The sequence below is a fragment of the Cupriavidus sp. CuC1 genome (assembly GCF_044627735.1).
In the GTDB taxonomy this organism is placed as follows: domain Bacteria; phylum Pseudomonadota; class Gammaproteobacteria; order Burkholderiales; family Burkholderiaceae; genus Cupriavidus; species Cupriavidus ulmosensis.
The window spans coordinates 111,337-168,704 of record NZ_JBIUHC010000001.1 but is presented as its reverse complement, the minus strand read 5'-3'; the positions used below and the strand labels follow the sequence as shown (position 1 = coordinate 168,704).

Sequence of the window (57,368 nt, the reverse complement as noted above, 5' to 3'; positions counted from 1 at the left end):
TGCGTATTGCGGGTGTGGAAGTACTGCTTGATGCCGTTGAAGTGGATGTAGATCTTGGCGTCGAGCATTGTCTCGGTCTGCTCGAACACCTCCACGCCACCGCACCAGGGGAGGAACTTGGGATAGTCCTCGACTTGCGTGACCAGGTTGTACATCTGCTCGGCGGAATGGCCGAGCAGCACGGATTTATGGACGTCTGCCATGTAGTGGGGAATCATGGCCCGCGCGAAGCGCCGCCAGCGCCATGACGCACTGCGGAATCCACCGGAGCGGGCCGGTTTGCTAGAATCCCGATTTTAGCCCACGCGCGCGCCGACGGCACCCCGGACGCGCACGATAGCGCTCAAACCACGGCCTTATGGCCTTGCGTGGCCCTGCAGCGTCGCCGCAGCGGCCTTCCCCTTCGTTTTTTGGTGTTTGTTTTACTTATCTCCATTTCCACTATCCGGACCGCATGACCATCGCAGACAACAAGAAAGCCTTTTTCGACTACTTCATCGAAGAGCGATATGAGGCGGGGATCGTGCTCGAGGGCTGGGAAGTCAAGGCGATCCGCGCGGGACGCGTGCAGATCAAGGAAGGCTACGTGGTCATTCGCGACGCCGAGCTGTTCCTGATCGGCGCCCATATCAGCGCGCTGAACAGCGCCTCCACCCATATCTCGCCCGATGCGGTGCGCACTCGCAAGCTCCTGCTCAAGGCCGAAGAGATCAAACGCCTGATCGGCAAGGTGGAGCAGCGCGGCTTCACGATCGTGCCGCTCAACCTGCATTACACGCGCGGACGCGTCAAATGCGAGATCGGCCTGGCCAAGGGCAAGAAGATGTTCGACAAGCGCGAAACCGAGAAGAACCGCGACTGGCAGCGGGAGAAAGCGCGGATCATGAAGGGCGCCGGAAAAGAGTAATAGACCGAGGCAGCCTGGCAGCACGCCGCAAGACTGCCGCCTCGCTTCATCTCCCTTCTTCAAGCCCCCTTCTGCTGGCCTTTGACGATCTGCAGCGCCGACGCAATCATGGTGCTCATGTCGCCAAGGTTGCCCGGCACGATCAGCGTGTTGCCCTGCTTGGCCAGACTGCCGAAGGCGCTCACGTACTCCTCCGCCACCTTCAGGTTGACCGCCTCCATGCCGCCGTCCGTGCGGATGGCATGTCCGATCTTCTCGATGGCCTGCGCGTTGGCCTCCGCCACCGCCAGGATCGCCGAGGCCTCGCCCTGCGCCCGGTTGATGGCCGCCTGCCGCTCGCCTTCGGACTTCTGGATGGCGGCCTCGCGCGCGCCCGTGGCCAGGTTGATCTGCTCCTGGCGCTTGCCTTCCGACGCGGCGATCAGTGCACGCTTTTCACGCTCGGCGGTAATCTGCGCCTGCATCGCGTGCAGGATTTCCTTGGGCGGAGTGAGATCCTTGATCTCGTAGCGCAGCACCTTCACGCCCCAGCTCGCGGCGGCCTCGTCCAGCGCATTGACCACGCTGTGGTTGATGTACTCGCGCTCCTCGAAGGTCTTGTCGAGCTCCAGCTTGCCGATCACCGAGCGCAGCGTGGTCTGCGACAGCTGAGTGATGGCCACCACGAAATTGCTGGATCCGTAGGACGCTTTCATCGGGTCGGTGACCTGGAAGTACAGCACGCCGTCCACCTGCAATTGCGTGTTGTCCTTGGTAATGCAGATCTGGCTCGGCACATCGAGCGGGATTTCCTTCAGGACATGCTTGTAGGCCACGCGGTCGATGAAGGGCAGCACGACGGTCAGCCCCGGCGTCAGCGTGGCGCGGTACTTGCCGAGGCGTTCCAGCACCCAGGCATGCTGCTGCGGCACGATCTTGAAGCTTTGCGCCACCAGCACGATGACGGCGACCAGGATCAGCAGGGGCAGCAGGCTGCCGAAGAATTCGAACATGGGACCTCCGTGACGGGGTTGAAAAAACGAACGGCGAGAAACCGGTGGAAATCGAGGCCGCGCCCTACCGCGGGCTGACGAAGAGCGTATTGCCGCGTACCTCGACGATGCGAAAACGCCCAGGCGCTGCCGGGCCGGCCGCCTGGAGCTCCACGTCCCAGTCGGTGCCGCGGTAGCGCACCCGCGCCCGCCCGGCCTCGCCCCAGGCCGGCACCTCAAGCTCCTGGCCGATATCGGGGTTGACGTTGGGGTCTCGCTCCGCCGCGTCGCGCTTGACGCGCCCGTAGCGGGAGCGCCGCAGCGCGACAAAGCCGGCTAGCGCCACCAGCGCCGCCATCAGGGTCTGGGCGGCTGCGCCAAGCCCGGCCAGCGCACCCAGGCCGCCTACGGTGGCGCCCAGCGCCACCATCAGCAAATACAAGGTGCCGAGTCCCAGTTCCGCGATCACCAGCACCGCGGCCAGCGCAAACCAGATGTAGTACGGCGCCATATTTCCCCTCCTTGCTTACCTGCTCACCTGCCTTTGTCCTGGCCACGGCCAAAACAAAAAACCCCCGCAGCGCCAGAGGCGCCTGCGGGGGTTCGGAACACCTGGCGCAGGGCCGGTGTACCGCTATTGTGACGTCAAATGCCTCAGGAAGCCAGTTGCTTCCAGGTATCGACCACCGAGTCGGGGTTCAGCGAGATCGATTTGATGCCTTCCTTGGCCAGCCACAGCGCAAAGTCCGGGTGGTCCGAGGGGCCCTGGCCGCAGATGCCGACGTACTTGTCCAGGCGCAGCGCGGTGGAGATGGCGCGCGACAACATGAACTTGACGGCCGGGTCGCGTTCGTCGAAGTCCTTGGCCAGCAGCTCCATGCCGGAGTCGCGGTCCAGGCCCAGCGTGAGCTGGGTCAGGTCGTTCGAGCCGATCGAGAAGCCGTCGAAGAACTGCAGGAACTCCTCAGCCAGGATCGCGTTGGACGGCACTTCGCACATCATGATGACGCGCAGGCCGTTCTCGCCGCGCTTCAGGCCGTGCTTGGCCAGCAGGCCGATGACCTTCTCGGCCTGGCCAAGCGTGCGCACGAACGGCACCATGATCTCGACGTTGGTCAGGCCCATGTCGTCGCGCACGCGCTTCATGGCCTTGCATTCCATCTCGAAGGCTTCGGCGAAGTCTTCGGAGATGTAGCGCGAGGCGCCACGGAAACCCAGCATGGGGTTTTCTTCGTCCGGCTCGTAGCGCGAGCCGCCGATCAGCTTCTTGTACTCGTTGGACTTGAAGTCCGACAGGCGCACGATGACGGGCTTCGGGTAGAACGCCGCGCCGATGGTGGCGATGCCTTCGGCCAGCTTGTCCACGTAGAACGCGCGCGGGCTGGCATGGCCGCGAGCCACGCTTTCCACGGCCTTCTTCAGGTCGGCATCGACTTGCGGGTAGTCGAGGATGGCCTTCGGGTGGACACCGATGTTGTTGTTGATGATGAACTCGAGGCGGGCCAGGCCAACACCCTGGTTCGGGATCTGGCAGAAGTCGAAGGCCAGTTGCGGGTTACCGACGTTCATCATGATCTTGACGTCGATTTCCGGCATTTCGCCGCGCTGCACTTCGGTAACCTCGGTCTCGAGCAGGCCGTCGTACACACGGCCTTCATCGCCCTCGGCGCACGACACCGTCACCAGCGTGCCGTCCTTGAGCAGGTCGGTGGCGTCGCCGCAGCCGACCACGGCCGGCACGCCGAGCTCGCGCGCGATGATGGCCGCGTGGCAGGTACGGCCACCGCGGTTGGTCACGATGGCGGCGGCGCGCTTCATCACCGGTTCCCAGTTGGGATCGGTCATGTCGGCGACCAGCACGTCACCGGGCTGCACGCGTTCCATTTCGGACGGGTCATTGATCACACGGACGCGGCCGGTGCCGATCTTCTGGCCAATCGCGCGGCCGCTGGTCAGCACGGGCGCGGTGCCCTTGAGCTTGAAGCGCTGCTCTGCCTTGCCCGCGGACTGGCTCTTCACCGTTTCCGGGCGCGCCTGCAGGATGTAGATCTTGCCGTCGCGGCCGTCCTTGCCCCACTCGATGTCCATCGGGCGGCCGTAATGCTTCTCGATGATCATCGCGTACTTGGCCAGCTCCGACACATCGGCGTCGGTGATGGAGTAGCGGTTGCGCAGTTCGATGGGCACGTCGACGGTCTTGACGCGGCCGGCTTCGCCCGGCGCGGTGAATTCCATCTTGATCAGCTTGGAACCGATCGAGCGGCGGATGATGGGGTACTTGCTCGCTTGCAGCGTGGGCTTGAAGACGTAGAACTCGTCCGGGTTGACCGCGCCCTGCACCACCGTTTCGCCCAGGCCGTAGCTGGAGGTGATGAAGACGACGTCGGGGAAGCCGGATTCGGTGTCGATGGTGAACATCACGCCCGCGGCGCCCACGTCCGAGCGCACCATGCGCTGCACGCCGGCGGACAGCGCGACGATGTCGTGCGCGAAGCCCTTGTGCACGCGATAGGAAATGGCACGGTCGTTGTACAGCGAGGCGAACACATGACGGATCTTGTCCAGCACGTCGTCGATGCCGCTGACGTTGAGGTACGACTCCTGCTGGCCGGCGAACGACGCGTCCGGCAGGTCTTCGGCCGTGGCCGAGGAACGCACGGCGAACGAAGCCTCGGCGCCTTCGCGCTCTTCGGCGCGGGCATAGAACTCGCGGATTTCCTTTTCCAGGCGGGGCTGGAACGGCGCTTCGACGACCCAGCCGCGGATCTCGGCACCGGCTTCGGCCAGGGCCTTGACGTCGTCAACGTTAAGGGCCTTCAGGCGATCGGAAATGCGTTGGGTCAGGTTGCTGTGGGCGAGGAAGTCGCGGAAAGCCAGCGAAGTGGTGGCAAAGCCGCCGGGCACCCGCACGCCAGCCTCGGCCAGCTGCGAGATCATCTCGCCGAGCGACGAATTCTTGCCGCCCACGGTTTCCACATCTTCCTTGCGCAACTGCTCGAACGGCAGCACGTAGGCGCCGTCAATTGCCGGGTTGTTCATAAAAGCCTCAAAACAAAGTAAGAAACCTGTTGCGGACGCCCGGAATATTGTTGGAGTTCTGCTACCGGACGGATCGCTTGGCTAAACAGTCCCAGCGACTCACAATCGGTGTGCGATCGTGATTGCTGCAGCGCACATTGTTGACAATTCGTGGCCGAATCGTTGTGCCAACAGCGCTGGCGGAATTGCTTAGCGAAAAGATCGCCGCTATTCTACCGTGCCGCACCGCACTTTCGCGGAGCGCGGATTCAAAAATAATTGTCCATACATGTCCCTGCCCGACGCTCCCCAGCCCGACGCTCCCGCTGCGCCCCTCGCGCCGCAGCAACCCCAGGAACCGAGTAAGGAGGAGCGCCCCGCCATCCGCACGGTCTTTATCGTCTCCGATGGCACCGGCATTACCGCCGAGACCTTCAGCCACTCGATCCTGGCCCAGTTCGAGATGCGTTTCCGCAAAGTGCGTATGCCGTTCGTCGACACGCCCGAAAAGGCGCACATCGCGGTGGGCAAGATCAATGAGGCCTTCTACGCGGAAGGCGTGCAGCCCATCGTCTTCACCACCCTGGTCAACCAGGAGTCGAACAAGGCGATCCGCCGCGCCAAGGCCATGATCCTGGATATGTTCCAGACCTTCATCGAGCCGCTGGAGAAGGAGCTCGGGCTGAAGTCCACCCATGCGATCGGCCGTTTTCACCAGAACGCGGACACCGAGGCCTACCAGAACCGTATCGAGGCGATCAACTTCTCGCTCGCGCATGACGACGGCCAGTCGCACAAGAACCTGGCCGAGGCCGACATCATCCTGGTGGGCGTGTCGCGCAGCGGCAAGACCCCGACCAGCCTTTACCTTGCCATGCAGTATGGGCTGAAGGCGGCCAATTACCCGCTGATTCCCGACGACTTCGAGCGCGGCAAGCTGCCCACCGCGCTCTACGCGTTCAAGAGCAAGATCTTCGGGCTGTCGATCAATCCGCAGCGCCTGGCCGAGATCCGCAACGAGCGGCGCCCGGGCAGCAAGTACGCAGCGCCGGAGAACTGCCGCTACGAGGTCAACGAGGCCGAGGCCATGATGCGCCGCGAGGGCATCAAATGGCTGTCGTCCACGCACAAGTCGATCGAAGAGATCGCCACCACGATCCTGCAGGAGATCAAGGTGGACCGCGACAGCAATTATTGAAAGCACCCGGCGCACCGAACGAAGCCGGACGGTGCGCCCGCTCTCCCGCAAGTGGGAGAGGGGAGAAAACCTAGCGCCAGCGCTTGGCGTCAGCCGCCAGGACGGCGCTGCCGCACCGCCTCGAACAGGCAGATCGCCATCGCGGCCGCCACATTCAGCGACTCCAGTCCGCCCGGCTGCGGAATGCCCACCGTGCGGCTGACCTTGGCCATCCACTCCGGGCTCACGCCCGCGCCTTCATTGCCCACCACCCACCCAACCGGGCCACGCAGGTCGGTGTCGAACACGGCTGCCTGCGCGTGCGAGGACGTGGCCAGCAGCGGCACCGCCAGACGCGGCGCCAGCATGTCGAGCGTGCAGTGCTCGACGATGTTCAGGTGGAAATTGGCGCCCATGGCGGCGCGCAGGGTCTTGGTCGACCAGGCGAAGGCGCTGCCGGTGACAAGAAAGGCGTGCTGGATGCCCGCGGCCGCGGTGCTGCGCAGGATCGAGCCGACGTTGCCGGCATCCTGGACGCCGTCCAGGATGATGCAATCGGTGTCGATATGCGACGGCAGGTGGCCGGTGGGCGTGTCGATGACCAGCATCAGGTCGATGCCGTTGACCACGCCGGCGATCTGGTCGAACAAGGCATCCGCCAGCAGCACCACGCGCTCGGGCTCGATCTGCCTGAGCAGCGCCGCCACCTCGGCATGATCATAGTGCCGCTCGGACACCACGCACTGCACCGGCTGGCCCAGCGCGTCCAGATAGGCTTGCGCCAGGTGCACGCCATCGAGCACCGAATGCCCCGCCTTGCGGCGCGCATGCGTGGAGCCGGTCAGCGCCTTGAGGTGCTTGAACAGCGCGTTCTCGCGCGAAGTGACATGCTTCACAATTGCGGCTCCGGGAATGCTGGCACCGGGGCGGCGGCAACGGGTGCGATGCGCCCCAGCGCGATGGCTTCACGCACGGGCGCAAACGAGCGCCGGTGGTGCGGCGTGGCGCCGAACTCGGCCAGCGCTGCCAGGTGCTGCGGCGTACCGTAGCCGGCGTGGGCATCGAAGCCGTACTGCGGGTACGTGGCGTGCAGCATCAGCAGTTCGCGGTCGCGCGCCACCTTGGCCAGGATGGAGGCCGCCGAGATGGCCTGCACCTTGGCATCGCCCTTGACGATGGCCTCGACTGCAAAACGCACCTGCGGGCAGCGGTTGCCGTCCACCTGCACCAGGTCCGGCTCCAGGCCGGAATCGGCCAGGCCATGCACGGCACGCTGCATGGCCAGCATGGTGGCATGCAGGATGTTGATGGTGTCGATCTCTTCCACCGACGCCTGGGCGATATGCCAGCCCAGGGCGCGCTCGCAGATCTCGTCGAACAGCGCCTCGCGACGGCGCGCGGTCAGCACCTTGGAGTCCGCCAGGCCCTGGATTGGACGAGCCTGGTCCAGCACCACGGCGGCGGCATAGACCGGGCCGGCCAACGGGCCCCTGCCCGCTTCGTCCACGCCGCACAGGTGGCGGACCTGCACGCCGGCGCCGGTCAGGTCGAAACCGAGCTGGGCCGAATCGCCCTTGGCGGTGGCTGTGGGTCGGCGCGCCATTACACGCCCCTCCGCTGCCGGATCAGGTCGGCGACCACGGCCGAAGCGATCTCGGCGGTATTGCGTTTAAGCGTCTGGTGCATCTGGGTGAAATGGTCGCGCAGGAACGCGGTGTTGCCTTCGTCGTTCAGCTGCAGCAGCGTCTCGCGCGCCAATGCCTCGGGCGTGGCGTCGTCCTGCAACAATTCGGGCACGACAAAACGCCCCGACAGGATGTTGGGCAGGCCCACATACGGCAGGTAACCCTGCCGCTTCATGATCTGCGCGGTCAGCCAGGGCACCTTGTACGAGATCACCATGGGCTTCTTGTACAGCGCCGCCTCCAGCGTGGCGGTGCCGCTAGCCAGCAGGATCACGTCGGCAGCTTCCATGGCCAGGTGCGACTGCCCGTCGATGACGGTCAGCGGGATCTGCGGGTACTGCTGGTGCAGGCCCGCGACGATCTCGCGCAGCGGTGCGCTGGCGACCGGCAGCACGAAGGCGAGATTGCCGTCCATGCTGTGCATGCGCGCCATGGCCGCGAAGAACGTCGCGCCCAGGTTGCGCACCTCGGACTGCCGGCTGCCGGGCAGCACGGCCACCACGCGAGTCCCGGCAGGCAGGCCGAGCTTCTCGCGGGCGCCCTGCGTGTCCGGCACCATCGGGATCACGTCGGCCAGCGGATGGCCCACATAGGTGGCGGGAATCCCGGCGCGAGCGTAGATCTCAGGCTCGAACGGGAACAGGCACAGGATGTGGTCGACCGCGCGCGCGATGGTGCGGATACGGCCCCCGCGCCAGGCCCAGATCGACGGGCTGACGAAGTGCACCACCGGAATGCCGGCACGGCGCAGCGGTACCTCGAGCCCGAAGTTGAAATCCGGCGCATCCACGCCGATAAAGCACAGCGGCGGCTGCGCCAGCAGCTTTTCCTTGATGGCGCGGCGCGTGGCGAGGATCTCGCGCAGCGAGCCCAGCACCTCCACGTAGCCGTTGACCGAGAGGGTGTCCATCGGCCATTGCGACTCGAACCCCTGCGCCATCATGCGGGGCCCGCCGATGCCGGCGTAGCTGACTTCGCCGAGGCGGGCCTTGAGCCCGCCCATCAGCAAGGAGGCAAGCAGGTCGCCGGAGTTCTCGCCAGCCACCATGGCAATGGTGCCGCGATTGCCCGCGCCCGCCGCAACCGGCGTGGCCTCCATGGCCGGTAGGACACCGTCGACCATGGCTGTATCCGGCTTCAGCGCACAATGCCGCGCTGCGTGGCGGCAATGAAGTCTAGGAAACCCTGCAGCGCTGCCGTGGCGGTGCCTTCGGCCTGCGCGATCAGTTGCGCGATCTCGTTGCGGGCGGCTTCAAAGCTCAGGTCGGACTTGTACAGCACCTTGTAAGCCTGGCGCAGGGCCGCGATCTGCGCGGCGTCAAAACCGCGGCGGCGCATGCCTTCCACGTTGATGCCGTGCGGCGTGGCCTTGTTGCCGCCCTTGTCGCCAGCGGCGATCACGAACGGCGGCAGGTCCTGCACCAGTGCCGAGGCGCCACCCAGCATGGCGTGCGCGCCGATGCGCACGAACTGGTGCACCCCGCTCATCCCGCCAAGAATGGCCCAGTCGCCCACCTGCACGTGGCCGGCGATCTGCGCGTTGCTGGAGAACACCGTGTGGTTCCCCACCTGGCAATCGTGCGCGATATGCACGTAGGCCATGATCCAGTTGTCGTCGCCGATGCTGGTCACACCCAGGTCCTGCACCGTGCCGGTGTGGATGGTGGTGAATTCGCGAATGGTATTGCGATCGCCGATCACGAGCCGGGTCGGCTCGTTGCGGTACTTCATGTCCTGCGGCGTGCCACCCACCGAAGCGTACGGCCCGATGCGGTTATCCGCGCCAACGGTGGTATGCCCTTCGATGGTGGTATGCGCACCCACCTGGGTACCGCTGCCAAGGCGTACGTGGGGACCCACGATGGAAAACGGCCCGACGGTCACGTCGGCTGCAAGCTCGGCCTTCGGGTCGACCAGTGCGCTGGGATGGATTTGCGTCATGCGTCCTGTCCTATGGTCTGAGATGAAAAGATTGAACGGTCAATACACTGAGCCGATACGTCCAGGACCTGCCTTCAGGGCGTAGCCCTGATGACTGGCTTGTTAGTCGGCTTGTTTGACGGTGCACATCAACTCAGCTTCGCAAGCCACCTTGTCGTCGACGGTGGCAAATGCCTTGAACTTCCAGATGCCGCGAATATAGCGTTCAACCGATACGGTCATGTGCAGCTGGTCGCCCGGCGTCACAACCTGCTTGAAACGCGCGCCGTCGATGCCGACAAAGTAATACAGCGAGTTCTCCTTGCGCTCCATGTCGGCGCCAAAGGTCAGCAGGCCGGCCGACTGCGCCAGCGCTTCGAGGATCATCACGCCCGGCATCACGGGGTGACCCGGGAAATGGCCCTGGAAGTACGGCTCGTTCATGGTGACGTTCTTCAGCGTTTTGATACGCTTTTGCGGCTCCAGTTCAAGCACGCGGTCTACCATCAGGAACGGGTAACGATGCGGCAGCAGCTTGAGGATCTTGCGGATGTCGATATCGACGGCGTTCATGATTTTTTCTCTTCGGTATGCGGGATAGAATTGCCGGCGTCTTGCCCTTGCAAGCGCTTCTCAAGCTGAATCACGCGGTCGCGCAATTTGCTCAGGCCTCGCAAGGTGGCTGCGGTGCGTTCCCACTCGCCATGCGGCTGGACCGGGAATACGCTCGTGAAATGCCCGCCGGGCTTGGAAATGGATTTAGTGATCGAAGTGCCACCGGAAACCGTGGTGCGGTCGGCGATGTTCAGGTGGCCGGCAAAGTTGGCCGAGCCCCCGATCACGCAGAAGCGCCCGACCTTGGTACTGCCGGCAATCGCCGCGCAGCCCGCGATCACAGTATGCGCGCCGACCCGCACGTTATGCGCGATCTGTACCTGGTTGTCGAGCTTGCAGCCGTCCTCGATGACCGTGTCTGCCATGGCACCGCGATCGATCGCGGTATTGGCGCCGACCTCGACGTCATTGCCCAGCACGGCGCGGCCGGTCTGGGGAATCTTGACGTACTCGACGCCGCCCGGGCCAATGTCCGGCGCAAAGCCAAAGCCATCCGCACCCAGCACCACACCACTGTGCAGTATGCATCTCATGCCCACCACGCATTGGTGATAGACCGAGACATTGGCGTAGATCAGCGTGTCATCGCCGATCTGCGCCCCCGCGCCGACAAAGCCGTTGGCCAGGATGCGCACCCGCTCGCCGAGCCGGGCCCCGCTTTCGATCACCACGTTGGGGCCGATAAAGCAGGACGGCGGCACCACGGCGTCGTGCGCCACGCTGGCGCGCGGGTCGATGCCGGTACGGTGGTCGGTGTTGGCGCGGCGTTCGAACCCTTGCGCAATACGGGCAAAACACACGTAAGGGTTACGTGCTACCAGCCAGTTGCGGCCATCGGCCTGCCCTTCGGCGCGGATGCGCTCCAGGTCGGGCGCCGACACGATGACGGCGCCGGCGCTGGAGGCCAGCGCCTGCGGCAGGTACAGGGGATTCGAGAGGAACGAGAGCTGGTCGGGACCGGCCTGGTCGAGCGGCGCGAGGCCGCGCACGGCGAGGTCGGGATCACCCACAACCTGCGCGCCGGTATCGGTGGCGAGCTGACCCAGTGTGGGTGTTTGCATGGCAGTACTTCCTTGGACGGCGAAAACTGGCAGCTTACTTGCTGCCGGCGTTCAACGCTTTCATCACATCGTCGGTAATGTCGATGCGAGGATTGACGTACACGGCCTCTTGCACGATCAGGTCGTACTTGCGCTGCTCGGCAAGCTGGCGGATCACGCGGTTGGCGCGCTCGAGCACCTGGGCCAGTTCCTCGTTGCGGCGCTGGTTCAGGTCCTCGCGGAATTCACGTTGCTTGCGCTGGAATTCGCGATCCAGATCGGCCACTTCACGCTGGCGGCGTTGGCGGTCGGCATCGGCCAGCACGGCCGTGTCCTTGTCGAGCTTGTCGGCCATGCCCTTGATCTTCTGGGCCATGTCCTGCAACTCGCGGTCACGCTTGGAGAATTCCTGCTCCAGCTTGACCTGGGCCTGCTTGGCAGGCACCGAATCACGCAGGATACGCTCGGAATTGACCGCGGCGATGCGTGCTTCCTGCGCCGTGGCGGGCGCGGCAGCCAGCAGCGCGCCGGCCGTCAGCGCGGCGGCGGCCAGGCTCTTGATCAGTGGGAATGTTGTTTTCATGAATCCGTTCCTCAATCCTTCTTTTCTCTATTCTCGCTCAGAACGCAGTACCGATCTGGAACTGGAAGCGCTGTACCTTGTCGGTCTCGTCCTTCTTCAGCGGGAAGCCCACGCTGATCTTGAGCGGACCGATCGGCGACAGCCAGGACATGCCCACGCCCGTCGAATACTTGAGCTGGCTGAACAGTATCGGGGCCCCTTCCTCGTACACGTTACCAAAGTCGAAGAAGGTGAACAGGCGCAGGGTCCGGTCCACGCCCGAGCCCGGCAGCGGGAAGATGAATTCGACATTACCGATCATCTTGGAGGCGCCGCCGATCGGGTTGCCGTTCTGGTCCTTCTTGCCCAGCGTGCTGGTCTGGTAGCCGCGAACCGAGCCGATACCACCAGCGTAGAAGTTCTTGAACACCGGGAACGGCGTGTTGCCATAGCCGTGACCGTAAGCCACTTCACCGTTGAAGGCCAGCGTGAAGGCCTTGGACAGCGGATAGAAATATTGCTGCTGGGCACTGGCGCGATAGTACTGCGTATCGCCGCCGGGCACGCCCACTTCAAGGTTGACCTGCGTGTAGGGTCCCTTGGTCGGGACCAGCGCGCTGTCGCGACGGTCACGGGCCCAGCCGATCGTGAACGGGAAGTTATTGATCGGGTCGCCGCTGGACTTGCCGATCTTGGTCAGCCACTGGCCGTACTGGAGCGGGGTGTTCGGCGAGATGGTCACCTGGGTGCGCTCGTAGCCGATACCGAAGAACACGGTATCGGTTTCCGTAAACGGCACGCCGAACTTGACGTTGCCGCCTTCCGATACGATCTTGTAGTCCTGGTCACCGGTGTAGTACAGCGGCCGCGACGTACGGTAGTAGATATCGGTCGAGCGGCTGATGCCGTCCACCGTGAAGTACGGATCGTACTGCGTCAGCGAGATGGTACGGAAGGACTTTGCCGTGTTCACGTCCAGGCCCAGGCTGGTACCCGAACCGAACACGTTGTCCTGGCGCAGGCCGGCCTGCAGCACCAGCTTGTCCGTGGAGGAGAAGCCCAGGCCAAGGCTGATCTGGCCGGTCGGCTTTTCGGTCACGTTGACATTCACATCGACCTGGTCGGGCGCGCCGGGCACGTCTTCGGTGGTGATGTTGGTGTCGGTGAAGTAGCCGGTACGGTTGATACGGGCCTGCGATTGCGTCAGCTTTTCGCTGTCGAACCACGAGCTTTCCATCTGGCGCATTTCGCGGCGCACAACTTCGTCGCGGGTCTTGCTGTTGCCCACCACGTTGACACGGCGGACATAGACGCGACGGCCCGGGTCGACCATCAGGGTCAGCGCGACTTCACGCTTTTCCTTGTCGATCTGCGGCTGCGGGTTGATGGTGGTGAACGCGTAGCCGTAGGTGCCCAGCAGGTCGGTGATGGCCTTGGTGCTCTGGGTCAGCTTCTCGGACGAGAAGACCTCGCCCTTCTGCAGCTTGAGCAGCTTTTCCATCTCGGCCTGCTTGCCGAGCAGCTCGCCCGCCAGGTGGATGTCCGACACCTTGTACTGGTCGCCTTCCTTGATGTTCAGCGTCAGGAAGATGTCCTTCTTGTCCGGCGTGATCGACACCTGCGTCGATTCGATGGCGAACTCGAGGTAGCCGCGGTTCAGGTAGTACGAACGCAATGCTTCCAGGTCGGCGGTGAGCTTTTGCTTGGAATACAGGTCGTTCTTGGTGTACCAGGACAGCCAGTTCGGGGTCGACAGCTGCATTTCATCGCGCAGCGTGCTTTCCTTGAAGGCCTTGTTGCCGACGATATTGATCTGGCGGATCTTGGCCACCGGACCTTCGTCGACATTGAACACCACCGACACGCGGTTGCGGTCGACCGGGGTGATCGTGGTCTGGACGTCGGCCGCGTAGTAGCCACGCGCCACGTACTGGCGCTTGAGCTCCTGCTCTGCCTTGTCGATCAGGGCCTTGTCGTAGTACCGGGCCTCGGCCACGCCCACCGCGCGCAACGAGCGGCGCAGGGTGTCCTTGTCGAATTCCTTGATGCCGACGAATTCGAGCTGGGAGATGGCGGGACGCTCTTCCACCTGGACCACCAGCACACCGTCCTCGGAACGGATCTGGACATCCTTGAAGAACCCGGTGTTATACAGGGCTCGAATGGCGTCCGCGCCCTTGTCGTCGCTGAAGGTTTCGCCGACCTTGACCGGCAGGTAGCCGAACACCGTACCCGGCTCGACCCGCTGCAGGCCCTCGACACGAATGTCCTTGACGACGAATGGCTCCGCGGCCCAACTCACTGGGGTCCAGGCCGCGATGATGGCACTCGCCAGCACGCCCAGCGAGATGCGCTTATGTCTGATCAATCTTGATCCCCTCTTTGATTCCATGCAGGATTGGGCTCCGATGCTTCACGGGGCTGCGCCTTGGCTCGGCATCTGGCGCGGGGTGTCAGTGACACCCGCACGCCACAGCCGGCAACCTATGTCTAGCCGCGCGCTAAAAACAGCCGGCTGACATCGTTGAACAAGGCGAGCGAAGTCAGGAGCAAGACGCAGGCGATGCCGACCTTCTGCAGCACAGCCTGCCAGCGGTCTGGTACGGGCCTGCCAGTCAAAAATTCAACGCAATAATACAGCAAATGCCCCCCATCCAATACCGGAATAGGTAACAAATTCAATACACCGAGGCTAACACTGACCAGCGCCAGGAAGCCGACAAAGGGCTGCCAGCCGAGGTGGGCGGCACGCCCCGCGTAGTCCGCCACGGTCAGCGGGCCGCTCAGGTTCTGCAGCGACGCCTGCCCCACCAGCATCTTTCCGAGCAGCTTGAGCGAGAGCACGCTGGTGCTCCAGACCTGCCCGACCGCGCGGCTCAGCGCCTCGACCGGCTGGTAGCGCACGGTCTCCATCTCGACCGCCTGGCTCAGCGCGGCGCCGAGCTTGCCGGTGGCGGCGGCTGCCGCGCTGGCGCCCTGCGCAGCAGGGACCGTATCCAGCTTCACGGGCACATCCAGGCGCCTGCCCTCGCGCTCGATGCCAAGCGTGACCTCGGCGCCGGGCCGTGCCCTGACCCCGCGGATCAGCTCCCCGGCCTGGGTCAGCGGGCGTCCCTGCCAGGCCACCACGCGATCGCCCTGGCGCAGGCCGGCGCGTTGCGCGGCGGAGTCCGGCAGGACTTCGGTAATCGTGACCGGGCCGCCCTTGAGGGCCAGTCCCAGCGTGGCAAGCGGGTCTTGTTCGGGATTGCCGCCGGTATTCGGCAGCCGCGGCAGCTTCACATCGCGCTCGGCGCCATCGGCCGCGCGCACGTGCAGCACCGCGCTGGCGTCGCCAAAGCCCTGGGCGAACACGGCCATGCGCAGGTCGTTCCAGGAACGCACCTGCTCGGTCTGGCCATTGGCCTGCAGCGCCAGCACGCGATCGCCCTCGCGCAAGCCCGCCTCGGCCGCGGGCGTGCCGGCAGGCGGCGCCGCGACGATGGGCGCGGCCTCGCGCATGCCACCGGCAAACAACACGAAATACAGCACGATCGCCAGGGCAAAATTGGCCAGCGGCCCGGCTGCCACGATGGCGAAGCGCTTGGCCACCGGCTGCCGGTTGAAGGCGCGTGGTAGGTCGGCGGCATCGACCGGTGCATCATGGCCCGGATCGCTCTCACGCTCGTCGAGCATCTTGACGTAGCCACCCAGCGGAATCGCGGCGATGGTCCATTCGGTGCGGTCCCGCCCCTTGGACACCCAGCGCACCAGCGGCCGCCCGAAGCCGATCGAGAAGCGCAGCACCTTGACCCCGCACAGGCGCGCGGCCAGGTAGTGACCCATTTCATGGAAATAGATCAGGATGCAAAGGGCAGCGACGAAAGCAATTACGGTTTGCATGGCAGGCAGCTTGTCGTCAGGGGCTTAACGCCTCGATAGCACAAAGGAGACGCCGGGCACGAGCCCCGGCAACCGGTGCGCCGGCATCGGCCGGTGCGCCGCTATTGTCGCCGATCCCGGCCGCGCCTCCACCGGCGTCATCACGAACGCGCGCCATCCAGCAAGGCGCCGGCGCGGCGGCGCGCCTCCTGGTCGGCGTCCATCACGCCTTCCAGCGTGTCGACGCTGCCGGGCGAGGCCTGCGCCAACACCTGCGCCACGATGCGCGCGATGTCGGTGAAACGGATCTGGCCTTGCAGGAACGCTTCGACGGCAACCTCGTTGGCGGCGTTCAGGATGACCGGGGCCACCCCGCCTGCCCGCAAGGCGTCGAACGCCAGGCCCAGGCAGGGAAAGCGCGCCAGATCCGGGGTTTCGAAGGTCAGCGCGCCGGCACGGGTAAGGTCCAGCGGGGAAACGCCCGCGTGCATGCGCTCGGGATAGGCCAGCCCGTAGGCGATCGGCGTGCGCATGTCAGGGTTGCCGAGTTGGGCCAGCACCGAGCCGTCGGCGTAGGACACCATCGAATGCACGATGCTCTGCGGGTGGATCAGCACCTCGATGCGGTCCGCCGGCGCGGCGAACAGCCAGTGTGCCTCGATCACCTCCAGCCCCTTGTTCATCATGGTGGCGGAGTCGACCGAGATCTTGCGGCCCATCACCCAGTTCGGATGGGCGCAGGCCTCGTCCGGCGAGATATCGTGCAAGGTGGCCGGATCCCGGGTCCGGAACGGGCCGCCGGAAGCCGTCAGCAGGATCTTGGAGACGCCCGCGCCCAGGCGCGGATCGTCGGCCGGCAGACACTGGAAAATGGCATTGTGCTCGCTGTCGATCGGCAGCAGCGTGGCGCCGTGCTCGCGCACGGCATCCATGAAGAGCCGGCCGGACATCACCAGCGCTTCCTTGTTGGCCAGCAGCACGCGCTTGCCAGCCCGCGCCGCGGCCAGCGTGGGGCGTAGCCCGGCTGCGCCGACGATGGCTGCCATGACCGAATCGGCGGCGGGATCGACCGCCACCACTTCCAGCGCTGCCTCGCCATAGCCAACCTCGGTCTTCACGCCGGCCGTGCGCAGCAGCGCTTCCAGCTCGCTCGCTGCCTGGGCAGTGCCGACCACGGCGTGGGCCGGGCGGAATTCCCGGCATAGCGCAGCCAGCTTGTCGACCTGCCGATGTGCCGTCAGCGCATGGACCGCATAGCGCTCGGGGTGGCGCTTGACCACATCAAGCGTACTTTCCCCGATCGAGCCGGTGGCACCCAGGACGGTAATACGACGCATATCAGATCAACTCAAAGATAGATGGCCAGCAAGGCGGCCAGCGGAAACACGGGCAAGAGGGCATCGATCCGGTCGAGCACGCCACCATGGCCGGGCAACAGCCTGCTGCTGTCCTTCATGCCGACCTGGCGCTTGAGCAGCGACTCGAAGAGATCCCCCACGACGCTGGCGACCACCAGCAGGGTAGACAGCAGCGCCACGACTGCCAGGCCGTTATGGTCGGCCATGCCAGAGAACCAAGTTGGGGAAAAAGCTTGGGTAGCGGCCAGCCCGAGAGCGATCAGCAGCACCACCAGCCAGCCGCCGATGGCGCCTTCCCAGGACTTGCCCGGGCTGATGGTGGGGGCAAGCTTGCGCCGCCCGATGGCCTTGCCGACAAAATAGGCGCCGATGTCGGCCGCCCAGACCAGCACCGCCACCGACAGCAGCACCCCGATGCCCAGCTCGCGCAGGATCAAGGTGGCGTGGCCGAACGCGGGCAGCATGAACAAGCCGAGAATGGCGCCCAGCAAGGTAAAGGACGGGCTGGCCTGGCGCACGCCGCGCGCCAGCAGCACCACGGCGACGCCCCAGCAGGCCACGCCGACCTGCAGCAGGCGGGTCAGCGCCTGGCGGTCGGCAGCATCATGCCAGCCGACCAGGGCGACCAGGCATGCCACCGCATAGACATAGGGCCAGACGCCGCGCAGCCCGATCAAGCGACCGAATTCCCAGCCCGCCAGGATGACGATCACCGCCACCAGGCCGGCCAGCGCCGACGGGGGTGCCAGGAACAGGATCGGCAGGATCAGCAGCAACAGGCATACGGCGGTGATGACACGGGTAAGAAGCATGCGCTGCGGGATTCCGGTGAAAAAATGGAAAACGGCTTCAGGCGGTGCCGGAAAGGCCGGGTGGTGCCACCACTTGCGCGCTGGTACGGCCGAAGCGGCGCTCGCGCTGCCGGTACGAGGCAAATGCCTTGTCGAGCTCTGCGGCGCTGAAATCCGGCCAGAACACGTCGGTGAAATAGAGCTCGGAGTACGCCAGCTGCCACAGCAGGAAATTGCTGATGCGCTGCTCGCCCCCGGTGCGGATGAACAGGTCGGGCTCGGGCGCGTAGGCCATGGCCAGGTGCGGCGCGAGCACGGATTCGTCCACGGATTCCGGATCGAGCATGGGCGAGCGCGCCAGCATCTTGCGCATGGCCTGGAGCAGGTCCCAGCGGCCGCCGTAATTGGCGGCGATGGTGACCGTCAGGCCGGTGTTGCCGTCGGTGCGGGCCTCGGCGTCGGCGATCAGCTGCTGGATGCGAGGGCTGAAGCGGCTCAGGTCGCCAACCACCCTCACCCGGATATTGTTGGCGTGCATCTTGACCACCTCGCGGCGCAACGCGGTCATGAACAGCCGCATCAGGAACGAGACTTCGTCCGCCGGGCGGCGCCAGTTCTCGGAACTGAACGCGAACAGGGTCAGGTACTGCACGCCACGCGCGGCGCAGGCTTCCACCACGGCCCGCACGGCATCCAGGCCACGGCTGTGGCCGGCAACGCGTGGCAGGTGCCGCTGGGTCGCCCAGCGGCCGTTGCCATCCATGATGATGGCAACGTGGCGGGGCACATAGGTGGAGTCGGGGACGCTGAGCGTGGAACTGATGTGATGCATGATGGGAAACGGTACCGGACACAGCGGCGGCTGGCAAGCCGCCGCATTATGCGTCACACCGTCATGATCTCCTTGTCCTTCTCGGCAACCATCCTGTCGATCTCGGCGACGAACTTGTCGGTCAGCTTCTGGACATCGTCCTGGCCGCGGCGCTCGTCGTCCTCGGAAATGGCTTTGTCCTTGACCAGCTTCTTGAACTGCTCGTTGGCATCGCGGCGCAGGTTGCGCACGGCGATCTTGGCGCCCTCGGCCTCACCCTTGACGACCTTGGCGAGTTCCTTGCGGCGCTCTTCGGTCAGCATGGGCATGGGCACGCGGATGGTCTCGCCCATGGTCGACGGGTTCAGGCCCAGGTCCGCGTCGCGGATGGCCTTCTCGATGGCGCTGACCATCTTCTTTTCCCACGGCTGCACACTGATGGTGCGCGAATCGGCCAGGCCGACGTTGGCCACCTGGCTGATCGGCACCGGGGAGCCGTAGTAATCCACTTGTACGTGGTCGAGCAGACCCGTGTGTGCACGACCAGTGCGAATCTTGGCCAGGTCGGCCTTGAACGCTTCAATGGTCTTTTGCATTTTCTGCTCGACGCTCTTCTTGGTGTCGGCGACGCTCATTTTTACCTCCGAAAACGGGTAACCATGATCCCGGACGGCGGGATCGAAAATGAATCATTCTACTCTTTGCCGGCACGCGCGCCACCTTCGGCGGCAGCGCACCAGCGCCTGTTGCAGCACTTATACGTGCACCAGCGTACCTTCGTCTTCGCCCAGGATCACGCGTCTGAGCGCGCCCGGCTTGACGATGGAGAACACCTTGATCGGCAGCTTCTGGTCGCGGCACAAGGCGAACGCCGTGGCATCCATCACCTGCAGGTTGCGCGAGATCGCCTCATCGAAGGAGATGGTGGTGTAGCGCGTTGCGCTGGGGTCCTTCTTCGGGTCGGCGGTGTAGACGCCGTCCACCTTGGTCGCCTTGAGCACGATCTCCGCGCCGATTTCCGCGCCACGCAGGGCGGCAGCGGTATCGGTCGTGAAGAAGGGGTTGCCGGTGCCGGCGGCGAAGATCACCACCTTACCCTCCTCCAGCTGGCGGATGGCGCGCGGGCGGATGTAAGGCTCGACCACCTGGTCCATGCGCAGGGCCGACTGCACGCGGCCAACGATGTCGGCGTGACGCATGGCATCCTGCAGGGCCAGCGCATTCATCATGGTGGCCAGCATGCCCATGTAGTCGGCCGTGGCGCGGTCCATGCCCGCTGCCCCGCCGGCCACGCCGCGGAAGATGTTGCCACCGCCGATCACCACCGCGACCTGGACGCCCAGCCTCACGATCTCGGCGATGTCATTGACCATGCTCTCGATGGTCGAGCGATTGATGCCGAAGGCATCATCACCCATCAGGGCTTCGCCGGACAATTTCAGTAGGACGCGCTTATAAGCTGGCATATTGATCCCCGGGGCTGGTTCGGCTCGTTCTGTTGAGTCGGATATTTGAAGGCAAGCGGCACGGATCGGCGTGCCGCCGCTATAAAAGCCGGTTTTCGGGGTGGCCTGGTTGCTGCACGGCAAACGCAGAACAAACATGCGCTTGAAGCACGGCAGGTCAGACGACTGCGGAAACGGGCTACTTCGCCCGCGCCGCACGGGTAAGCGCGGCGCGGTCATTTGTGCCGAGGGGCACCTTGCGGTGCCCCTCGGCATTATACGGCGACCGGTGGGGCACCCTACCGGGCACCCTGGTCGCCAGGACTTCAGGCCTTTTGGGCGGCTGCCACCTGGGCGGCCACTTCAGCGGCAAAGTCGTCCTGCTTCTTCTCGATGCCTTCACCGACCACGTACAGGGTGAAACCCTTGACCGTGGTGTTGGCGGCCTTGAGCATCTGCTCGACGGTCTGCTTGTCGTTCTTCACGAAGGTCTGGTTGAACAGCGACACTTCCTTCAGGTACTTCTGCACCGAGCCGTCGACCATCTTGGCGACGATTTCGGCCGGCTTGCCCGATTCGGCAGCCTTTTGCTCCGCAATGCTGCGCTCCTTGGCGATCAGCTCGGCGGGCACGTCGGCGGACGACAGCGACACCGGCTTCATCGCGGCAACGTGCATGGCCACGTCCTTGGCGGCGGTTTCGTCGCCGTCGAACTCGACCATCACGCCGATGCGGGTGCCGTGCAGGTAAGCAGCCAGCTTGCCGCCATTGGCGTAGCGGGCAAAGCGGCGGATCGCCAGGTTTTCGCCGATCTTGCCGATCAGGGCGGTACGGGTGGCTTCAACGGTCACGCCATCGATTTCCAGCGCCGACAGCGCAGCCACGTCGGCCGGGTTCTGCTTGGCGACCAGTTCGGCGACCTTGTTCGAGAACGCCATGAAGTCGTCGTTCTTCGACACGAAGTCGGTTTCGCAGTTCAGTTCCACCAGCGCGCCGGTGGTACCTTCGATGAAGGACACGACCACGCCTTCGGCGGTCACGCGCGAAGCGGCCTTGCTGGCCTTGTTGCCCAGCTTGACGCGCAGCAGCTCTTCAGCCTTTTCCAGGTTGCCGTCGGCCTCGGTCAGGGCCTTCTTGCATTCCATCATCGGCGCGTCGGTCTTCGCGCGCAGTTCTGCCACCATGCTTGCGGTAATTGCCGCCATTTGTCACTCCTTGAATGGTTCGCCCCGCCCTATCCCGCCGTCGGTCTGGCAGGATCTGGGATCCGGAGGTATGTTCAACTTCACCCGCGCCAGATCATGCCAGGGGCGGATGACAACAATTCGAAAAAAGGGGGCGTAAGATTCGCCCCCTCGATTGCCGGAAAGCCCCGGCTGCGCGCAGCGCCCCGGCCCTGGGGCCGGTTGGCTAGCGGTGATGTGTCAGCTTGCGATGCGCGCGGTACGGGGTCCTTGCGGCAGCAAGCCTTTAGGCTTCTTCGACTTCGACGAAATCGTCGCCGCCGCGAGCGGCTTCAACCACGTCCTGCACGGCGTTTGCACGGCCTTCCAGGATCGCGTCGGCCACGCCGCGCACGTACAGGGCAACTGCCTTGCTCGAGTCGTCGTTACCCGGGATCACGTAGTCGATGCCTTCCGGCGAGTGGTTGGTATCGACCACGCCGATGACGGGCACGCCCAGCTTCTTGGCTTCGGTCACGGCAATCTTGTGGTAGCCGACGTCGACCACGAAGATGGCGTCAGGCACGCCGCCCATGTCCTTGATGCCGCCGATGGACTTTTGCAGCTTGTCCATTTCGCGCTCGAACATCAAGGCTTCCTTCTTGCTCATGGTTTCCAGCGCGCCGGCTTCCTTGGCGGCTTCCATGTCCTTCAGGCGCTTGATCGAGATCTTGACGGTCTTGAAGTTGGTCATCATGCCGCCGAGCCAGCGGGCGTCGACGTAGGGCATGCCAGCGCGGCCTGCTTCTTCAGCCAGGATTTCGCGCGATTGACGCTTGGTGCCCACGAACAGCACGGTGCCGCGATTTGCTGCCAGTTGACGCACGTACTTCAGCGCGTCCTGGAACATCGGCAACGTCTTTTCGAGGTTGATAATATGGATCTTGTTGCGGTGGCCGAAGATGTACGGAGCCATCTTGGGGTTCCAGAAGCGGGTTTGGTGGCCAAAGTGGCAACCGGCTTCCAGCATTTCGCGCATGGTAACGGACATGAAAAATCTCCAAAAGGGTTAGGTCTGAAGTCCGCCCCGACATTCCTGAAAAGGAACACCCCGGATGGACGGACTCGCAATTTCAAAAACTTTGTATATTTAGTAAGCGCAAGGCGCCTGCCAAATACAGCGGCCACAAGTTAGTAGCTGCCCCGGCCTGCGAGCCGCTGCCAGCATGGCCACATCGACACGCCAGGCAGCTGCAAGAAAGCCAGCCAGAGATTGTAGCAACAAAACAGGACTTCGCTCAAGAGGCCAATCGCCATGGAATGGCGGCGCCCATAGCCGGCGAAGCCCGTTTTCGGCTGCGGTTGGTGGCCGATGGTGCGATAATCCCACTTTAAGATTCGATTTGAGGCGCAGCCCGTGGCTTCGCCGCCACTTTTGCGAGCAGCATGAGCATCCATATCAAGAACGCCGACGACATCGCCCAAATGCGGGTAGCCTGCCGGCTGGCCTCCGAGGTCCTCGACTACATCACGCCCTTCGTCAAGCCGGGAGTCACCACCGGCGAACTCGACCGGCTGTGCCACGCCTATATGCGCGAAGTGCAGGGCACGGTACCCGCACCCCTGAATTATGCGCCGCCGGGCTACCCGCCCTTCCCCGGCGCCATCTGCACGTCGGTCAACGACGTCATCTGCCACGGCATCCCGGGCGAGCGCGTGCTCAAGTCCGGCGACGCGGTGAACCTCGACATCACCGTGATCACCAAGGAAGGCTACTACGGCGACACCAGCCGCATGTTCATCGCCGGAGAGGGCTCGATCCTGGCCAAGCGCCTGGCTCAGATCACCTTCGAGTGCATGTGGAAGGGCATCGCCCAGGTGCGCCCCGGCGCCCGCCTCGGCGATATCGGCCATGTGATCCAGGTCCATGCGGAAAGCGCTGGCTATACCGTGGTGCGCGAGTACTGCGGCCATGGCATCGGCAAGAACTTCCACGAAGACCCGCAGATCCTGCACTACGGCCGCCCCGGCACCGGCATGGAAATCCAGCCCGGCATGATCTTCACGATCGAGCCGATGGTCAACGCAGGCAAGCGCGATATCCGCACCATGCCCGACCATTGGACCGTCAAGACGCGTGACCGCAGCCTGTCCGCGCAGTGGGAGCACACCATCCTGGTGACCGAGACCGGCTACGACGTGCTCACCGTCTCCGCGGGCACGCAGGCGCCGCCGTCGTTCGTCACTGATTCTGTTGCAGCCTGACGCTACGGGCGCCAAAGTTGGCGCCCTTCTTATTTCAGCCGTCCCTTCGATGCCCCAAGCCCTAGCCATGGACGCCACGCCGGAAATCATCCTCGCCACCCGTGTTCGCGATCAGCTGAAAGCCGACAAGCAAGCCGTGTTCGCGGACTTCAACGCGCACGGCCATGTCGGCCACCTGCTGACGCGCCTGCGGCGCGCGGTCGATACCGCGCTGGTCGAAGCCTGGCGCGGCCTGGGCCTGCCGGACGACAGCGCGCTGGTGGCGGTGGGCGGCTACGGGCGCGGCGAGCTGTTCCCGTTTTCCGATGTGGATGTGCTGCTGTTGCTGCCATCGGAGCCCGACGAGGACACCACCTCCAGGCTGGAGAAGTTCATCGGCCTGTGCTGGGACCTGGGGCTTGAAATCGGCTCCGCCGTGCGCACCGTGGACGACTGCATCCGCGAATCGCGCCAGGACGTGACGATCCAGACGTCCTTGCTGGAAGCGCGCCTGCTGACGGGCAACCGCAAGCTGTTTTCCGAGCTGCAGACGCGCTACCAGGCCGACCTGGACCCGCGCGCCTTCTTCCAGGCCAAGCTGCTGGAAATGCGCCAGCGCCACGCCAAGTACCAGGACACGCCCTACTCGCTCGAGCCCAACAGCAAGGAAAGCCCCGGCGGCCTGCGCGACCTGCAGGTGATCCTGTGGATGACCAAGGCGGCCGGCCTGGGCGACAGCTGGAAGGAACTGTTCGAGCGCGGGCTGCTGAGCGAGCGCGAAGCGCAGGAGCTCGCCCGCAACGAGCGCCTGCTCAAGACCATCCGCGCGCGCCTGCACCTGGTGGCCGGACGCCGCCAGGACGTGCTGGTGTTCGACCTGCAGACCGCGCTGGCCGAGTCCTTCGGCTATCGGCAGAACAATAACAAGCGCGCCAGCGAGCAGCTGATGCGTCGTTATTACTGGGCGGCCAAGGCGGTCACGCAGCTCAATATCGTGCTGCTGCTCAATATCGAGGCCATGCTGTTCCCCAGCGAATCCAAGGTGACCCGCGTCATCAACGAGCGCTTCGTGGAACGCCAGGGCATGCTTGAGATCACCAGCGACGATCTCTACGAGCGCGAGCCCCACGCCATCCTGGAAACGTTCCTGGTGTACGAGCGCACGCCGGGCGTCAAGGGCTTGTCGCCACGTACGCTGCGCGGCCTGTACAACGCCCGCACGGTGATGGACGCGAGCTGGCGCAACGATCCGGTAAACCGCCGCCTGTTCCTCGCCATCGTGCAGGAGCCGCAGGGCATCACCCACGCGCTGCGCCTGATGAACCAGACCAGCGTGCTGGGCCGTTACCTGATCAATTTCCGCCGCATCGTCGGGCAGATGCAGCACGACCTGTTCCACGTCTACACGGTGGACCAGCACATCCTGATGGTGGTGCGCAACATGCGCCGCTTCGCCATCGTCGAGCACACGCATGAATTCCCCTTCTGCAGCCAGCTGATGGCCACCTTCGACCGCCCCTGGGTGCTGTGGGTGGCGGCGCTGTTCCACGACATCGCCAAGGGCCGCGGCGGCGATCACTCCAAGCTTGGCACGGCCGACGCGCGCCGGTTCTGCAAGCAGCACGGCATCGAGCGCGAAGATGCCGACCTGATCGCCTGGCTGGTCGAGCATCACCTGACCATGAGCCACGTGGCGCAGAAGCAGGACCTGACCGATGCGGATGTGATCCATGCCTTCGCCCGCGTGGTCGGCACCGAGCGCTACCTGACCGCGCTCTACCTGCTGACGGTGGCCGATATCCGCGGCACCAGCCCCAAGGTGTGGAACGCGTGGAAGGGCAAGCTGCTGGAAGACCTCTACCGCATCACGCTGCGCGTGCTGGGCGGCGCGCGCGTGGACCCGCATTCGCTGTGGGCGCAGCGCAAGGACGACACCATTGCGCAGCTGCGGCTCAAGGCGTTCGACCCGGAACTGGGCAAGCCATTGTGGGCCCAGCTCGACGTGGCCTTCTTCCTGCGTCACGATGCGCGCGACATCGCCTGGCTCACGCGGCATCTGTACAACAAGGTGGACAGCCCGGTGCCGGTGGTCAAGGCGCGCCTGTCGCCCGCGGGCGAAGGCCTGCAGGTGGCGGTCTACGTCAAGGACCAGCCCGACGTGTTCGCGCGCATCTGCGGCTATTTCGAGCGCAAGAGCTTCTCCATTCAGGAGGCCAAGATCCACACCACGCGCCACGGCTATGCGCTGGATACCTTCCAGGTGACCGACCCGGGCATCAGCAGCGATGCCAGCGGCAACTACCGCGACATCATCGCGCTGGTGGAGCACGAACTGGCGGAGCGCCTGCAGCAGCAAGGCACGCTGCCGGAACCCGCCCAGGGGCGGCTGTCGCGCCAGTCGCGCAGCTTCCCGATCAAGCCGCGCGTGGACCTGCGCCCCGACGAACGCGGCCAGTACTACCTGCTTTCTTTGTCGGCCAACGACCGCACCGGCCTGCTGTACGCGATCTCGCGCGTACTGGCCAAACATCGCACCTCGGTGCATACCGCCCGCATCAATACGCTCGGCGAGCGGGTGGAAGACGTTTTCCTGGTCGATGGCAGCCGCCTCGCCTCGGATAACAAACTGCAGTTACAGCTTGAACAGGACCTGCTGGCGGCGCTGGCCATCTAGGCCGGACGCCCCACATAGAAGATATGACCGATAGCAATTCGCCCAAGCGCAAGACGCTGGGCATCAAGACCGCCGCGCCCGAGGGCAACGCCCGCAAACCCGCCGCCACCCGGCCGGTGCGGGTGTCCGACCTGAACCGTGGACGCGTGCGCGCCGTGGTCGACGGCATCAAGCAGGCACAGGAACGCGCCGGCGGCCGCAAGAAGGCGGAAGACGCTGGCCAGCGCCCGCCGCGCGGCCCGCGTACGGGCGACGGCCAGGACCGGCCGCGCCGCTTCGGTCCAGGCGAGGCGCAGGACCGTCCGCGCCGCTTTGCCGGCGAAGGCAACGATCGCCCGCGCCGTTTCGACTCCGGCGAAGGGCAGGACCGTCCGCGCCGTTTCACCCCGGGTGAAGGCCAGGATCGGCCCCGCCGCTTTGGCGGCGACAGCAATGACCGCCCGCGCAACTTCGGCCCCGGCGAAGGCCAGGACCGTCCGCGTCGCTTTGCCCCGGGCGAAGGCCAGGACCGTCCCCGCCGCTTTGCTGGCGAAGGCAATGACCGCCCGCGCAACTTCGGCTCCGGTGAAGGCCAGGACCGTCCGCGTCGCTTCGCGCCCGGCGAAGGCCAGGACCGCCCGCGCCGTTTTGCGCCCGGCGAAGGCCAGGACCGCCCGCGTCGCTTCGCCCCGGGCGAAGGCCAGGATCGTCCGCGTCGCTTCGCGCCCGGCGAAGGGCAAGACCGTCCGCGCCGCTTCACCCCGGGCGAGGGCCAGGACCGCCCTCGCCGCTTTGCCGGAGAAGGCAACGATCGCCCGCGCAATTTCGGTCCCGGCGAAGGCCAGGACCGTCCGCGCCGCTTTGCCGGCCAGGGCGACGACCGCCCTCGCCGTCCCGCTCCCGGTGGCGACAATGACCGTGCGCGCCGCTTCGGCCCGGGCGAAGGACAAGACCGTCCGCACCGCTCCGGCGATGCCGGCCGGCGCGACTACCAGGGCGCCCGCCCCGAACGTACGGAACGTGCGGCCCCCGTGCAAAACGCGCCCCAACCTAGCTCCGATGGCCTGGTGCGCCTGTCCAAGCGGATGTCGGAACTCGGCCTGTGCTCGCGCCGCGAAGCCGATGAATGGATTCCGCGCGGCTGGGTACTGGTCGACGGCCAGCCCGTCACCGAGCTCGGCTCGCGCATCAGCCCGGACGCCAACATCGAGATCCACCAGGCTGCGCGCTCCGAGCAAGGCGAACGCGTGACCGTGCTGCTGCACAAGCCGGTCGGTTACGTGTCGGGCCAGGCCGAAGATGGCTACGAGCCCGCCGCTGTGCTGTTCGCGCCGGAAAACCAGTGGGAGCAGGACCCCACCCGCAAGCGCTTTGCCCCGTGGCAACGCAAGAGCCTGGCGCCTGCCGGCCGGCTCGACATCGACTCCACCGGCCTGCTGGTGCTGACCCAGGACGGCCGCGTTGCGCGCCACCTGATCGGCGAGGACTCGACCGTCGAGAAGGAATACCTGGTGCGGGTGAGCTGGGATTCGCCGGAAGGCCTGGTCGAGCGCGACATCTCGCACGTGTTCCCGGTGGAACTGATCGAGAAGCTGCGCCACGGCCTGTCGCTGGATGGCGAGGCGCTCAAGCCGGCCAAGGTGAGCTGGCAGAACGAGGAGCAGTTGCGCTTCGTCCTGCGCGAGGGCAAGAAGCGCCAGATCCGCCGCATGTGCGAACAGGTTGGCCTGCGGGTCGTGGGCCTGAAGCGCGTGCGCATGGGCCGCATCGTGCTGGGCGACCTGCCGGTGGGCCAGTGGCGCTTCCTTGGCGCCTTCGAGAAGTTCTAAGCACCAGCCGAAGCAAGCTGGCGGCCGCCATGGCCGCCCTGCAAGTCCACCATGGCGCGCGCGCTGCCCTGCGCCAATTGCTTCACAGCTGCGGCGCGCGGCAAGCCGCGCCGTGCGCATTGGCCGTCTCCACCAGCCCGAACACCGCCTTGGCGCCGCATTGCGAGCCGAGCATCCGCTCCTGGTTGTGCCCCACGCCAACCACCTCGAACGCCTGGTGGCGCACCGGCGGGCGCTGGCTGCCCAACGGCATGGCAAGGTATTGCAGGTAGCGCAGGTAGCCGCGCGCGCGCTCCAGCCGGGTCGGCCCCTCGGCCTCGGCGCCGCAGGCCTTGTCGAGCACGCGGTGGTTGGGGTCGTTGTCTTCCGAGCCCACCAGGTAGGTCACCTGGCGCTGCTGATAGCGGCGGAACAGCGCATCGCCCGTCGCGCCGCGCGCATAGGGCACCATGTCGCGCATGCCATAGCGGTATTTGTCGTAGTCCGCGCAAATGGCCGTGTCATAGGGCGCAAAGTCCTTGCCGCGCGGGCGCTCCGGCGTGAAATACAGATACGACGAAGGATTCGCCACCACGTAGCGCAGATCGATGCCGCCCGCGCGGATGCGCTCGTCGACGTTGTTCAGCACCGCATAGCGATGCACCAGCTGCGCGCCGCCCGAGTGGCCGGCCACCGTCACGCGGGTCACCGCGGGAAAACGGGCCTTGTTGGTCACCATGCCGACGAGGTCGTCCAGCACCTGCAGCGAGCTGACCGAGAACGGCGGGTTGACCGCGTCCTCCCCGCCCATCCAGCCCTGCACGCTCCACATCGGCATGCCGTCGAAATGCTTGCCCTTGGCCGCATCCGGCGTGCCCGGGAAGTTCGGCGCGAGCAGCAGCACCTCGTCGGGATTACGCCCGGTTTGCTTGAGCAGAGCCGCGCCGGCCGTGAAGTAGTCGTCGCCATTGCGCCGCAGCCCGTGCTGGACGAAGATCACCTCGCGGATGCCGCGCAGGTCGCCGTCCAGCGGATGGTTGGCGTAGACCGGGAAATCGTAGGCGCTCGCGCCCGTGCCGAGCCTGACCCGTTGCCATTGGGGGGCAGCGGCTTGCGGCGCCGTGCCGGCCGCCGGCGCGGCCTGCTTCGCGGCACTGTCCGCGCCCGGGGCAGCGCAGCCGAACTGGGCCGCCGCGGCCAGCGCAATCAGTGCGATCGACGCGCAACGCGCAAGCCGAATTGTCTTCATGTCCTGTCTCCTGATGCTCGATGTGGCGCGTCGCTTGGCGCGCGCCAGTGTTTTCGTTCGTAAAGCCGCATCATCCTAGGCCGCCGCAACCTGGATGTAAAATATATGCCACAGTGGAGATACATATCTAAAAGATATGTATCCTGCAGCGCCGGCCCGGAAACAAATCATGGAACTGAGACACCTTCGCTACTTCCTCGCGGTAGCCGAAACCGGCCACATCACGCGCGCCGCCGAGCAGCTCGGCATCCAGCAGCCCCCGCTGTCGCAACAGTTGAAGGCGCTCGAGGCCGAGCTTGGGGTGATCCTGTTCGAGCGTCAGCCACGCGGCGTGACGCTCACCGCCGCCGGGCGCGCGCTGCGTACCGACGCGCTGGACATCTTTGCCCGCCTGGACCAGGCGCGCCAGCGCATGCTGCGCATGGCGCGCGGCGAGGAAGGCATGCTATCGGTCGGCTTCACCAGCTCGGCCGCCGCGCACAAGCTGACGCCGGAGGTGCTGCGCGCCTGTCGCCGCCGGTTTCCCGGCATCGCGCTCAAGCTCAGCGAGAACAACGCCGCCGAGGTCATCGAGCAACTCACCGCGGGCACGCTCGATGTCGCGCTGTTGCGCGCGCCGGTGAGTCGCCCCGAAGGCCTGCGCTTCGAGCTGCTGCTGGAAGAGGAAATGGTGATCGCGCTGCCGCTGGACCATCCGCTGCTGCGCAAGCGTGCTGAGTCGGCCCACACGTCGGCCCAGGAAGCCATCTCGCTGCGCGCGCTGGCAGACGACGCGTTCATCCTGGTGCGGCGCCCAGGCGCGCCGGGCATGTATGGCGATCTGCTGAAGGTGTGCGAGCGGCTGGGCTTCACGCCCCGCGTGGGCGCGGAAGTCGAGCGGATGCTGAGCAACCTTAACCTGGTAGCCGCCGGCGCCGGCGTGACGGTGGTGCCGGCCTCGATGGCCGGGCTCAACCCGCACGGCGTGGCTTACCGCCGCATGAAAGAAGCCGACCAGCTGCGCGCGCCGCTGACCCTGGCTTACCGGGAGCGCGACGACAACCCTGCCTGCGCGGCGCTGGTCGCCCTGACCCACCGCATCGCGGCACGCCATCGCCGCCAGGGCAATCGCTGAGCAGTCGTCGCCGCTCAGTCGTCGCTATTGGGAGGCAGGTCGGGAAACAGCACCTCGGTAAAGCCGAAACGCGTGAAGTCCGTCACCCGCATGGGATAGAGGATGCCCTGCAGGTGATCGCATTCATGCTGCACCACGCGCGCGTGGAAGTCCTCGGCCACGCGCTCGATGCGCCCGCCCATCATGTCAAAGCCGGTGTACTTCAGGCGCGTGAAACGCGACACCACCCCGCGCAGCCCCGGCACCGACAGGCAGCCTTCCCAGGCTTCATCCTGCTCCTCGCCAAGCGGCGTCAGCTCGGGATTGATCAGCACCGTCTTGGGCACGGTGGGTGCGTCGGGATAGCGCGGATTGCGGTCGAAGCCAAAGATCACCACCTGCAGGTCCACGCCGATCTGCGGCGCGGCCAGGCCAGCGCCGTTGGCGTGATCCATGGTGTCGAACATATCGTCGATCAGGAGGCGCAGCTCCGGCGTGTTGAAGCGCGTGACAGGGCGCGCGACCTGCAGCAGGCGCGGATCGCCCATCTTGAGAATGTCACGGATCATGCTTGATCTCCGGTTTTAAGCTCGGCCAGCAACGCCAGCATGGCGGCCTCGTCCAGCACGGGCACGCCGAGCGCCTCGGCCTTTTCCAGTTTACTGCCGGCTTCCGCGCCAGCCACCACATAGTCGGTCTTCTTCGACACCGAGCCGGCCACCTTGGCGCCGGCGGCTTCCAGCATTTCCTTGGCGTCCTCGCGCGCGAGCGTGGGCAGCGTGCCGGTCAGCACGAACGTCTTGCCGGCCAGCGCAGCGGGCGCGGCGCGTGCCGCCGGCTCGCTCTCCGGCCAGTGCACGCCGGCGGCGCGCAATTGCTCGATGACTTCCACATTGTGTGGCTCGGCCAGGAAGTTGGCGATGGACTGCGCCACCACCGGCCCCACGTCGTTGACCTCCAGCAAGGCGGCCTCATCGGCTGCCAGCAGCCCGTCGAGCTTGCCGAAATGCTTGGCCAGGTCCTTGGCCGTCGCTTCGCCCACATGGCGGATGCCAAGCGAGAAGATAAAACGGTTGAGCGTGGTCTCGCGCGAGGCCTCGATCGCTGCCACCAGGTTGGTGGCCGACTTGTCGGCCATCCGGTCCAGCGCGGCCAGCTTGGCGACACCGAGCTTGTAGAGATCGGCCGGCGTGTGCACGATAGCCATATCGACCAGCTGCTCGACCACCTTGTCGCCCAGGCCTTCGATATCCATGGCGCGGCGCTGCGCGAAATGCAGCAGCGCCTGCTTGCGCTGGGCCGGGCAGATCAGCCCGCCGGTGCAGCGTGCGATCACCTCGCCTTCCAGCTTCTCGATATGCGATCCGCACACCGGGCATGCGGTGGGCATGACAAAGGCGCGCGCGTGGGCAGGCCGGCGCTCCGGCACCACCGCCACCACTTCGGGAATCACGTCGCCGGCACGCCGCACGATCACGGTATCGCCGATGTGCACGTCCTTGCGGCGGATCTCGTCCTCGTTGTGCAACGTGGCATTGGTCACCGTCACGCCGCCCACGAACACCGGCGCCAGCCGCGCCACCGGCGTGATGGCGCCGGTTCGGCCAACCTGCACCTCGATGTCCTCGACCACCGTGGTCATTTCCTGGGCCGGGAACTTGTGTGCCAGCGCGAAGCGCGGCGCGCGCGACACGAAGCCAAGGCGCTCCTGCTCGGCCAGCGCGTTGACCTTGTACACGACGCCGTCGATATCGTAGGGCAAGGCCGCGCGCCGCTCGCCCACGCCGCGGTAGAAGTCCAGCAAGCCCTCGGCGCCCCGCACTACCGCGCGCTCCGCGCAGACCGGCATGCCGATCTCGGCGAACCAGTCGAGCATGGCGCTGTGCGTCTGCGGACGCGGCGCGCCTTGCAGATCGCCCAAGCCGTAGGCAAAGAACGACAAGGGGCGCTTCGCGGTGATGCGCGGATCCAGCTGGCGCAGGCTGCCGGCGGCGGCATTGCGCGGATTGACGAAGGTCTTTTCTCCGGCCTCGGCCTGCCGCGCATTGAGCTTGTCGAATTCGCGGCGGTACATGAAGACTTCCCCGCGCACTTCCAGCACCGCCGGCAAGTCCACAGCCTTGCCGCGTAGTCGCAGCGGAATTGCCTTGATGGTGCGCACGTTGACGGTCACGTCCTCGCCGGTCTCGCCGTCGCCGCGGGTGGCGGCCTGCACCAGCCGGCCGCCCTCGTAGCGCAAGGACATGGCCAGGCCGTCGAACTTCAGCTCGCAGGCATATTCCACCGCCTCGGCGGCGCTGAACAGGTCGGCCGCGCCCTCGGCGGGCGCGGCGCGCCCCAGCCCCTGTGCGCAACGCCGGTCGAAGGACACCACGTCCTCATCCTCGAAGCCGTTGTTGAGCGACAGCATCGGGATGGCGTGGCGCACCGTATCGAAGGCGGACAGCGGCTGCCCGCCCACGCGCTGCGTGGGCGACTCCGGGGTCAGCAAGTCGGGATGGACGGCCTCGATGTCCTGCAATTCGCGGAACAGCGCGTCGTATTCCGCATCGGGCACCGACGGCGCATCGAGGACGTAGTACTGGTAATTGTGGCGCTCCAGCTCGGCGCGCAGCCAGTCGGCGCGCGCGGCGGGAAAATCGCTGACAGGCGCGGGGGCTTGCGCCGCCGCACCTTCTGGTTTGGTGCTCATGCTGGAGGGACTGAATCCGTTGTCGTCGTTGTCGTCGATATCGTCGATGCAGAACTGGCGTTTCAGAGACTGAACAAACGTAGCGTCACCGGCGAGCCCGCAGGCATGCCGCGCGCCTCGAGCTTGTCGTAGAGCGTCTGAAGCTGGCCGAAGATGGCGACGAAGGACGATTCGCTCAGCGGCCGCATATTGTCGTCGACCAGTTGCGCGCCCATGCGCTGCGCCAGGCTGTAGCCGTACTCGCAAACAGTCTTGAACGGCTTGGTCGCCTGCGCCGCGGACGGCACATCGAGCAGCAGCGTGATCTGGCGGCCAGCCTTGGCCGTGAGGTCATCGCGCAGGAAGTTGGTGTCGCCGAACTGCAGCGTGAACAAGGCCCGCTGCACGCCCTCGGCGTTGGCCTGATAGCGCGTGAAGCGCGTGCCATCGCGCGACAGCACCAGCCCGTCCTGGGTCGCCACCGTCTGCACATAGGCGGCCGACCATGGCGCGCCGTCGGAGATCACGTTGACGCCAAGCTGCACATCACAACTGGCGGCAAACGCATCCAGCTCGCGGCCATTGGCCACCGTCTCGGTCATGTCCGGCAGCTCGGCGGAGGCGTCGAGCGCTTCGGCCAGCGCTTCCACCGCATTGACGAACTCGGAAAACTCGAGCGCATTGAGCGCGCCGCCGCGGTTGGCGAGCTGCACCGCTACCTGCAGGTCTTCGTACTGATGGCCGGCGGTGACCGGCTCCCAGGCATTGGCTTCGCTGCGCAGGCCTTCGATATGCACCTGCTTGGTCCCCGCGCGGCGCAGGCGGCCGGTGAGCGGCAGGATGCGATCGCCCGAGCTCTTGCGCTCCAGGTGCAGCGGCACGATGCAGTCGATCAGCGGATCGATGACGGCCGGCGTGGGCTGGCCATCCAGTGCAACGGGCTCGGGCTGCGGTTCTTTGGCAGGCGCAGGCTCTTGCTTGGGCTTGACCTGTTCGGCGCGTTCTTCATGGTCCGCAGCGTCATGCGGCTCAGTGGGCCCGGCAGGCTGTCCCGACTTCTCGGCATGCCCGGGCTTGCCGGCAGCCGCATGGGGCGCATGGGGCGCATGAGTCGATGAGGGCGCCGCAGCAACGGCGACTTCGTCCGCCAGGGCGTCGTCGGCATCGGCCGAGCTGGCGGCCATGCGAGCCGCCACGGCGGCGGCGTCCAGCGGCGAGGCCGACAGCGTGGGCTCGCGGCGCTCGACCTGATGCTCGGGCGACGGCTCGTGCAGCTTGGCGCTGACTTCCGGCTTGATCACCGGGCTGACCACCGGCTCGCGCATCGGCGGCAGGTCGTCTTCGGGCTGCAGCGCGCGCGGGCGGCGCGCCTTGCGGATCTGCCACTGGTTATAGGCTACGACCAGCAGCAGCAGGACAATACCGGCAACGATCAGGGCTGTCTGGAGCGTCATGCTGCCTCCGCCATCGAGATCGCTGCGTCCATATCCACGGCGACGATACGCGATACCCCTTGCTCCTGCATCGTCACGCCAATCAACTGGTGTGCCATTTCCATTGCGATTTTATTGTGGGAAATGAAGACGAACTGGGTCTTGTCCGACATGCGCGCCACCATATTGGCGTAGCGCTCCGTATTGGCATCGTCCAGCGGCGCGTCCACCTCGTCGAGCAAGCAGAACGGCGCCGGATTGAGCTGGAACATGGCGAACACCAGCGCGATGGCCGTCAGGGCCTTCTCGCCGCCCGACAGCAAGTGAATGGTCGAGTTCTTCTTGCCCGGCGGCTGCGCCATCACCTGCACTCCCGCGTCGAGGATTTCGTCACCGGTCATGATCAGCTTGGCTTGCCCGCCACCGAACAGCAACGGGAACAGCTCGCCGAAGTGGTGGTTGACCTGGTCGAAGGTCCCCTGCAGCATCGCGCGGGTTTCCTGGTCGATCTTGTGGATCGCGTCTTCCAGCGTGGTGATGGCGTCGACCAGGTCGGCCGACTGCGCATCGAGGAAGGTCTTGCGCTCGCGCGCCGCCGCCAGTTCGTCCAGCGCGGCCATGTTCACCGGCCCGAGCGCATTAATGGCGTTGTTCAGGCGCGTGACCTCGCCCTGCAGGTAGGAGGGCTTGAGATCGGGCGTGAGCTTCTCGGCCAGCGCGGCCTCGTCCACCTCTGCGGTGGTCAGCTGCTCGCTGAACTGCTCCTGGTTCAGGCGCGCGGCCTGTTCCTTCAACTGGTACTCGGTGATGCGGTCGCGCAGCGGCTGCAGGCTGCGCTCGGCGGCCAGGCGCTGGTCGTCGTACTGGCGCAGTTGCGCCGACAGCGCGTCCAGCTCGGTGCGGGCGAGCTGGAGCTTTTCTTCCTTCACGGCGCGCCGCTCCAGCGCGTCCTGCAGCCCGGTGTGGGCGGTCTGCTCGTTGATGGTTTCCAGCTCGACGCGGGCGTCTTCCAGCGACTGCGCAAGACGCTCCGACTGGTCGCCGGCGGTCTGGATATTGCGGCGCAGCTCGTCGATGCGGTTAGCCAGGTTGCGCTCGGCAAACAGGGCTTCCTGCGCCGCGCGCTCGAAATCGCGCAGCTGGTGCCGTGCCGATGACAGCTTGCTGTCCAGCGCTTCGAAGGCCATCTGGTGGTCTTCGTGGGTAGACTGCATCTCCGCCAGGGCGGCGTCATGCTGCTCGAAGCTGGCTTCGGATTCCGCGCGGATGGCGCGCTGCTCTTCGATCTGCGCGGCGATTTCCGCCAGTTCCTCGCGGATCTGGCCGCTGCGCGCAGCGTAGCGCTCCATGGCCTGCGACAGCTTGAGCACGTCCATCTGCAGCGCGTGCACGCGGCGGGTGGCTTGCTCGCTGCGCCCGCGCGCCTCGGTGAGCGCCGCGCTGGCCTGCGTGTAGGCTGCTTCGGCGCGGACCGCCTGGCTCTTGGCTTCGTCGGACAGCAGCAGCTGGGCGCGCGCCTGCTTCTGCAGGTTTTCGATTTCCTGCTCGCGGGCCAGCATGCCGGCCTGCTCGGAATCGGCCGCATAGAGGTGGACCGAGTTGCGGCCCACCAGGTGGCCCTCGGCCACCACGAACGACGCACCTTCCGGCAGCGTGGCGCGCTGGGCCAGCGCCGACGCCATGTCGGCAGCGGTGTAGATGTCGGCCAGCCAGTCCTGCATCACGGCCCGGATGCCGGGCTCGGTGATCTGCACCAGCGCCATCAGCGGGCGCAGGCCGGCAGGGGCTTCCTGCGGGCGCGCGGCCGGCGGCGGCGAATAGAAGGCCAGCTTGGCAGGCGGCGCGTCGGACAGGAAGGACTTGATCCAGTCCAGGTTGGAGACTTCGAGCGCGCCGAGCTTTTCACGCAGCACGGATTCCAGCGCGCTTTCCCAGCCCGGCTCGATATGGAGCTTCTTCCACAGGCGCGGCAGCTCGGCCAGGCCGTGCTTGGCCAGCCACGGCTGCACCTTGCCTTCGGTCTGCACGTTTTCCTGCAATTGCCTGAGCGCGGCCAGGCGCGCTTCCAGTGCCCCGATCGCGGCGGCCTCGCGCTGCACGCGCTCCTGCGCGCTGCGGCGCTCGCTGTCCAGGCGCGGCACGCTATCGGCGGAGTCAGCCAGGATGGCCTGCGCCTCTTCCAGCACGGCTTCCTGCTCGGCCAGCTCGGCGCGCTGCTCTTCCAGGCGGATCTCATCGGGACGGTCCAGCCCCTTTTCTTCGCCGGACAAGCGCTCACGGCGCTGCTCGAGCTGCTGCAGCATCTGGTCGGCGCTGCGCTGCTGCGCGGCCTCCAGCTTGAGTGCCTGCTCGGCCTGCATGATGCTGGCGCGCTGCTCGTTGGACAGCACCTGGGCATCGCGCCATTGGGCTTCCAGCGTGGGCAGCTCGTCAGTCTTGTGTGCGACGGCCTCCTGGGCCTCGATGGTGCGGCCTTCGGCCACCGCCAGTTCTTCCTCGGCCTGCGCCAAGGCATCGGTAGCCTGCTCGGCCTTGCCCTGCCACTGCTCGCGCTGCGCCGTCAGTGCGGCGATCTGGGCCTGCACGCGGTTGCGCGACTCCACCACATAGCGGATCTCGGCTTCGAGCTTGCTGACTTCGGCATTGGCCTCGTACAAGCCGCCCTGCGCGGTGTGCATATTGTCCGAGGCCGCGTAATGCGCGGCGCGCATGGTCTCGAGCTCGGCCTCGACGTGGCGCAGTTGCGCGGTTTGCGCTTCCAGGTCGATCTGGGCCTGCTCGATGGCGCGCGTGTGCCGCTCCTGCTCGGCCTGGGCCTCGCGCTTGCGCAGCAGCCACAACAGGTGCTGCTTTTCCTCGCCGTCGGACTGCAAGGTCTTGAAGCGCTGGGCCACTTCGGCCTGCCCTTCGAGCTTGTCCAGGTTGGTGCCAAGCTCGCGCAGGATGTCTTCGACGCGGGTCAGGTTCTCGCGCGTGTCCGACAGGCGGTTTTCGGTTTCGCGGCGGCGTTCCTTGTACTTGGACACGCCTGCGGCTTCTTCCAGGAAGATCCGCATGTCGTCGGGCTTGGCCTCGATGATGCGCGAGATCATGCCCTGCCCGATGATGGCGTAGGCGCGCGGCCCCAGGCCGGTGCCCAGGAAGATGTCCTGGATGTCGCGGCGGCGCACGGCCTGGTTGTTGATGTAGTAGGAGGACGTGCCGTCGCGGGTCAGCACCCGCTTGACGGCGATCTCGGCATATTGGCTCCATTGCCCGCCAGCGCGCCCCTCGGGGTTGTCGAACACCAGTTCGACGCTAGCGCGCCCCGCCTGCTTGCGCGCGGTGGAGCCATTGAAGATCACGTCCTGCATGGACTCGCCGCGCAGCTCGGAGGCACGCGACTCGCCCAGCACCCAGCGCACCGCATCGATGATGTTCGATTTGCCGCAGCCGTTGGGACCGACGATGCCGACCAGTTGGCCGGGCACTTGAAAATTGGTGGGATCGACGAAGGACTTGAAGCCCGCCAGCTTGATCGAGGACAGTCGCACGGTTGGTCGTGGGGTATCTAGCGTAATGCAGCGTTCAGGAGAGCCGGGCCCCAACGAGAAGCGGGGCCGACGCGTGCCGGTTGCGCCCCATGCCTTCTCTCTTGTGCCCGATAGATGGCGCTAATCATACCATCGCGCCTCCGGCGTCCGGGCGCTTTCCGGGCTAAGCGCAAGGCATTTCCCTGGGGGATTTGGGCCGCTTCCGATACACCTTGTGCGGTTCGCGCCCCACACTCCGGTAATGCTGCCATGTGGCGAAGACCACCACCCTGCGCTGATTGACGTCGTTTGCTCGGCACCGGCGGGAAACTTCCGAGGGTTAGTGCTAGTCTCTTCATTGTCAGCGTGATCCTTGAGGCCCATTGCGCCCGCCGTCCTTTTACCGGCGCAATGGCTGCCTCCGGCCAACGCGGAGCCCGGCTTCGCGACCCTTCTGGGAGTGTTCAGCATGACCGCCTTCACCCCGGCGATATCAGACGGCAGCGCATCCGGCCAAGATGCCGGCTTTGTGACCAAAGCGCCACCCTGGTCCCTGAGCGACATCGATTTCCAGGCCATCGACACCGCCCGGGTGCGACCCGATCGCGAGTTGTTCTACCTGCTGGTGTCGGCGTCCTTTGTCGAAAGCGGCTCGGACACGTATGCCGGCAACCTGGCCCACTACTACGCCGCCAACCCCGAGGCTTCCTGCTGGCTGTCCGAACACTGGGAGGCGGAGGAACTGCAGCACGGCCTGGCCCTGCGGCGCTATGTGGAACATGTCTGGCCCGAGTTCGACTGGGAGCGCGGCTACGCGCGGTTCTTCGAGGAATACCGCCATACCTGCTCGATCGACAAATTCGAGCCCACGGAAGCCCTTGAGATGGCCGCGCGCTGCGTGGTCGAGACCGGCACCGCGGCCCTCTACCGCTCCCTGGAGCAAGCCAGCGACGAGCCGGTGCTGCGCAACCTGACGCGGCGCATCGCCGATGACGAGGTGCGCCACTACAAGCATTTCTACCGCTACTTCAACACCTTCAACGGCGTGGAACGGCTCGGCCGCCTGCGCGTGCTGGGCGCTTTGGTGCGCCGCCTGCTGGAAATCAAGAACGAAGACGCGGAGATCGCGCTGCGCAATGTGCTGCGCATCGAGCGCGGCACCGAGGATATCCCGCAAAAGGACGTGCGCAAGCTCAACTCCCGGGTCAGCGCCGTGATCCGGCGCAACCTGCCGATCGAGATGACGGTCAAGATGCTGCTGCGCCCGCTGCGCCTGCATGCCGGCGTGGAGCGCGCCATCCGCAAGCCGCTGGTGGCGGTGGTCTCGCGGGCGATGCTTTATTGAGGCCGAGTAAGGCCGAGCGCCAGCTATTGCGGCTGCAGCGCCTGGTCCGCACCGGGCGCGGCGTCGGCACGACGTACCCTGGTGCGGTGCACCAGCCCCGATAAGGCGCCAGCCGCCACGATGCAAAGGCCGCCGGCGGCCTCTTTCCAGCTCAGCGTCTCGGTCGCCAGCCACCACGACGACACCGCCGCAATCACGATCTCGAACAGCATCAGCAGCGATACCCGGTTGGCCGGCAGCCGCTGCAGCCCGTACTGGACCACCGAATTGCTCAGCACCAACGTGGCGGCGAGACCCAGCATCAACGCCAGGCCGCCCCAGCCGGTCAGCTGCGCAAGCGCCACGCCGCCCGGCTCCAGCAACAGCGCGCACGGCAGGCCGACAGCCGTGCAGCCCAGGTAGACCATCACGGTGCGCAGGCGCGCATCCATCTCCGGATAAAGTTGCCCGGCCCGGCGCGACAGCACATTGTTGACGGCAAACCCCATGCCGCCGATCAGGCCGGACCATTCCGCCGCGCGCGTGGGCAACGGCAGGCCCACTTCCGGCGTCCACAGCATCAGCCCCGCGCCAAACAGCGCAAGCACCACCAGCAGCAAGCCGGGCGCCGACAGCTTCTCGCCCAGGAAGACGCGGGCGAACAAGGCCGTCCAGACCGGCGTCAGGTAGAACAGCAGCAACACTCGCATCACGTGTCCGTTGACGCTGCCCCACACAAAGCCGGCGTTGGTCACGCCGGCCGCCAGCCCGATCGCCACGAACAGCCACGACCAGCGCAGGCCGCCCAGGTGGCGGGCGAAGGCCACCAAGGCAATCAGCGCGGCCATGGCGCTCACCAGCGCGGCCGCCGTCTGCCGCCCAGGCCCCAGCCGGCCAGCACCCGGTAGGGAAACCAGGCGATGCCCCAGACTGAAGCACCCAGCAGGATGGACAAAGTGGATCTGAAGGCATGCGGGTCGGCCGCGGCCGACGCGGTGGAAGCTGGAGGCAGATTGCTCATGGGAAAACGGTTAAGGCTGCCGGTCGGGCAGCCAGTCAGTATTGGGTATCGGAAAATCACCGCGGGACACTCGGGGGCAATCGGAGACAATCGGGCACAGCCGGGGCGGCGCGCCACCAGGGCCTTGACGGCACGCGGGAATGCCCGGCAATCCTTTATAATGACCGGCTTTGAGCTTGGCCCATCCGGCCTGAACCTGATCGTGAATCCCCGCCTCGACCTGCTCCAGCCCTATCCGTTCGAGAAACTGCGCGTGCTGCTGGCTGACGTCAAACCGAATGGCGCGCTGCCCGCGATCAGCTTCGGCATCGGCGAACCCAAGCACCCCACGCCCGAGTTCATCAAGACGGCGCTGTCGAATGCACTGCAGGGACTGGCGAATTATCCCACAACGGCCGGATCCGATGCACTACGACAGTGCATGGCCGCGTGGCTCCAGCGCCGCTACAACCTGCCAGCTGTCAACGCCGCCACCCAGGTGCTGCCGGTGACCGGCTCGCGCGAGGCGCTGTTTGCCTTCGCCCAGACCGTGGTCGACGCCAGCCAGCCTGGCGCGCTGGTGCTGTGCCCCAACCCGTTCTACCAGATCTACGAAGGCGCGGCCCTGCTGGCCGGCGCCACCCCGGTGTTCGCTAACAGCGACCCGACGCGCAACTTTGCGCCCGCCTTCGATCGCATCCCCGCCGAGACCTGGGCCAAGGTGCAACTGGTCTTCGTGTGCTCTCCGGGCAACCCGACCGGCGCCGTGCTGTCGCTGGAAGACTGGCGCGAACTGTTCGCGCTGTCCGACCGCCATGGCTTCGTGATCGCCTCGGACGAGTGCTACTCGGAGATCTACTTCAAGGAAGGCGAGCCGCCGCTGGGCGCGCTGGAAGCGGCGCACAAGCTGGGCCGCGCCGAGGGCGCCCATCCCTTCGAGCGCCTGGTGATGTTCTCCAGCCTGTCCAAGCGCTCCAATGTGCCGGGCCTGCGCTCGGGCTTCGTGGCGGGAGACGCCGCCCTGCTGAAGAAATTCCTGCTATACCGTACCTATCACGGCGGCGCCATGAACCCGGCGGTGCAGACCGCCAGCGTGGCGGCCTGGAACGACGAGGCCCATGTGCGCGACAATCGCGCCGCCTACGTGCGCAAGTTTGCCGAGGTCACGCCGATGCTGGCCGAGGTGCTGGGCGTGGCGCTGCCTGATGCCGGCTTCTACCTGTGGGCGGATGTCTCGCGCACCGGCCTGTCGGACACCGAGTTTGCCGCGCGGCTGCTGGCCGAGCAGAACGTCACCGTGCTGCCGGGCAGCTACCTGGCGCGCGAGGCCGACGGCATCAACCCGGGCGCCAACCGCGTGCGCATGGCGCTGGTGGCCACGCCCGAGGAATGCCTGGAAGGCGCGCGCCGCATCGTCGCCTTCTGCAAATCGCTGGGCTGAAACCGGAGGACGCGGGCGACGCGCACCGCACACACCGTATTTTGTTGTAGACAACGATCAACCACTGAAAACACGCATATGACGCAAGCACTGCAAGCCCTGATCGACCAGGCATGGGAAGACCGCGCAAGCCTCTCGCCCAAGTCCGCCCCCAACGACATCCGCGAAGCCGTGGCCAACGTGATCGGCCAGCTCGACACCGGCGCCCTGCGCGTGGCCCAGAAGCAAGGCAAGGAATGGATCGTCAACCAGTGGATCAAGAAGGCCGTGCTGCTGTCGTTCCGCCTGGAAGACAATGCGCCGATGTCCGCTGGCGGCTTCGCCCAGTTCTACGACAAGGTGCCGACCAAGTTCGCCAACTGGACCGCTGACGACTTCGCCAAGGGCGGCTTCCGCGTGGTGCCCCCGGCGGTAGCCCGCCGCGGCTCGTTCATCGCCAAGAACGCCGTGCTGATGCCCTCGTACGTCAACATCGGCGCCTACGTCGATGAAGGCACCATGGTCGACACCTGGGCCACCGTCGGCTCGTGCGCCCAGATCGGCAAGAACGTCCACCTGTCCGGCGGCGTCGGCATTGGCGGCGTGCTCGAGCCGCTGCAGGCCAACCCGGTCATCATCGAAGACAACTGCTTCATCGGCGCGCGCTCGGAAGTGGTCGAAGGCGTGATCGTGGAAGAAAACTCGGTGATCTCGATGGGCGTGTACCTCGGCCAGTCGACCAAGATCTATGACCGCGAAACCGGCGAGATCCACTACGGCCGCGTGCCGGCTGGCTCGGTGGTGGTGGCGGGCAACCTGCCCTCCAAGGATGGCAAGTACAGCCTGTACTGCGCCGTGATCGTCAAGAAGGTGGACGCGCAAACCCGCGCCAAGACCAGCCTGAACGACCTGCTGCGCGGCGACTGATCTCGCCCGCCGCATCGAGGGGAGCGCCCCTGGCCCGGAACCGCGCGCGTGCGCGGCCGGTCTGAACCGGAATGCCGGATCAGAACGCTAACGCTCCCCTTTCCCCGCTCTCCAACGGTTCCCGCTCAATGGATACCGCCGCCGGCCGCCGCTGGCCCGCCCTTCGCAAGCGACTCATGGCCCTGGACCCGACCACTGTCACCACCGTTCTCTCGCTGCTGCCCACGATCCTCGAACAGGCCAACAAGACCATCGAGAAGATCAAGAAGGGCAAGCGCCGCGATGGCAGCACGGACATGCCAGGCCCGGACACGCGCGACCCTGCCGCACGCATCGCGGATCTCGAAAACGCCGCCATGCAGCAGGCCGAGGCCGTCAAGCTGCTGGCCGAGCAACATGCCATCACCATCGAGGCCCTGCGCCGCGAGGCCGCACGGCTGGATCGCCGGTTGCGCCTGATGACAGGCGTGGCCATGGCCGGTTTCGCGCTTGGCCTCGCCGGCCTGGTGGTCGCCCTCAACCTTTTGCTGCGCTAGCCAGACCGGCCGGCCCTCTCGTTTCTCCGCTCATCGCCATGACTGTCCTGCTCTACGGCATTCCCAACTGCGATACCGTCAAGAAAGCCCGTACCTGGCTCGAATCCAACGGTGTGGACTACACCTTCCACGATTTCAAGAAGCAAGGCGTGGACGAAGCCATGCTGCGCGGCTGGCTCGCGCATGTGCCGCTCACTACCCTGCTCAACCGCAAGGGCACCACCTGGCGCGCGCTGTCCGATGCGGACAAGGCGCTTGCGGAACAGGATGCCGGCGCGATTCTCCTGATGCAGCAAAGCCCTTCGCTGATCAAGCGGCCAGTGCTGGCCCACAAGGGCAGCGTCAGCGTGGGGTTTTCGCCGGATAATTACGCCAGCTTGTTTTAGAGCCCTGAAGCGCCGGCCGAAGCCGGCAGGATGCGCCAGCGCCGCTTGCGGTGCCCGACGGTTGTTACTCCCTCTCCCCCGGCCCCTCTCCCGCTCTCGCGGGAGAGGGGAGTAAACCAGCGGACGTCCCGAGCGACGCAGGCGTCCCGGCGAACGGCAGAAAACCGGGCAGCTCTTCGACAGGCCAAAGCCCGCATGCAACTGCCCCATAGCTAAGTCCCTTGGACCTATTGATTCCTCTCATGACCGCCACCCTCGCCCTCACCGAAGACCTGATCCGCCGCCGCTCCGTCACGCCCGCCGATGAAGGCTGCCAGGCCGTGCTGGAAACCCGCCTGAAGGCGCTCGGCTTCGCCTGCGAAGCCATCGTCAGCGGCCCGGACGATTTCCGCGTGACCAACCTGTGGGCCGTCAAGCGCGGCACGCGTGGCCAGGAGGGCAAGCTGCTGGCCTTTGCCGGCCATACCGACGTGGTGCCCACCGGCCCGCTGGAGCAATGGGGCTCCGACCCCTTCCTGCCCAGCCACCGCGACGGCAAGCTGTATGGCCGTGGCGCCGCCGACATGAAGACCTCGATCGCCGGCTTCGTGGTGGCGGTGGAAGAATTCGTCAAGGCTCACCCGGACCACGCCGGCTCGATCGCCTTCCTGATCACCAGCGACGAAGAAGGTCCCGCGCATGACGGCACCGTCAAGGTGGTCGAAGCGCTCAAGGCACGCGGCGAGCGGCTCGACTACTGCGTCGTGGGCGAGCCCACCTCGGTCGACACGCTGGGCGACATGGTCAAGAACGGCCGCCGCGGCTCGCTCTCCGGCAAGCTCACCGTGAAGGGCGTGCAGGGCCATATCGCCTACCCGCACCTGGCCAAGAACCCCATCCACCTGGCAGCGCCCGCGCTGACCGACCTGGTGAACGAACGCTGGGACGAAGGCAACGAGTATTTCCCCGCCACCAGCTGGCAGATGTCGAATATCCACGGCGGCACCGGCGCCACCAACGTGATCCCGGGCCATGTCACCATCGATTTCAACTTCCGCTTCTCCACCGCCAGCACGCCCGACGGCCTGAAGGCGCGCGTGCATGCCATCCTGGACCGCCACCAGCTCGACTACGACCTGGACTGGACCCTGGGCGGCGAGCCCTTCCTGACCGCGCGCGGCGACCTGTCCGAAGCGCTGGCCGGCGCCATCGCAGCGCAGACGGGCGTCAAGACCGAGCTGTCCACCACCGGCGGCACCTCCGATGGCCGCTTCATCGCCAAGATCTGCCCGCAAGTGATCGAGTTCGGGCCGCCCAACGCGAGCATCCACAAGATCGACGAGCACGTGGAAGTGCGCTTTATCGAACCCCTCAAAAACATCTACCGCGGCGTGCTGGAACGCCTGATCGCCTGATCGCCGCGGACAAAAGAAAGACCACATGGCCACCTCCTCCCCCCTGCGCACCGTGCGCGACCTGCTGCGCTTCGCGGTCTCGCGCTTCACCCAAGCCAAGCTGTCTTTTGGCCACGGCAGCGCCAATGCCTACGACGAAGCCGCGTACCTGACGCTGCATACGCTGCACCTGCCGCTGGACACGCTCGACCCGTTCCTCGACGCCCGCCTGCTGCCCGAAGAAGTGGATGCCGTGTTGCAGGTCATCGAGCGCCGCGTCACCGAGCGCGTGCCGGCGGCCTACATCACCAACGAGGCCTTCATGCACGGCCTGCGCTTCTACGTGGACTCGCGCGTGATCGTGCCGCGCAGCTTCGTTGGCGAACTGCTGCATGAAGGGCTGGAACCCTGGGTAGGCGACAGCGCCGAGATCGGCCCGGTGCTGGAGTTGTGCACCGGCTCCGGCTGCTTGCCGATCATCGCCGCGCACGTCTGGCCGAAGGCCCGTATCGACGCAGTCGATATTTCGCCGGACGCACTGGCCGTGGCTCGCCGTAATGTGGCGGACTACAAGATGGAAGACCGCATCAGCCTGTACGAGGGCGATCTGTACGCACCGCTGCCCGCCGGCGCCAAATACGATGTGATCCTCACCAACCCGCCTTACGTCAACGAAACCTCCATGCAAGCGCTGCCGGCCGAATACCAGGCCGAGCCGCGCATCGCACTGGCCGGTGGCGATGACGGCATGGACGTGGTCCGCCGCATCATTGCCGGCGCCAAGGCACACCTGAATCCGGGTGGCGCGCTGGTGGTGGAGATCGGCAACGAGCACGCCAATGTGCAAGCCGCGTTCCCCGATCTGGAGATCGTCTGGTTGCCGGTCAGCGCCGGCGAGGAGCAGGTGTTCCTGCTGACGTACGAGGCACTCCCGGGCTGAAGCCATCAGCCTGGCTTGCGAGCGTGACAAGGGCCGGAATCTCCGGCCCTTGTGCTTTTCGTCCAGGATGATTGACGCCGGCCGCGGCTTGCTCTACCAGAGCGCCAGCGCCTTCACCGTCGCCTCGCGCACCTGCTCCACCACGCTCTCGCGCCAGTCGTCGGCATCGCCGTAGAACGCATGCCACATCGCCTGCCGGATCAGGTTGCGTTGCCCTTCGTCCGCCTCGGGATGCAGATGCAGCCAGTGGTCGCCGCGCAGCGCATCCAGCACCTCCGTGACCGGCACCGTGCCGAACTCGAGCGCGATGCCGCTGTAGTCCAGCGCCGGCAAGGTTTCCGGCGCCGCCACCCACGCCATGCCATTGAGATTGGCCGAGGCAGACGAGCCGTCGTAGATCGACGTGACATTGCGGCCCCAGATGGCACGCACCCTATTGATATGCTCCGCATGGTCCGGCCCCATGTAGATCGGCTCCCCGTAGCCCCACGGCCCCAGGCCGGTGTGTACGTCAATCCAGCGCAGGGCCTCGCGCCCGGCGCCGAAGCGCGCCAGGATGCGGCGCAGCGTGTAGTTGCTCCATGTCGCCTTGTTGCCACCGAAGAACAGCCCTTGCGGTGCCTGGTACTGGCCGGCGCTCACCGCCGCCTGGTACCAGGGCAAGCCCTTCTCGGCCACCGCCTTCATCAGCGCGGCCTGGTCGGCCTCGGAGGGCGGCCAGTGCTCGGGCAGCAGCATGGGCGCCACCTCGGCATACGGCGCGTTGTCGGGCAGCGGCTGGGTGAAATCCATGAAATTGCGGTTGAGGTCAACGTTGTCCTCGTTGACACGCCGCATATGCGAGAAGCCATAGGGATTGACCGCGTGCACCAGCAGCAGCGCCACGCCGGCGCCGGCGCACGCCTGCAGCAGATCCGTGTCGCCCAGCATGGCAACCTGCGCCCCGGAGCCGCAGAACCCTTCCACGCCGTGCATGCCGGAGGTCACCATGAGCATGCGCCTGGCCTCTGCATCGCCCACCCAGGCGACATCCATGGCGAGTTCCTCGTCGGCGCAGCCGCGCTTGGTGGGATGGGGGAAATCGGTCAGGGTGCCGCCGGCAGCCTGGGCCGCGTCACGGAATTTCTGCCGGGCTTCGGCATAACTGCGGGAAAAGCTGGTGTGCAAGGACATGACAGCAGATTTCGCGCTCGGCGAGGAGTAGGGGTGCCGCTATTAAACGCCAACTTGCCGGGTATTGCCATCCGAAGCCGCCCGAAGCCGGGTAGCTAGCTTTTGCCGGCCTTGCCGCCCTTGGCATCCACCGGCGCCACCTCACGCAGCAACAGGGAGCGGAACGCATGCGGATGCATCTGGATGCCTGCCGCGGCGATCTGGGCGGCGGACAACACCAGGTGGCGCGCCAGCCAGTCATGGATGCTGCGCAGGAAGCGGCGCTGCTCGACGCGGTTGGACTCCTGGATCGCGCGCTCCAGCTTGACGTGCGCGGTATAGACATCGAGCAGGTTGATGGTCTTGAGCTTGGGCGGGGTGGTTGCGCTGCGCTCGATGGCGAGGATGCGCTTGACCTGGGCATCCGGCAGCTCGCCGGTTTCCAGGTAGGACTGATACACCTCTTCGAGGGCAGGAAAACGCACGGTGGGCTGGACGCGCGGCACGCTGGCCACCTTCTCCATGCGCAGCACCAGGTAGCGGATGGCCGACGCGCGCCGCAGCGCGGCGTCGCTGGCCTTGCTTTGGCGGCCGGGCCGGTGGCCTCGAACGCCTCGTTGTCCGGCGCGGTCACCTCGGGCACGGGCACGGGCTGGCCGGCGTCCCGCTCGGTGTAGTCCGGCACCAGGTACAACAGGCCCGGCTCAGCGAGCACGGCCCGCGCGCAGGCCTCGCCAAAGGGGTGCTCGTGGCCTTGCCCGTCACGCAGGATAAAGGCCTGGCCGTTGCCGAAGCCGTGGTGCCGTCCACGGCCGACCTGCTGCCGGCAGCGCGTGCCGGGTTCGACAAAATCCTTGCGTACGGGAGTCCAGCTCCCGTCGTTGACTGCGATCATGAATCTGCTTGTGCCTGCCGTGATGAGTGCTGCAAAGTGGCTTGCGGCGCCGTCGGCGCCTGCCACCCGCTATTGTCCACCATGCGGCCAGCAACCGCACAACCGGGCACAACCAGCCACGACAGGCCAGGCCAGGCCAGGCCTGGCCTGGCCTGGCCTGGCCTGGCCGCAGCCTACTTCAGCATGAACGACATCGCCGACAAGCAGTTCAGCATGCGCACGGTCGCCTGCACCGAGGCGGCATCGAACGCCAGCGTCACGCCATCCACGCGCTCCAGCGCGGGCCACTGGCAGAACAGGTCGGCATAGGCCGGGCCCTGGGTCTGCAGTTGGCAGCGGATCGGGCCGCTGATGTTCAGGGCTTGCCCACCCTGCTCGCGCACGGCCTGCTCGGCCGCCGCGGCAATTGCCTCGAGCGCCGCGGCGGGCGACAGCGTGGTGCCGCTGCCCTGACCGCCCGCTTCCTTGGTCTGGACGTAGCGCGCCCAGGGCATCAACGGGCGGGTTTCACCCACGAAGACATCGTCGCCGCTGGCCATCAGCACCGGCACGCCGAATTCCCCCGCCAGCGCGCCGTAGATCCCGGCCTCGCCCAGTTCCTGGCCGTTGAGCCAGATGCGGGCGAACGCGCCGCTGTTGATGGTGTGGGCCAGGATGCCGCGGCTCTGCGCGCGGCCGTGGTAGCCGACCATGAAAACGCCGTCGCAGCCGGGCACGCCGGCCATCATGCCGAGGTAGCGCGGCTTGCCGAGCACCAGGCGCGCGCGCGGATCGAGCAGGTCGGGCAACAGGTTGCGGAAGCCGCCGTGCGAGTCGTTGACCAGCACGTCGGTGGCGCCGCCGGCGAAGGCGCCTTGCACCGCGGCGTTGGCCTCGGCCGTCATCCAGGCGCGGGCGCGTTCGTACTCGCCGTTGCCGGCGCGGGTCTGCTCGGCGTGGAAGACGCCGGCCACGCCTTCGATGTCGGTAGAAATCAGGATCTTCATGCGGTGGGGAGTCAGTTCGTCTGGGGCAATGCATGACGCGCGAGCCGCTGCGGCAGCTCGGGCATCAGCTCGCGCAGTGCAACGCGCTGGTGGCCATCGCGGCCGTGCACGGTCTCGGCCTGCCACAGCGCATGCAGGATGGCCTGCTCGACGCTGTCGGCGGCGGCGTGGAAGAGCGCGTCGAGGCGCGTTTCGTGCAGCATCGCCAGCGCCGGCATGGGCGCGTCGGCCAGCTGCGGCACGGTGTAAGCGGTAGAAAAAGCGAGCGCGATATCGCCCGAGCCGTGGCCGAACACCGAGCCGGTGCGCGCCAGGCCCGCGCCCGCGCGCAGCGACAGCCGGCGCAGCTGGCGCGCGTCGAGCGGCGCGTCGGTGGCAACGATCATGATGATCGAGCCCTTCTCCGGGCCGGACTCCAACTGCGGCGCCTGCGCGTGCGCCTGCAGCCGCTCGGCCAGCAAGCCGCCAACGCGCGTGCCGGCCGCGGTGAAGGTGGGCAAGGTGCCAAAGTTGGACTGCACCAGCACGCCCACATGGTATTCGCCCACCTGGCGCGAGGCGGAGCCGATGCCGCCTTTCAGCCCGAACGATGACATCCCGCGCCCCGCCCCGACCGCGCCCTGCGCGAACGCCGTGCCGGCCGCGGCGCAGGCATCCGCGTAATGCGCTTGCTGCACGGCCATCGCCTGGATGTCGTTCAGGTAGCCGTCATTGCACTCGAACACCAATGGATTGACGGTGGGCCAGGCGCGGCCGATCTCCGGGTTGGCCGCAATGGCCTGCCGGATCTGCGCCTGCGCCAGCGCCCCCACGGCAAAGGTGTTGCTCAGCGCGATGGGCGTCTCCAGCACGCCGAGCTCTTCCACCTGCACCAGGCCCACGCTCTTGCCAAAGCCGTTGAGCACCGTGGCAGCGGCTGGCACCTTGTCGGTGAACAGGTTGCCGGCGTGCGGCAGCACCACCGTCACGCCGGTCTGGCAGGCGCCCTCGGCCAGCGTGCAGTGGCCCACCGCAACGCCGGGCACGTCGGTGATGCTGTTGCGCGCGCCGGCCGCCAGCGCGCCGATATGCGGCATGGCTTCAGACATGTGATGCGACATGTGATGCCGCCCCTTAGCGCCGGTCGATCTTCGGATCGAGCGCGTCGCGCAGGCCGTCGCCCAGCAGGTTGAAGGCCAGCACGGTGAGGAAGATCGCCAGGCTGGGGAAGATCGCCACATGCGGCGCGGTCACCATGTCCGCGCGCGCCTCGTTGAGCATCGCGCCCCACTCCGGGGTGGGCGGCTGCGCGCCCAGGCCCAGGAAGGACAAGCTGGCGGCGGTGATGATCGAGGTGCCGATGCGCATCGAGAAGTACACCACGATGGACGAGATGGTGCCTGGCAGGATGTGGCGCATCAGGATGGTGAAGTCGGACGCGCCGATGCTGCGCGCGGCTTCCACATAGGTCAGGCGCTTGAGCATCAGCGTATTGCCGCGCACCAGGCGGGCAAAGGCCGGGATGCTGAACACCGCCACCGCGAAGATCACGTTGGTCATGCCGTTGCCGAGGATGGCCACGATGCCGATCGCCAGCAGGATGCCAGGGAAGGCAAACAGCACGTCGGAGATGCGCATCACGATGCGGTCCCACCAGCCTTCGTAGTAGCCGGCCAGCAGTCCGAGCACGGTGCCGACGATGGCGCCGATGATCACCGAGAAGAAGCCTGCCGCCAGCGAGATGCGGGCACCGGCCAGGATGCGGCTGAAGATATCGCGCCCGAGCGAATCGACGCCGAACCAGTGCGCGGCGGAGGGGCCGGCATTGAGCGCGTCGTAGTCGAAGAAGTTCTCCGGATCGTAAGGCACCAGGTGCGGGGCGAGGACCGCCACCGCCACCAGCAGCAGCACGAACACGCCGGCGCCCAGCGCCAGGTGCTGCTTGCGGAATTTGCGCCAGAACTCGGTCCAGGGCGTGCGCACGGCTTCTTGCGCGGCGGCTGCGGCGGCAACGGCGGGCTCGCCATTGGCGGGCGTGGATAGCTGGGTCATGCCGGCCTCACTTACTTGTAACGAATGGCGGGGTTGATGACGGTGTACAGCACGTCGACCACCAGGTTGATCAGGATGAACTCGAGCGAGAACAGCAGCACCTCGGCCTGGATGACCGGATAGTCGCGCATCTCGACCGCGTCTACCAGCAGGCGTCCGAGGCCAGGCCAGTTGAATACCTTTTCCACCACGATCGAGCCGCCCAGCAAGAAGCCGAACTGCAGGCCCATCATGGTCACCACCGGAATCATGGCGTTGCGCAGGCAGTGCTTGGCCACCACCAGGAACTCGCCCACGCCTTTGGCGCGCGCGGTCCGCACGAAATCTTCATTCAGCACCTCGACGAAGGAGGCGCGGGTAAAACGCGCCATCACGGCGGCCACCGCGGCGCCCAGCGTGATCGACGGCAGGATGTAGTGCTTCCAGGTATCGGCGCCGATCGACGGCAGCCAGCCCAGCTGCACCGAGAACACTTCCATCAGCAGCATGCCGAGCGCAAAGGCGGGAAACGAAATGCCGGACACCGCCAGCGTCATGCCGAAGCGATCGGGCCAGCGATTGCGCCACACGGCCGAGCTGATCCCGATCACCATGCCGAAAATGACCGCCCACACCATCGAGGCCAGCGTCAGGTACAGGGTCGGCTTGAAGCGGTCGCCGATTTCCTCGCTGACCGCACGCTTGGTGCGCAGCGAATTGCCAAACTCCCAGCGCAAGGCGTTCGAGAAGAAATGCACGAACTGCTCGGGCAGCGGCTTGTCCAGGCCGAGATCGCGGCGCACCAGCTCCACCGTGGTCTGGTCGGCCTCGGGGCCGGCCGCGAGCCGGGCGGGGTCGCCCGGCAACAGGTGGACGAACAGGAACACCAGCACTGCCACGATCAGCAATGTGGGGATCACGCCCAGGAATCGTTTGAGAAAGTAATTCAGCATGAAGCACCGGATGATTAAAGACCGCGGGCCGCCCGCCCTGCCCCCGCGACTGCGGGCAGACGGCCGTGCACGGCTTACTGCGCTGTACCGCTAAGCGATGACTGACCGCGTGGCACCGCTCTGATGGGACGTGCCTCGCGTCAAGCCAATGCGCTTACTGCTTGATGTCGATGTCGTCGAAGCTGAACGAGCCGTCGGGCATCACGTAGGCGCCGGTCAGGCGCTTGGCGCGCGCGAACAGCACCTTCTCGGTCACCAGGAACGCCCAGGGTGCATCCTTCCAGATCTGCTCCTGCGCATCCTTGTACAGACGTGCCTTCTCGCCACGGTCGGTGGTGCGCAAGGCACCGGCGATGTCCGCATCGACCTGGTCATTCTTGTAGTACGCCGTGTTCAGCAGCTTGGGCGGCATCGATTCGGAGGCCAGCAGCGGACGCAGGGCCCAATCGGACTCGCCGGTCGACGACGACCAGCCCACGTAGTACATGCGCACGCCGGCGTCTTCCGGCTTCTGCACGCTCTCGACCTTCTCGACGCGCTGGCCGGCTTCGAGCGCTTGCACGGTCGCCTTGATGCCGACCTGCTGCAGCTGCTGCTGCACGAACTGGATCACCTTCTGCGCGGTAGTGTGGTTGTATGCGGACCACAGCGTGGTCTCGAAGCCGTTCGGGTAGCCGGCTTCCTTGAGCAGCGCACGCGCCTTGGCCGGGTCATACGGCCACGGGCCCAGCTTCTCGGCATAGTCCACGCCTGCGGGCACCACGCCGTCCATCGGCGTGGCATAGGTGGCGAACGCCACCTTGGCCAGCGCTTCCTTGTTGATGGCGTAGTTGATGGCCTGGCGCACCTTGGGGTCGTTGAACGGCTTGACCATGGTGTTCATGCTCAGGTAGCGCTGGATGATCGACGGCGAGGCGATCAGGTCCACCTTGGCACTGCCCTTGAGCACGGCCGCCTGCTCGAACGGAATGCTGAAGGCGAAGTCCGCTTCGCCGGTCTGCATGATGGCGGCGCGGGTGTTGTTGTCCACCACCGGCTTCCAGGTGATGGTGTCGATCTTGGGATAGCCGGTCTTCCAGAAACCGGCAAACTTCTTACCCTTCAGGTGATCGGGCTGCTTCCACTCCACGAACTCGAACGGGCCAGTGCCGACCGGATGGAAGGCGATGTCCTTGCCGTACTTCTGCAGCGCGGCGGGCGAGATCATCACGGCGGACGGGTGGGCCAGCACGTTGATGAAGGGCGAGAACGGCTCCTTCAGGGTGACCTTGACGGTGTTGGGGTCGATCACGTCGGTCTTGGCCACTCGGTTGAACAGCGTGTAGCGCTTGAGCTTGTTGGCCGGGTTGGTTACGCGGTCGAAGTTGGCCTTGACGGCGGCGGCATCGAAGGTGGTGCCGTCGTGGAACTTCACGTTCTTCTTGAGCTTGATGGTGTACGTCAGGCCATCCTTGCTGGCTTCATAGCTCTCGGCCAGCACGTTGACCAGCTTCATGTCCTTGTCGAAGCCGAACAGGCCTTGGTAGAAGGACTTGGCGGCGGCTTGCGACAGCGTGTCGTTGGCGTCGTACGGGTCGAGCGTGGTGAAGGTGGAGTACACCGCCATCACGGCGTCCTTGGCGGCAAAGGCGGGACCTGCGCCGAGCGCGGCCAGGGCCAGGCCACCGGCGATCAGCTTGGAAGGGGCCAGACGAAAACGGGTCATCATCGATTCTCCTTGGGGTTGCGTCGGTTCATTACGTCGGTTCATGCGTCGGTTCATGCGTCGGCTCAGTAGGCGCCGCCGATGGCGTGCCGTGCTACAAAATGATGGGAAGCGGCGTTGCCGCCGACCGCCACCAGGGGCTGCACCAGCGGCTCGTCGCCAAGCGCGCGGATCGGGCTGGGCATCTCCTCCAGGAGCGGCTCGCGCTTGAGGTGGCGGCGCGCCGGATCGGCGATCGGCACCGCCGACATCAGCTTTTTGGTGTACGCGTGCTGCGGGTTTTCAAAGATGGCGCGGCGCGGGCCGATCTCGACGATCTGGCCCAGGTACATCACCGCCACGCGGTGGCTCACGCGCTCCACCACCGCCATGTCGTGCGAGATGAACAGGAATGCAATGCCCATCTCGCGCTGCAGGTCCAGCATCAGGTTGACGATCTGCGCCTGGATGGAAACGTCGAGCGCGGAAACCGATTCATCGGCAACCACCACCTTCGGGTTCAGGGCGAGGGCGCGCGCGATGCAGATGCGCTGGCGCTGGCCGCCCGAGAACTCATGCGGGTAGCGCGACGCGTGCGCGGCCGATAAGCCCACCTTTTCCAGCAGCCAGGCCACGCGCTGCTCGGCCTCCTTGCCGCTGGCCACCTTGTGCACCAGCAGCGGCTCCATGATCGAGTAGCCCACCGGCACGCGCGGGTCTAGCGAGGCGAACGGGTCCTGGAAGATGAACTGGATATTGCGGCGCAGGGTCTGCAGCGCACTGCCGTGCATATGGCTAATGTCCTGGCCATTGAACTCGATGCTCCCGCTCTGGCTGTCGACCAGGCGCAGCAGCGAGCGGCCGGTGGTGGATTTGCCGCAGCCGGATTCGCCCACCAGCGCCAGCGTCTCGCCGGGGTATAGGTCAAAGCTCACGCGCTCCACCGCATGCACGCGGCGCGCCACGCGGCCCAGCAGGCCGCCGGGCACGTCGAAGCGGGTCACCAGGTCACGCACGCGCAGGATCGGCGAGGCGTCCACCGCCACCGTGTCCTGCGGCACCGTCGCCACCGGCTCGCCCTGGTCCAGCTGCACCAGCGGGAACTTGGCCGGCCAGTCGGTGCCGCGCATGGCGCCCAGCTTGGGCACCGCGGACAGCAGCGCGTGGGTGTAGGGATGCGCGGGCTTGCCGAAAACTTGCTCGGAGGTGCCCTCCTCGACCTTCTCGCCTCGGTACATCACCAGCACGCGGTCGGCCACTTCGGCCACCACGCCCATGTCGTGGGTGATGAACACCACGGCCATGTCCATCTCGGACTGCAGGTTGCGGATCAGTTGCAGGATCTCGGCCTGGATGGTGACGTCGAGCGCCGTGGTGGGCTCGTCGGCGATCAGCAGCGCCGGCTTGCACGACAGCGCCATGGCGATCATCACGCGCTGGCGCATGCCGCCGGAGAGCTGGTGCGGGAAGCGGTCCAGCACGCGGCGCGCCTCGGGAATGCGCACGATCTCCAGCATGCGCAGGGCCTCGGCGCGCGCCTGGGCGCGGCTCTTGCCCTGGTGCAGGCGGATCGATTCGGCAATCTGCTCACCCACCGGGAATACCGGGTTGAGCGAGGTCATCGGCTCCTGGAAGATCATCGCCACGTCGCTGCCGCGCACGCGGCGCATGGCGGCGCCATCGGCGGTGGCGAGATCGAGCACCTGGCCATTGCGCCTGCGCAGCGCCATGCTGCCGGTGGCGATCTTGCCGCCGCCGTGTTCCACCAGGCGCATCAGCGCGAGCGAGGTCACCGACTTGCCCGAGCCCGATTCGCCCACCACGGCTAGCGTCTCGCCACGATCGACGTGGAAGGACAAGTTGCGCACGGCTTCCACCGTGCGCTCCGAGGTGGAGAAACGCACGGTGAGATCGTTGACGGCTACCACGCGTTGCGGTGGCAGGACGATGGTCGACTGGGAAGAGGATGCAGCCACTGGGCCCCCTTAGTGCCTAGGTTGATGCTTCGCTTGATGCGTGTTTGGTGCGTGCTTGCTGTGCGGATGCCGCCGTCGTGCTCGCGCGCGCTCAGCCGTAGATCCACACATTGACCGGCTCGCCCACCCGGGCGAAACCGCGGTACATGCCTTCGGTATTGAACGGCAGCGTGACGTTGCCTTCGCGGTCCACGGCGATCAGGCCGCCGCGGCCTTCGATGGCGGGCAGCTTTTCCATCACCACGCGGCGTGCGGCTTCTTCCAGCGGCACGCCCGCATAGCGCATCTGCGCCGCCACGTCGTACGCGGCCACGGTGCGGATGAACATTTCGCCGGTGCCGGTGGCGGACACCGCCGCCACGTCGTCGGCAAAGCAGCCGGCGCCGACGATGGGCGTATCGCCCACGCGGCCCACCTGCTTGTTGGTCACGCCGCCGGTGGAAGTCGCCGCGGCCAGGCGCCCCTGCGCATCGACCGCCACCGCGCCTACCGTGCCGAACTTGGTGTCCGGGTCGATGGGCTCGGCGGCCAGCGTAGCGGCGTCGTGGTCCAGCAGGGTCATGCTGCTGGCGGCGCGCGCGCGTTCCCACTGATCGGTGCGCGCCTGCGTGAAGTAATAGTCGGGCGTCACCAGTTCCAGGCCCTGGGCCTCGGCAAAGGCTTCCGCGCCTTCGCCGGCGAACAGCACGTGCTGGCTTTTCTCCATCACCGCGCGCGCAGCCAGCACCGGGTTGCGCAGGCGCTTGACGCAGGCCACCGCGCCGGCGCCCAGCGTGGCGCCGTCCATGATCGCGGCGTCCAGCTCGTAGGTGCCGGCGTGGGTCAGCACCGAGCCGCGGCCGGCGTTGAACAGCGGGCAATCCTCCAGCAGGCGCACAGCCTCGGTGACGGCATCTAGCGCGCTGCCGCCGTCGGCCAGCACGCGCTGGCCGGCTTCAAGCACGGCGCTCAGCGCGGCGGTATATTCGGCTTCCTTGGCGGCGTTCATGGCGGCACGGGTGATGGTGCCGGCGCCGCCGTGGATAGCAATGACTGGGGTGTTCATGAGGTTCACGATGCGTTCGGGGAAGATTTCTTGCGGCGTGGCGAGGCCGCCTTGGGGCGGCCATTGGCCGCTTCGTCGTGGCGCTGCTCACGCCCTTGTCCCGGCGGCACGCCGTGCAGCCACGGCAGCAGGAAGTCGGTCATCTCGGCGGCGGCCTTGACGGCATGCGCGGCGCGATACGCCACCGCGCCGCACAGCGCCTCGATAAAGGCCAGCACGGCCGCATCCGAATTGGCCGAGAGCTGGCGCCCGGTGTGGGCGTACAGCGCGATATCGGCCAGCGGCGCCAGTGGCGAAGTGGGCCCGTCGGTCAGCGCCAGGATGCGGGCGCCATGCGAGCGGGCACGCTTGGCGATGGTCACGGTGTCAAACACATAGCGCGGGAAGCCGATCACGATCAGCAGGTCGCGCGGCTGCAGCTTGAACAACTGGCGCGCCGCGGTGGACGCGCCGCCCGCGCCCGAGACCGAGATCACGGTGCGGCAAGACATGTCCAGCCCATGCTGCAGCAGCCCGGCCAGGAAGCCGCTGGCGCCGAAGCCCACCACAAAGATGCGTTCGGCCGCCAGGATGGCCTCCACCGCGCGCTCGCAGGTCTCGGCATCGAGCGCGCGGCGCGAGGCTTCGAGGTTGCGCACGTCCTCTTCCAGCGACGCGGCAAACACCTCGGCCACCGTGGCAGGACGCGCCAGTTCGGTGCGTAATTTCTCAACTGGTGCAAGCGTGGCCTCGAAGCCGCGCACCAGTTCGGCGCGGAACTGCGGGAAGCCTTCG

General features: G+C 66.2%; 47 protein-coding genes and 2 pseudogenes (2 of these 49 only partly in view). 13 read left to right on the top strand and 36 right to left on the bottom strand.

Annotation, left to right across the window (positions count from 1 at the left end):
* Positions 1 to 203, bottom strand: the beginning of a protein-coding gene (locus tag ACGLHR_RS00790; protein WP_267606423.1) for a type II toxin-antitoxin system RatA family toxin. Its footprint begins 235 nt before the window's first position; the window shows 203 of its 438 coding nt (coding positions 1–203); its start codon is at positions 201 to 203; the stop codon falls past the left edge of the window.
* A 251-nt stretch (positions 204 to 454) separates the two neighbouring features.
* Here ACGLHR_RS00790 and smpB point away from each other — a divergent pair, with 251 nt between their 5' ends.
* Positions 455 to 907: an SsrA-binding protein SmpB gene (gene smpB / locus ACGLHR_RS00785; protein WP_267603329.1), complete on the top strand. Its 453-nt coding sequence runs from the start codon at positions 455 to 457 to the stop codon at positions 905 to 907.
* A gap of 59 nt (positions 908 to 966) precedes the next feature.
* On the opposite strand, the gene ACGLHR_RS00780 is transcribed toward smpB, so the two are convergent.
* The 3 genes from ACGLHR_RS00780 to ppsA form a co-directional block, all read right to left on the bottom strand.
* Entirely contained in the window at positions 967 to 1,899 is a 933-nt protein-coding gene (locus ACGLHR_RS00780) for an SPFH domain-containing protein (RefSeq protein ID WP_267603330.1), read from the bottom strand.
* Between the two features lie 64 nt (positions 1,900 to 1,963).
* Complete coding sequence (locus ACGLHR_RS00775) at positions 1,964 to 2,389, bottom strand: NfeD family protein (RefSeq protein ID WP_267603333.1); 426 nt, start codon at positions 2,387 to 2,389, stop codon at positions 1,964 to 1,966.
* A gap of 143 nt (positions 2,390 to 2,532) precedes the next feature.
* Entirely contained in the window at positions 2,533 to 4,917 is a 2,385-nt protein-coding gene (ppsA, locus tag ACGLHR_RS00770; protein WP_400091295.1) for a phosphoenolpyruvate synthase, read from the bottom strand.
* Positions 4,918 to 5,185: 268 nt separating this feature from the next.
* Here ppsA and ACGLHR_RS00765 point away from each other — a divergent pair, with 268 nt between their 5' ends.
* Positions 5,186 to 6,094 carry a pyruvate, water dikinase regulatory protein gene (locus tag ACGLHR_RS00765; RefSeq protein WP_400091293.1) on the top strand — a complete coding sequence of 303 codons (909 nt, stop codon included), beginning with the start codon at positions 5,186 to 5,188 and terminating at the stop codon, positions 6,092 to 6,094.
* Positions 6,095 to 6,183: 89 nt separating this feature from the next.
* On the opposite strand, the gene ACGLHR_RS00760 is transcribed toward ACGLHR_RS00765, so the two are convergent.
* The 16 genes from ACGLHR_RS00760 to rpsB all read right to left on the bottom strand — a co-directional run bounded on the left by ACGLHR_RS00760 (position 6,184) and on the right by rpsB (position 22,375).
* Complete coding sequence (locus ACGLHR_RS00760) at positions 6,184 to 6,969, bottom strand: TrmH family RNA methyltransferase (protein WP_400091292.1); 786 nt, start codon at positions 6,967 to 6,969, stop codon at positions 6,184 to 6,186.
* Positions 6,966 to 7,676 (bottom strand): ribonuclease HII, encoded by a 711-nt coding sequence (gene rnhB, locus ACGLHR_RS00755; RefSeq protein WP_400091290.1) that lies wholly within the window; start codon positions 7,674 to 7,676, stop codon positions 6,966 to 6,968. Before rnhB ends, ACGLHR_RS00760 begins: the two co-directional genes overlap by 4 nt.
* Positions 7,676 to 8,881, bottom strand: a complete 1,206-nt coding sequence (gene lpxB / locus ACGLHR_RS00750) for a lipid-A-disaccharide synthase (RefSeq protein ID WP_400091289.1) — start codon at positions 8,879 to 8,881, stop codon at positions 7,676 to 7,678. The genes rnhB and lpxB overlap by 1 nt, the downstream gene beginning before the upstream one ends.
* Positions 8,882 to 8,895: 14 nt before the next feature.
* On the bottom strand, positions 8,896 to 9,699 hold the full coding sequence (lpxA, locus tag ACGLHR_RS00745; RefSeq protein WP_267603338.1) for an acyl-ACP--UDP-N-acetylglucosamine O-acyltransferase: 804 nt from the start codon (positions 9,697 to 9,699) through the stop codon (positions 8,896 to 8,898).
* Positions 9,700 to 9,801: 102 nt separating this feature from the next.
* Positions 9,802 to 10,251, bottom strand: coding sequence for a 3-hydroxyacyl-ACP dehydratase FabZ (gene fabZ / locus ACGLHR_RS00740; RefSeq protein WP_043346934.1), 450 nt, complete (start codon positions 10,249 to 10,251; stop codon positions 9,802 to 9,804).
* Positions 10,248 to 11,354: a UDP-3-O-(3-hydroxymyristoyl)glucosamine N-acyltransferase gene (gene lpxD / locus ACGLHR_RS00735; RefSeq protein ID WP_400091288.1), complete on the bottom strand. Its 1,107-nt coding sequence runs from the start codon at positions 11,352 to 11,354 to the stop codon at positions 10,248 to 10,250. Before lpxD ends, fabZ begins: the two co-directional genes overlap by 4 nt.
* 34 nt (positions 11,355 to 11,388) lie before the next feature.
* Complete coding sequence (locus ACGLHR_RS00730; protein WP_267603343.1) at positions 11,389 to 11,916, bottom strand: OmpH family outer membrane protein; 528 nt, start codon at positions 11,914 to 11,916, stop codon at positions 11,389 to 11,391.
* Between the two features lie 37 nt (positions 11,917 to 11,953).
* A complete protein-coding gene (bamA, locus tag ACGLHR_RS00725; RefSeq protein WP_400091286.1) occupies positions 11,954 to 14,287 on the bottom strand; it encodes an outer membrane protein assembly factor BamA in 2,334 nt (777 codons plus the stop codon).
* Positions 14,288 to 14,385: 98 nt separating this feature from the next.
* Entirely contained in the window at positions 14,386 to 15,777 is a 1,392-nt protein-coding gene (gene rseP / locus ACGLHR_RS00720; RefSeq protein ID WP_400091285.1) for an RIP metalloprotease RseP, read from the bottom strand.
* A 140-nt stretch (positions 15,778 to 15,917) separates the two neighbouring features.
* Positions 15,918 to 17,093, bottom strand: coding sequence for a 1-deoxy-D-xylulose-5-phosphate reductoisomerase (ispC, locus tag ACGLHR_RS00715; protein ID WP_400091284.1), 1,176 nt, complete (start codon positions 17,091 to 17,093; stop codon positions 15,918 to 15,920).
* Between the two features lie 11 nt (positions 17,094 to 17,104).
* Positions 17,105 to 17,926 carry a phosphatidate cytidylyltransferase gene (locus tag ACGLHR_RS00710; protein WP_400091283.1) on the bottom strand — a complete coding sequence of 274 codons (822 nt, stop codon included), beginning with the start codon at positions 17,924 to 17,926 and terminating at the stop codon, positions 17,105 to 17,107.
* A gap of 37 nt (positions 17,927 to 17,963) precedes the next feature.
* Positions 17,964 to 18,737, bottom strand: coding sequence for an isoprenyl transferase (locus ACGLHR_RS00705; protein ID WP_400091314.1), 774 nt, complete (start codon positions 18,735 to 18,737; stop codon positions 17,964 to 17,966).
* A gap of 53 nt (positions 18,738 to 18,790) precedes the next feature.
* On the bottom strand, positions 18,791 to 19,351 hold the full coding sequence (gene frr / locus ACGLHR_RS00700) for a ribosome recycling factor (protein WP_043346946.1): 561 nt from the start codon (positions 19,349 to 19,351) through the stop codon (positions 18,791 to 18,793).
* A 120-nt stretch (positions 19,352 to 19,471) separates the two neighbouring features.
* Positions 19,472 to 20,182, bottom strand: a complete 711-nt coding sequence (gene pyrH / locus ACGLHR_RS00695) for a UMP kinase (protein ID WP_267603350.1) — start codon at positions 20,180 to 20,182, stop codon at positions 19,472 to 19,474.
* Between the two features lie 305 nt (positions 20,183 to 20,487).
* On the bottom strand, positions 20,488 to 21,366 hold the full coding sequence (gene tsf / locus ACGLHR_RS00690; RefSeq protein WP_400091281.1) for a translation elongation factor Ts: 879 nt from the start codon (positions 21,364 to 21,366) through the stop codon (positions 20,488 to 20,490).
* 265 nt (positions 21,367 to 21,631) lie between these two features.
* Positions 21,632 to 22,375, bottom strand: coding sequence for a 30S ribosomal protein S2 (gene rpsB / locus ACGLHR_RS00685; RefSeq protein ID WP_043346950.1), 744 nt, complete (start codon positions 22,373 to 22,375; stop codon positions 21,632 to 21,634).
* A 392-nt stretch (positions 22,376 to 22,767) separates the two neighbouring features.
* Here rpsB and map point away from each other — a divergent pair.
* The 3 genes and pseudogenes from map to ACGLHR_RS00670 all read left to right on the top strand — a co-directional run.
* Positions 22,768 to 23,589: pseudogene (gene map, locus ACGLHR_RS00680) on the top strand (type I methionyl aminopeptidase); the annotation flags it as partial.
* 67 nt (positions 23,590 to 23,656) lie between these two features.
* Entirely contained in the window at positions 23,657 to 26,242 is a 2,586-nt protein-coding gene (locus ACGLHR_RS00675; RefSeq protein ID WP_400091312.1) for a [protein-PII] uridylyltransferase, read from the top strand.
* Positions 26,243 to 26,265: 23 nt separating this feature from the next.
* Positions 26,266 to 28,050: a pseudouridine synthase gene (locus ACGLHR_RS00670; protein ID WP_400091280.1), complete on the top strand. Its 1,785-nt coding sequence runs from the start codon at positions 26,266 to 26,268 to the stop codon at positions 28,048 to 28,050.
* 82 nt (positions 28,051 to 28,132) lie between these two features.
* On the opposite strand, the gene ACGLHR_RS00665 is transcribed toward ACGLHR_RS00670, so the two are convergent.
* Positions 28,133 to 29,278 (bottom strand): hypothetical protein, encoded by a 1,146-nt coding sequence (locus tag ACGLHR_RS00665; protein WP_400091279.1) that lies wholly within the window; start codon positions 29,276 to 29,278, stop codon positions 28,133 to 28,135.
* A gap of 169 nt (positions 29,279 to 29,447) precedes the next feature.
* Between ACGLHR_RS00665 and ACGLHR_RS00660 the strand changes: the two genes are divergently transcribed.
* Complete coding sequence (locus ACGLHR_RS00660) at positions 29,448 to 30,392, top strand: LysR family transcriptional regulator (protein ID WP_400091277.1); 945 nt, start codon at positions 29,448 to 29,450, stop codon at positions 30,390 to 30,392.
* A 14-nt stretch (positions 30,393 to 30,406) separates the two neighbouring features.
* Here the strand turns inward: ACGLHR_RS00660 and def are convergent, their stop codons facing one another.
* The 4 genes from def to smc all read right to left on the bottom strand — a co-directional run bounded on the left by def (position 30,407) and on the right by smc (position 38,008).
* The gene (gene def, locus ACGLHR_RS00655; RefSeq protein WP_400091276.1) at positions 30,407 to 30,940 is read right to left on the bottom strand and encodes a peptide deformylase; all 534 of its coding nucleotides are present in this window, start codon (positions 30,938 to 30,940) and stop codon (positions 30,407 to 30,409) included.
* Positions 30,937 to 33,063, bottom strand: a complete 2,127-nt coding sequence (ligA, locus tag ACGLHR_RS00650) for an NAD-dependent DNA ligase LigA (RefSeq protein WP_400091275.1) — start codon at positions 33,061 to 33,063, stop codon at positions 30,937 to 30,939. The genes def and ligA overlap by 4 nt, the downstream gene beginning before the upstream one ends.
* A 62-nt stretch (positions 33,064 to 33,125) precedes the next feature.
* Positions 33,126 to 34,496, bottom strand: coding sequence for a cell division protein ZipA C-terminal FtsZ-binding domain-containing protein (locus ACGLHR_RS00645; RefSeq protein WP_400091273.1), 1,371 nt, complete (start codon positions 34,494 to 34,496; stop codon positions 33,126 to 33,128).
* Complete coding sequence (smc, locus tag ACGLHR_RS00640) at positions 34,493 to 38,008, bottom strand: chromosome segregation protein SMC (RefSeq protein ID WP_400091271.1); 3,516 nt, start codon at positions 38,006 to 38,008, stop codon at positions 34,493 to 34,495. Before smc ends, ACGLHR_RS00645 begins: the two co-directional genes overlap by 4 nt.
* A gap of 448 nt (positions 38,009 to 38,456) precedes the next feature.
* Between smc and ACGLHR_RS00635 the strand changes: the two genes are divergently transcribed.
* On the top strand, positions 38,457 to 39,332 hold the full coding sequence (locus ACGLHR_RS00635) for a ferritin-like domain-containing protein (RefSeq protein ID WP_400091270.1): 876 nt from the start codon (positions 38,457 to 38,459) through the stop codon (positions 39,330 to 39,332).
* A gap of 23 nt (positions 39,333 to 39,355) precedes the next feature.
* Here the strand turns inward: ACGLHR_RS00635 and ACGLHR_RS00630 are convergent.
* Positions 39,356 to 40,332, bottom strand: a pseudogene (locus tag ACGLHR_RS00630) (DMT family transporter).
* Positions 40,333 to 40,534: 202 nt separating this feature from the next.
* Here ACGLHR_RS00630 and dapC point away from each other — a divergent pair.
* The 6 genes from dapC to prmB all read left to right on the top strand — a co-directional run bounded on the left by dapC (position 40,535) and on the right by prmB (position 45,893).
* Positions 40,535 to 41,752 carry a succinyldiaminopimelate transaminase gene (dapC, locus tag ACGLHR_RS00625; protein ID WP_400091310.1) on the top strand — a complete coding sequence of 406 codons (1,218 nt, stop codon included), beginning with the start codon at positions 40,535 to 40,537 and terminating at the stop codon, positions 41,750 to 41,752.
* A 78-nt stretch (positions 41,753 to 41,830) separates the two neighbouring features.
* Positions 41,831 to 42,658, top strand: a complete 828-nt coding sequence (gene dapD, locus ACGLHR_RS00620; RefSeq protein WP_267603361.1) for a 2,3,4,5-tetrahydropyridine-2,6-dicarboxylate N-succinyltransferase — start codon at positions 41,831 to 41,833, stop codon at positions 42,656 to 42,658.
* 176 nt (positions 42,659 to 42,834) lie between these two features.
* A complete protein-coding gene (locus ACGLHR_RS00615) occupies positions 42,835 to 43,194 on the top strand; it encodes a hypothetical protein (protein ID WP_267606426.1) in 360 nt (119 codons plus the stop codon).
* Between the two features lie 38 nt (positions 43,195 to 43,232).
* A complete protein-coding gene (locus tag ACGLHR_RS00610; protein WP_267603363.1) occupies positions 43,233 to 43,580 on the top strand; it encodes an arsenate reductase in 348 nt (115 codons plus the stop codon).
* 242 nt (positions 43,581 to 43,822) lie between these two features.
* Entirely contained in the window at positions 43,823 to 44,974 is a 1,152-nt protein-coding gene (dapE, locus tag ACGLHR_RS00605) for a succinyl-diaminopimelate desuccinylase (RefSeq protein ID WP_318231936.1), read from the top strand.
* A 25-nt stretch (positions 44,975 to 44,999) separates the two neighbouring features.
* On the top strand, positions 45,000 to 45,893 hold the full coding sequence (prmB, locus tag ACGLHR_RS00600; protein WP_400091269.1) for a 50S ribosomal protein L3 N(5)-glutamine methyltransferase: 894 nt from the start codon (positions 45,000 to 45,002) through the stop codon (positions 45,891 to 45,893).
* A gap of 93 nt (positions 45,894 to 45,986) precedes the next feature.
* On the opposite strand, the gene ACGLHR_RS00595 is transcribed toward prmB, so the two are convergent.
* The 10 genes from ACGLHR_RS00595 to ACGLHR_RS00550 form a co-directional block, all read right to left on the bottom strand.
* On the bottom strand, positions 45,987 to 47,066 hold the full coding sequence (locus ACGLHR_RS00595; RefSeq protein WP_400091267.1) for a M14 family metallopeptidase: 1,080 nt from the start codon (positions 47,064 to 47,066) through the stop codon (positions 45,987 to 45,989).
* A gap of 95 nt (positions 47,067 to 47,161) precedes the next feature.
* Entirely contained in the window at positions 47,162 to 47,569 is a 408-nt protein-coding gene (locus ACGLHR_RS00590; RefSeq protein WP_400091266.1) for a hypothetical protein, read from the bottom strand.
* Positions 47,570 to 48,113: 544 nt separating this feature from the next.
* Positions 48,114 to 48,926, bottom strand: coding sequence for a M55 family metallopeptidase (locus ACGLHR_RS00585; protein ID WP_400091264.1), 813 nt, complete (start codon positions 48,924 to 48,926; stop codon positions 48,114 to 48,116).
* A gap of 11 nt (positions 48,927 to 48,937) precedes the next feature.
* The gene (locus tag ACGLHR_RS00580; RefSeq protein WP_400091263.1) at positions 48,938 to 50,026 is read right to left on the bottom strand and encodes a P1 family peptidase; all 1,089 of its coding nucleotides are present in this window, start codon (positions 50,024 to 50,026) and stop codon (positions 48,938 to 48,940) included.
* Positions 50,027 to 50,039: 13 nt separating this feature from the next.
* The gene (gene gsiD / locus ACGLHR_RS00575) at positions 50,040 to 50,957 is read right to left on the bottom strand and encodes a glutathione ABC transporter permease GsiD (RefSeq protein WP_267603372.1); all 918 of its coding nucleotides are present in this window, start codon (positions 50,955 to 50,957) and stop codon (positions 50,040 to 50,042) included.
* An 11-nt stretch (positions 50,958 to 50,968) separates the two neighbouring features.
* On the bottom strand, positions 50,969 to 51,889 hold the full coding sequence (gene gsiC, locus ACGLHR_RS00570; RefSeq protein WP_400091261.1) for a glutathione ABC transporter permease GsiC: 921 nt from the start codon (positions 51,887 to 51,889) through the stop codon (positions 50,969 to 50,971).
* Positions 51,890 to 52,043: 154 nt separating this feature from the next.
* Positions 52,044 to 53,597 carry a glutathione ABC transporter substrate-binding protein GsiB gene (gsiB, locus tag ACGLHR_RS00565; RefSeq protein ID WP_400091260.1) on the bottom strand — a complete coding sequence of 518 codons (1,554 nt, stop codon included), beginning with the start codon at positions 53,595 to 53,597 and terminating at the stop codon, positions 52,044 to 52,046.
* 62 nt (positions 53,598 to 53,659) lie between these two features.
* Positions 53,660 to 55,549: a dipeptide ABC transporter ATP-binding protein gene (locus ACGLHR_RS00560; RefSeq protein WP_400091258.1), complete on the bottom strand. Its 1,890-nt coding sequence runs from the start codon at positions 55,547 to 55,549 to the stop codon at positions 53,660 to 53,662.
* Between the two features lie 91 nt (positions 55,550 to 55,640).
* Entirely contained in the window at positions 55,641 to 56,594 is a 954-nt protein-coding gene (locus tag ACGLHR_RS00555; RefSeq protein ID WP_267603380.1) for an isoaspartyl peptidase/L-asparaginase family protein, read from the bottom strand.
* 5 nt (positions 56,595 to 56,599) lie between these two features.
* Positions 56,600 to 57,368, bottom strand: the 3' portion of a protein-coding gene (locus ACGLHR_RS00550; RefSeq protein WP_400091309.1) for a MurR/RpiR family transcriptional regulator. 230 nt of this gene lie beyond the right edge of the window; the window shows 769 of its 999 coding nt (coding positions 231–999); its start codon lies off the right edge, out of view — the gene reads right to left on this strand; the stop codon is at positions 56,600 to 56,602.

What these genes read in the sequence shown, in the direction of transcription:
- smpB (WP_267603329.1), top strand. Translation starts at nt 455, where the DNA reads ATGACCATCGCAGACAACAAGAAAGCCTTTTTCGACTACTTCATCGAA.
- pyrH (WP_267603350.1), bottom strand. Translation starts at nt 20,182, where the DNA reads ATGCCAGCTTATAAGCGCGTCCTACTGAAATTGTCCGGCGAAGCCCTG.
- lpxD (WP_400091288.1), bottom strand. Translation starts at nt 11,354, where the DNA reads ATGCAAACACCCACACTGGGTCAGCTCGCCACCGATACCGGCGCGCAG.
- ACGLHR_RS00670 (WP_400091280.1), top strand. Translation starts at nt 26,266, where the DNA reads ATGACCGATAGCAATTCGCCCAAGCGCAAGACGCTGGGCATCAAGACC.
- ACGLHR_RS00730 (WP_267603343.1), bottom strand. Translation starts at nt 11,916, where the DNA reads ATGAAAACAACATTCCCACTGATCAAGAGCCTGGCCGCCGCCGCGCTG.
- ACGLHR_RS00610 (WP_267603363.1), top strand. Translation starts at nt 43,233, where the DNA reads ATGACTGTCCTGCTCTACGGCATTCCCAACTGCGATACCGTCAAGAAA.
- fabZ (WP_043346934.1), bottom strand. Translation starts at nt 10,251, where the DNA reads ATGAACGCCGTCGATATCGACATCCGCAAGATCCTCAAGCTGCTGCCG.
- dapE (WP_318231936.1), top strand. Translation starts at nt 43,823, where the DNA reads ATGACCGCCACCCTCGCCCTCACCGAAGACCTGATCCGCCGCCGCTCC.
- prmB (WP_400091269.1), top strand. Translation starts at nt 45,000, where the DNA reads ATGGCCACCTCCTCCCCCCTGCGCACCGTGCGCGACCTGCTGCGCTTC.
- ACGLHR_RS00665 (WP_400091279.1), bottom strand. Translation starts at nt 29,278, where the DNA reads ATGAAGACAATTCGGCTTGCGCGTTGCGCGTCGATCGCACTGATTGCG.
- ACGLHR_RS00555 (WP_267603380.1), bottom strand. Translation starts at nt 56,594, where the DNA reads ATGAACACCCCAGTCATTGCTATCCACGGCGGCGCCGGCACCATCACC.
- rpsB (WP_043346950.1), bottom strand. Translation starts at nt 22,375, where the DNA reads ATGTCCGTTACCATGCGCGAAATGCTGGAAGCCGGTTGCCACTTTGGC.
- lpxA (WP_267603338.1), bottom strand. Translation starts at nt 9,699, where the DNA reads ATGACGCAAATCCATCCCAGCGCACTGGTCGACCCGAAGGCCGAGCTT.
- dapD (WP_267603361.1), top strand. Translation starts at nt 41,831, where the DNA reads ATGACGCAAGCACTGCAAGCCCTGATCGACCAGGCATGGGAAGACCGC.
- gsiC (WP_400091261.1), bottom strand. Translation starts at nt 51,889, where the DNA reads ATGCTGAATTACTTTCTCAAACGATTCCTGGGCGTGATCCCCACATTG.
- ligA (WP_400091275.1), bottom strand. Translation starts at nt 33,063, where the DNA reads ATGAGCACCAAACCAGAAGGTGCGGCGGCGCAAGCCCCCGCGCCTGTC.
- ACGLHR_RS00765 (WP_400091293.1), top strand. Translation starts at nt 5,186, where the DNA reads ATGTCCCTGCCCGACGCTCCCCAGCCCGACGCTCCCGCTGCGCCCCTC.
- gsiB (WP_400091260.1), bottom strand. Translation starts at nt 53,597, where the DNA reads ATGATGACCCGTTTTCGTCTGGCCCCTTCCAAGCTGATCGCCGGTGGC.
- ACGLHR_RS00660 (WP_400091277.1), top strand. Translation starts at nt 29,448, where the DNA reads ATGGAACTGAGACACCTTCGCTACTTCCTCGCGGTAGCCGAAACCGGC.
- tsf (WP_400091281.1), bottom strand. Translation starts at nt 21,366, where the DNA reads ATGGCGGCAATTACCGCAAGCATGGTGGCAGAACTGCGCGCGAAGACC.
- ACGLHR_RS00585 (WP_400091264.1), bottom strand. Translation starts at nt 48,926, where the DNA reads ATGAAGATCCTGATTTCTACCGACATCGAAGGCGTGGCCGGCGTCTTC.
- ACGLHR_RS00645 (WP_400091273.1), bottom strand. Translation starts at nt 34,496, where the DNA reads ATGACGCTCCAGACAGCCCTGATCGTTGCCGGTATTGTCCTGCTGCTG.
- ispC (WP_400091284.1), bottom strand. Translation starts at nt 17,093, where the DNA reads ATGCGTCGTATTACCGTCCTGGGTGCCACCGGCTCGATCGGGGAAAGT.
- rnhB (WP_400091290.1), bottom strand. Translation starts at nt 7,676, where the DNA reads ATGGCGCGCCGACCCACAGCCACCGCCAAGGGCGATTCGGCCCAGCTC.
- ACGLHR_RS00580 (WP_400091263.1), bottom strand. Translation starts at nt 50,026, where the DNA reads ATGTCGCATCACATGTCTGAAGCCATGCCGCATATCGGCGCGCTGGCG.
- ACGLHR_RS00775 (WP_267603333.1), bottom strand. Translation starts at nt 2,389, where the DNA reads ATGGCGCCGTACTACATCTGGTTTGCGCTGGCCGCGGTGCTGGTGATC.
- bamA (WP_400091286.1), bottom strand. Translation starts at nt 14,287, where the DNA reads ATGGAATCAAAGAGGGGATCAAGATTGATCAGACATAAGCGCATCTCG.
- ACGLHR_RS00590 (WP_400091266.1), bottom strand. Translation starts at nt 47,569, where the DNA reads ATGGAGAAGGTGGCCAGCGTGCCGCGCGTCCAGCCCACCGTGCGTTTT.
- ACGLHR_RS00675 (WP_400091312.1), top strand. Translation starts at nt 23,657, where the DNA reads ATGGACGCCACGCCGGAAATCATCCTCGCCACCCGTGTTCGCGATCAG.
- ACGLHR_RS00615 (WP_267606426.1), top strand. Translation starts at nt 42,835, where the DNA reads ATGGCCCTGGACCCGACCACTGTCACCACCGTTCTCTCGCTGCTGCCC.
- ACGLHR_RS00595 (WP_400091267.1), bottom strand. Translation starts at nt 47,066, where the DNA reads ATGTCCTTGCACACCAGCTTTTCCCGCAGTTATGCCGAAGCCCGGCAG.
- rseP (WP_400091285.1), bottom strand. Translation starts at nt 15,777, where the DNA reads ATGCAAACCGTAATTGCTTTCGTCGCTGCCCTTTGCATCCTGATCTAT.
- ACGLHR_RS00705 (WP_400091314.1), bottom strand. Translation starts at nt 18,737, where the DNA reads ATGCATCACATCAGTTCCACGCTCAGCGTCCCCGACTCCACCTATGTG.
- def (WP_400091276.1), bottom strand. Translation starts at nt 30,940, where the DNA reads ATGATCCGTGACATTCTCAAGATGGGCGATCCGCGCCTGCTGCAGGTC.
- ACGLHR_RS00710 (WP_400091283.1), bottom strand. Translation starts at nt 17,926, where the DNA reads ATGCTTCTTACCCGTGTCATCACCGCCGTATGCCTGTTGCTGCTGATC.
- ACGLHR_RS00635 (WP_400091270.1), top strand. Translation starts at nt 38,457, where the DNA reads ATGACCGCCTTCACCCCGGCGATATCAGACGGCAGCGCATCCGGCCAA.
- gsiD (WP_267603372.1), bottom strand. Translation starts at nt 50,957, where the DNA reads ATGACCCAGCTATCCACGCCCGCCAATGGCGAGCCCGCCGTTGCCGCC.
- frr (WP_043346946.1), bottom strand. Translation starts at nt 19,351, where the DNA reads ATGAGCGTCGCCGACACCAAGAAGAGCGTCGAGCAGAAAATGCAAAAG.
- lpxB (WP_400091289.1), bottom strand. Translation starts at nt 8,881, where the DNA reads ATGGTCGACGGTGTCCTACCGGCCATGGAGGCCACGCCGGTTGCGGCG.
- ppsA (WP_400091295.1), bottom strand. Translation starts at nt 4,917, where the DNA reads ATGAACAACCCGGCAATTGACGGCGCCTACGTGCTGCCGTTCGAGCAG.
- ACGLHR_RS00780 (WP_267603330.1), bottom strand. Translation starts at nt 1,899, where the DNA reads ATGTTCGAATTCTTCGGCAGCCTGCTGCCCCTGCTGATCCTGGTCGCC.